This is a genomic window from Floridaenema evergladense BLCC-F167 (assembly GCF_041929205.2).
Lineage (GTDB): Bacteria > Cyanobacteriota > Cyanobacteriia > Cyanobacteriales > Aerosakkonemataceae > Floridanema > Floridanema evergladense.
Genome location: NZ_CM171625.1, coordinates 1488773 through 1546443, shown reverse-complemented (window position 1 = coordinate 1546443; position 57671 = coordinate 1488773). Strand labels below are relative to the sequence as shown.

The following is a 57671-nucleotide window of genomic DNA, read 5'->3' as shown; positions in this document are numbered from 1 at the left end:
TACGGAATGGTAACAATTTAGTTTGACAAATACGGGCAACTGAAATCGATCGATCTCAGTTAATCTAAACTCTTCAAAAACCCATGTGAAACCTCTAAAACCGTCACATACCAGCAATCATTATTATTACAATTAGCCAAGATCGAGGCAATAAACAATATCTTTTAGGTGACTAAAATGTATTACAGCGTCGTCAGTCTTAACATTGGCATAGTCTTTTCCGTATTATTAGTTTTTGGCATTTTAAAATGGTTACAAATTCCTACAGGTAGTTTCCTTGACTGGGTAATTGCTGTAGCTATTTTTGAATGGTTGTTAGCAATTGTGACTATACCTTGGAATATTCATTTTGAAGCTAAGGAAGTAATTGCAGAGGCTACAGAATCAACTGAAAAAGGGATTAAAATTGAGCAGAAACAAGTTAATTATGCTCGAATTATTGCCAAGCGATCGCTCTTTGCAGCCATCACTCTCCACCTCATTTCCGCGATCGGCTTTTATACTTTAGCAGTTCTGGGGATTAGCGCGATCGGTTATCTCGGTTCTGCTGCGGCTTTATTACTGACAATTTTACGTCCAGCAGTTCGCGCCTATCAATATTTAGCCGCCAGACTCACAATGATTCGCCAACAAGTTAAATATCCGCGTGAAGATATTTTAGAATTGCGACATCGTTTTAGCGAATTAGAAGCAACTGTAAAAATAATTCAAGAACGATTAAATCCAGAATATCCCGACTCTTGGGTAGCTACACAAACAAGACAATGGGAAGCAACCCGCTATGATTTAAATCGCATAGCTGCTAATTTGGAAGACTTAAAAGCTACTAATCAAGCCGAACATAACAGATTATCACGAGAAGCAGAACAAGCGATCGCCCAGCTTTCCACCGATGGACAATTCCTCGATCATGTAAGAGAAATTATTCGCTTCTTCAAGTCAGCTTGAACTGAAACTAATGATTCCCGAAACTAACTTTAAATTCCGGGAATCATTATCAAACAAAGCTTCTCTATAATCCAACAGCTACATATTGCAAATATTCTTGGCTCTCTTGTTTCTCGAAATTTTTAGGTTTAGAGACTTTTTGGAATTCAGGTTTTTGAACCAAAGTCATGTGGATATAAGCTAATAGTTCCATTGTTCAACCTCGCCATTTGTTAGTTTATGAGACAGGGAATTTAGATTGAAGTTGCAGAGCGTAAATATCAGCTTCCTTTCCCATTGCTACCTGGAATAGGAAACCAATCAGGTCGTAAGATTACCGAGCGCCGAACTCTACTTTATCGGGTTCTTACTAATCGATCGGTCGGACTAATGTTTTCTCTCTGAATCTTTCTGATATGTAGATTCACCCAACATGGTTTATATTCAGGAGAGTTTTTCTAAATTTTTGCCCTTGCAACTCACAACCACTGATTTATCTTTAAAGATACAGTAAATTTACCGATTTTTTAGTCGTCCTTGAGACAAATATTAACAATTTCAGCAATATTCTATAATTTATTTTCTCAACAAATATTCTTAAACCTTGCGAAACGACATAATTATAAGGTGGTAGGGGAAAACGAATTATGCGAGTAGTGATTCAGCGAGTTAAATCTTCTCAAGTAGAAATTGAAGGTGAAGTTGTCGGTAAAATTGGGCGAGGATTAAATCTTTTGGTAGGAATTTCCAGTAATGATACGGAAACCGAATTAGATTGGATGGTGCGAAAGTGTTTGGAGTTGCGAATTTTTCCGAGTGAGGAAAATGGCGATCGCTTCTCGAAATCCATTCAAGAAATTAACGGGGAGCTTTTAGTCGTCAGTCAATTTACACTGTACGGAGATTGTCGTAAAGGTCGCCGTCCGTCCTTCGATAAATCAGCAGCACCACAACCAGCAAAAGAATTGTACGATCGCTTTGTCGAAAAGTTGCGTCAAAGTGGACTCAAAGTAGAAACAGGAATATTTGGAGCAATGATGAATGTTTTAATAATCAATGATGGCCCTGTAACTTTGCTACTAGAAAAAGAAAATGGTTGAATTCAGAACTAATTACAGTAAAAATGGTGCTACGGTAATTTAGTCCCTGTAGGTGAACTTTACTTATGTAGCTACGACTTGACTCGCCTGAGCGATTAGGAACGGGACTGACGGGGCTCGAACCCGCAACTTCCGCCGTGACAGGGCGGTGCTCTAACCAATTGAACTACAGTCCCTCGGTATTTTTCGGTTTCGCTGTCACTTTCGACGCGATCTCTATTGTGCCAACTGTTTTAGAATTTGTCAAATGTTTTTTAGTGATTTTTTTAAATTCCTATGAAGCTACGGGATGCCATTGAGTCTGACCTGCCAATAATTGTAGAAATATATAATGCTGCAATTCCCGGAAGGATTGCGGCTGGGGACGTTCAGCCTGTGACAGTAGAAAGCCGTCTAATTTGGTTTCGGGAACACAAGCCAAACAGTAGACCCGTGTGGGTGGCGGAAATAGATGAGGTAATTGTTGGGTGGCTGAGTTTCCAACCCTTTTGTTATAACCGACCTGCTTACCGATACACCGCAGAATTGAGTATTTACATTTCGGCAAATTATCGAGGCTGTGGAGTGGGAGGCTTCCTGTTAAAAGCTGCGATCGACAAAAGTCCAGCATTGGGGATTAAAACTTTGCTCGGTTACATTTTTGCCCATAATCAACCAAGTTTACGTTTATTTCAGAAAATGGGTTTCCAACAATGGGGTTATCTTCCGGGTGTTGGGGAACTCGATGGCATAGAACGAGACTTAGTAATTGTGGGTTTACGTTTAACTTAGTGCAAGAAAGCAGATAAGTTTTTCACTGATTGACGAATTGGAACGGGTTGTCACAAAATTAAGTTGTTTGGTGAATGGTAGTCGGTAAAGAGTAGTAAGCGATCGACTATTACCAACTACCACTAAGCTGTCACGCATTTAAATCACTTATTAAGATTGCAGGGGAGCAGGGGGGCAGGGGGGCAGGGGAGAGAATTAGACGAATTTTCTTCTGTTTCCAAACAATCCAATTTAAATGCGGAACAGCTTACCAACTACTAACTGCTAATAAGATTATGGCAAAAGTAAAATTAATAGAAGTTACCCGCAAATTTAATAATGTCACCGCTATTGAGGATATTACCTTTGAAGTTCCTGATGGGGAATTTTGGGTGTTAGTTGGGCCTTCGGGCTGTGGCAAGTCTACAATATTAAGAACGATCGCAGGTTTAGAATCTGTTACTAGTGGTGCTGTTTATATTGGCGATGATTTAGTAAATCATCTCCCGCCACGCCAACGGGATGTGGCAATGGTTTTTCAAAATTATGCTCTTTATCCTCATAAGACGGTAGCAGAAAATTTGGCTTTCGGTTTACAAATGCGAAAGGTTGCGTCCACAACTATTAGAGAACGAGTGGAAAAGGTGGCGCGATCGCTCGATATTTTCCATCTCTTAGATCGGAAACCAAAACAATTGTCGGGGGGACAACAACAAAGAGTTGCTTTGGGAAGGGCGATCGCCAGAGAACCAAAAGTATTTTTGTTAGATGAACCTTTGTCAAATTTAGACGCTCAATTGCGCGATGATACCAGAGCAGAATTAAAGCAATTACATCAAAAAGTCGGAGTTACTACTATTTATGTAACTCACGATCAAATTGAAGCCATGACTTTGGCTGATAAAATTATTGTTTTAAATCGGGGAATAATTCAACAAATTGGTGAACCACAAGAAATTTATGCACGTCCTAATAATAAAATGGTAGCGACTTTCTTGGGTAATCCCCCAATGAATATTTTACCTGGAATTTATGTAGGTGATGGCTTTAAAATTGGGGAACAAATCTTAGGTTGTCCAAGTTTTGTCAGGGATACTTTAAAGTTAACGCAAGGACAAGGTTTAGATTTGGGTATTCGTCCCGAATATATAGAAGTAATTGAACCGCAGAGGCGCAGAGAACGCCGAGAAGAAATAGGGGGAGGAGAGTTATTTGTTGATGTGAAAGTTATCGAACCTTTGGGAAGAGAGACTTTAGTTCGTGTTAGTTTGTCTGGATTAGATTTGCAAATGGAGGTGTTAACACCCGGTAATTGGCGGGGGCGAGTGGGCGATCGCATTTCTGTACAATTAGACTTAAATCACCTGTTTATTTTTGACCCTGTTATTGGTAATACTCTTTATCCTTTAAGGTAAAATGTTTAGTTCTTTCGTGCTACTTTGCTAAATTTTTGGTCAAAACCAGACTGGGCAAGAATTTAGCTGTCTTCATTAGGTAATTCTTAATTTTTGCATTAAGGTTTTGCTGATGAAAAAATTTCCCCGATATTTCAATCCTACCGGGGATTTATTTCGCCAATAAACTGCTTTAGATTGAGGTGAAAATACAAGATCCTAAGATGGAAGCAGCGACAATTGCGATCGTTACATTAGTGAAAAACTTCCCTACTTCTGGATTATCTCCTAACGCTGCATCGTTTTTACCAAGAGTAAAGAATAACGACCAAGCTTGATTAACACTGATCCGTGCAAAGTTGTTAAAATCAGCGTTGAAAATAGCAGAAGCATAAGAATAGTTAGCTTTCATGTTCCGTCTCCTTAATTTTTAGTTTTCTCTTGTGTCTTATCTCTGTAAATAAATGTAACAAAAAGTAAAGAAATGTAAAGCGATCGAGATCACAAAAGTATGTAATCTCGATCGCTTGCCCAGACATTTCGATCTCCGCGTAGTTTGATGAGAGTTCTTGCAAAAGTCGAAAATATTGTTTTTTTACCACAGATATCCACAGATGAACCGATCGATTATGATTTTACCCATTCGTAAAGTTCCATAGTTTCCGGGTTACAACTATGACAACTCCCACATTTTTTGGTTTCTAATTTGCGAACTCGTCCTTTGCTTTCGAGTCTATTAAGCATTAACCGCAAAGCATCGGGATCTGACTGGAAATGTTGGGCGAGTTCTGCCAAAGAACTAACAGGACGATCGCGCAAATATTGCTGAAGTTCCTGCAAAATCATAAGCTTATCTCCTAGCAGTTTCTAGAGAACGAACTGGTACTTCACCTATTGATTTAATTCGACGACGATCGCTAAACAATTTTAATCCAATTAACACACCACCCATCACCAAAAGTAAACCTACTAACCAAGTCGTTGCATTCATTGGCGCAGCATTAAAAGTCATAAATTGGTAGTAGAAAACAGCTACCCAATAAGCTAATCCAGTTGTCCAAGCAGCGACAAAAATTGTCCATCCTAAATTAGTTTCTCGATAAACCGCAGCAGTGGCAGAAACACAGGGGAAATACAATAACACAAATAGGAGAAATGCGATCGCTGCCGTAGTACTACCAAACCGAGTTGCCATTTGTCCAAAAGTAGTATAATTTACTTCTTGCTCCTCAGCAGCAGTTTTTAGATCGCCTGTGCTATTCATAATACTAATTCCCAATGGATCGAGTATTTGATTGCTCAAATCTGCTAAATTTTTAGGAATACTTGCAAAAGCTTTACCCATATCACCCCAGAAATCAAAAGCTTCCTCTGGTTCCTCTTTTCCACTTGATTGTTGTGCCAAAGAAGTGTAAAGAGAATCCATAGTTCCTACCATTACTTCTTTAGCAAAAACTCCGGTAAATAAACCTACTGTAGCAGGCCAATTTTCCTGTTGAATACCCATCGGCGTAAATACAGGAGTAATGGTGCGACTAAAAGCACTCAAAATCGAATCTTGACTATTTTGTTTCCCGAAAGATCCATCCACACCTACAGAGTTAATTAATCCCAAAATTACCACCATAATTACAATCATTTTTCCCGCTTTAGTGATGAATGCTTTCAGTCGATCCCAACCGCGAATTAGCACTCCTTTTATAGTAGGAATATGATAGGGTGGTAACTCCATGACAAAAGGTGCTGCTTCTCCCCGAAATAAGGTATGTTTCATTACTAATCCGGTGAAAATTGCGGCTAAAATTCCCAAAATGTAGAGAAGAAATACAATGTTTTGTCCATTTGTGGGGAAGAATGCGGCACAGAATAAAGCGTAAATTGGTAAACGTGCGCCGCAAGACATGAAGGGATTCATGATAATTGTCATTAAGCGATCGCGCCGATTTTCCAAAGTTCTAGTTGCCATAATTCCGGGAATATTACAACCAAAACTTACCATCATTGGCACAAAAGATTTACCCGGTAATCCCATAAATCGCATTAAGCGATCCATCACAAATGCCGCTCTTGCTAAATAGCCAGAATCTTCTAAAATAGCTAAGAAAATGAACAGTAATCCAATTTGGGGAATAAAGGTTGCTGTGGTTTGAATCCCACCGCCAACTCCATCAGAAAGTAACCCAATTAACCAACCAGGAGCACTCATTTGTTTTAATACATGAGCAGTTCCCCCGACAAAAATTGTCCCGACACCAATATCAAAAAAGTCAATAAATGCGCCGCCAACGTTAATCGAAAAGAGAAACATCAAGTACATGACAACCAGAAAGATCGGGATACCCAACCAACGATTGAGAACTACTCGATCGATCCGATCGCTCACAGTTTGCTTAACAACATTTGTGCGTTGCGTGACTCCCTGCATAATTTGATGAATCCAACTATACCGACTATCAGCAATTAGCAAATCGGTATCTTCTCCTAATGTTTGATGAATGAGATGGCGATGTTCGCTAATCTTTCGCAAAACCTCTTGTCCTAAGTCGGGAAGATGGCGATCGTCATACTGCAACAAATTTAAAGCAAACCACCGAATATTCGCAGAGTTCCCCACAGATTTCGCTCGCAAAATCGGGATTAAATCTGCTAAAGCATCTTCAATTACAGGCGGATAAGCACAGTACGATCGGGGAATTGTTGGTTGTGAAAATGCTAGAGCGATCGTATCACACAATAAAGTAATTCCCTTCCCCGTATGAGCAGATAAAGGAATCACCGGACAATCCAATCTTTCAGCTAAAACTTCCGGTTCAATGCTAATTTCTCGGTTTGCTGCCAAATCCATCATATTTAAAGCAATCACCATCGGTACACCCATTTCTAAAATTTGGGTAGTCAGGTAAAGATTGCGTTCTAAATTGGAAGCATCGACAATATTAACTATGAGATCCGCTTCACCAGAAAGTAAATAATCTCTTGCTACTAATTCATCAAGTCCAGTTGTACTATCACCCGCATCGATCGAATAAACTCCCGGTAAATCAACAACCGTAATTTGGTTAGCTTCATTAATATTTTTACCACGATAACGATAACTACCTTCTTTGCGTTCCACAGTCACACCAGGCCAATTTCCCACGTGCTGATTTGCACCCGTTAAGGCATTAAATAAAGTGGTTTTTCCGCAGTTAGGATTTCCCACTAATCCAATTACTTTGTTTGCCATTATTTCACTTCCTAGATTAATTCCACGATTAAAGCATCAGCTTCAGCTTTGCGTAAACTTAAACGAAATCCCCGCACTTCAATTTCAGTAGGATCTCCCAAAGGTGCATGGCGAGTAACTGTAAATTCTGTGTGTGGGGTAAGTCCCATTGCTAATAATTTGCGTTTATAATCACGGGCAGTTGGTTCGTATCCGATCACTTTCATTACCGAACCGATCGCCGCATTCCGCAGTTTAACCGTAGAATTACTATCAGTTTTCATGGTTGTATTCCTTGGTGTGAAAGAGTTATCTGGAACTGTTCCTGAGTATTTGGCATCTCTCACCTGAATCTGTTGCGCCATATCTGCACCTAATCCCAAGCGTTGCTCGTTAAATCCCACAATCACAGAACCAGTTCCCGATGCACTAACGATCGTTAACTGCACCCCTGGCATTAATCCCATTCCCATCAAGCGGTTGTTCGCTTCCCCGCAGTTCAACGAAACTATGCGTACACAGTCCCCTGCTTTTGTGTTTGCTAAGAAAGTTATTCCGGTTTCTGATTTCTCATCCATTTCATCAAAACTTACGACTGGGTATTCGCTCAAATAAACAAACGATCGCCAATCCTCATGCTTGAGGTCCACTAGCTCTTCACCGTCCATCTTTCCCTGCTTGAGGATAGTCTCATTAAGAATTATTTTCAATAAATACCATGAAAATTTGAAACTAAATACAGATTTTACTAAACCTTAATAATTTCAGCAAGTCTGTGAAAGCTTAGTTTACAACGATTTCAGCTATGGGATCGTTTTGGCGATCGACTGTTCGAGTCGATAAAAATTTCTAACTTCTAATTCATTTATTGAGATTTTACTTCAAGTAACTAAGGAGCAATCGATAAAAAGCGGATTAATGCAATGTCAGATGAGGCGATCGATCTTTCAGATATTCCAGAAGTTACAGAAGAACAGATGAAACGGGCTGTACTGCGAGTTGGTGGAAAACCTGTTGAGCGCAGTCAGCGGCGTGTCGATCTCTTGCTAGATGCTTTTATCGTTGAATATTTTGAGGCAAAGGCAGGGGATCAGGAGTATCAGGCACTAATTAATCTTTCCCTAAATAAATTAAGTAAGTTGTTGTGCTTTAGCACTCTTATTACAGCTAGAATAAGAGCGCTAAAGCGCAACAACATACCCTTTTAAACTGCTTGCTTTTCCTCAAATTGTTTCAATTCACTTGGAGCAACTGCACCAAATTCGGTAATAATTGCGGTAATTAAATTTGCCGGAGTCACATCAAAAGCGGGATTATAAAAATCTACCCCTTCCGGCGTAATTCGGGTTTTTCCGATTTGGTAAACCTCTGAAGGATCGCGTTCTTCAATAGGAATTTGACTGCCATCAATTAAACTAAAATCAATTGTGGAAAGTGGTGCAGCGACAAAAAAGGGAATGTTATGGGCTTTGGCACAAATTGCTACGCTATAAGTGCCAATCTTATTTGCAGTATCGCCATTAGCAGCAATTCGATCGGCACCGACAACCACCGCATGAATTAAACCTTGCTTCATACAATGGGCTGCCATACTATCAGTAATTAAAGTAACAGGAATTTCATCTTGCACGCATTCCCAAGCGGTTAATTTGGCACCTTGTAAACGAGGACGAGTTTCGTCAGCAAAAACCCTTGCTAAACGTCCTTCTCGCCAAGCCGATCGCACTACACCTAAAGCCGTACCATAACCAGCAGTAGCTAAAGCCCCAGCATTACAATGAGTTAAAATCGTCAACTTTTCTGGGGTTTTTGGTAAAATTTCTAAACCTCGATCGCCGATCGCTTGACAAGTTTGTAAATCTTCTAAATTAATACTTTTTGCCGTTTCTAGTAATACCTCTTTTAGATATTCTACTGAACCTAAAGTGCGACTGGCAGCAGTTAACATTCTTTGAATTGCCCAGAATAAATTTACCGCAGTAGGACGAGTGGCACTTAACTTTTGGGCTACTTTTTCTAATTGGCTTAAAAACAATTCCCGACTTTCGGCAGTAATTTCTCTCGCCCCTAAATACATCCCATAAGCAGCAGCAACTCCGATCGCAGGTGCACCCCTAACAATCATCGTTTTAATTGCCAATGCCATATCATCAGAATTGTTAATTTCTACTAAAGTATACTCAGCAGGCAAACGATTTTGGTCAATTAACAAAACGTGGTCTGTTTGCCAAATTACCGGATAAACATGAGATTCTTTAAAGGTCATGACAGTTAGTGAAAATCCTGGACTAGTTTAAATCAATTTGCCTTCTATAATAAAACTTGAAGTAACGAAAATTTTGGAGAATAATCAAAACTATTAAGATTGCAATTATTTCTCCTTCTCGATTTAACTGTTATGCCGATCGCCTTTCCCCAACGCCTTTCTCACCCAAAGTTAAACATTCCGTTGCGATGGGTGTTGGTGGTTCCCTTTGTGTTGCAAACTGTAGGTGCAGTAACGCTTGTAGGTTATCTATCCTTTCGCAGCGGACAGCGAGTAGTAGAAAATTTAGCTCATCAGTTGATGAGAGAAGTTGGGAATCGCACCACACTTTACTTAGACAAAACCTTGGCAATTCCCCATCTAGTGAACCAACTCAACGCTGATGCAATTCGTTTAGAAATTATACCTAACTTCCAGACCGAAGACACAGCAACTTTAGAAAAGTTTTTTTGGCAACAAATCTCGCGGTTTCCTTCAGTTAGTACAATAGCGATCGCCAACGAACGCGGGGGTATGATTGGTTCCGGGTATAAAAATCCCTTATTTAGTGTTTATCGCACCCAACGCTTCGCCAAAGGCATCCTTTCTTTTTCTGATGTTGATGACCAAGGTAACAAGATCCGAACCCAAATCATTACTCAAAATTATGATGCCAGAATCAGACCTTGGTATCAAAGTCCCAAACAAGCAGGTAAGGCAACATGGAGCCCCATTTACCAATTTGTTAGCCAAAAAAATTATTTAGGAATTTCTGCGGGATTACCCGTTTATAACAGTTCCGGCAAATTTCAGGGAGTGGTAGCAACTGATATTACGCTCAATCATTTCAATCAATTTCTATCAACTCTACAGATTAGTCAATCTGGACAAGTTTTTATGATTGAGCGATCGGGATTACTAATTGCTAGTTCCACCGACTATCCCTTATTCACATCCCAAGCCGGAAAATTGCAGCGCACTAAAGCCACAGAAAGCACAAATCCCATCATTCGAGAAACAACTCGACAATTAACCAAACGTTTCGGAAGTTTAACCCAAATTAATAACATTGAACAGATTGATATTGAACAAAACAATGCCACACAATTTGTTCAAGTGATACCATTTCGCGATCGATTGGGAATAGATTGGTTAATCGTAATTGTAGTCCCAGAATCGGACTTTATCGGCGAAATTCAAGCAAATACTTATCGCACCGCACTACTTTGCGGTTTAGCCCTGATGAGTTCCATTTTACTGGGATTGTGGACGGCAAGGAAAATTACTCAACCCATTCAGAAACTGAACCGTTGCACTCAAGAATTTTCTGCCGGAAAACCCATAGCACCACTCTCTCCTACTGGGATTAAAGAAGTTGATGCTTTACGAGTTGGATTTAATCAAATGATGACTCAGCTTAACACCTCTTTCCAGGCACTACAAGAGAATCAGCAAACCCTAGAAACTTTTTTGGATAGCGTTCCGGTTGGCGTGAGCGTTCATGCTCCCTCTGGACAAGTGATTTTTGTTAATAATAAAGGCAAAGAAATCTTAACGCCGGGAGTGACACCAACTCCTGCGGAAAAACTTTCCGAAGTTTATCAGCTTTATCTAGCAGGTACTAATGAGTATTACCCAACGGAAAAACTTCCGGCAATTCGAGGATTAAAAGGGGAAGCAATTTATATTGATGATATGGAAGTTAAGGTAGATGGACGACGAGTGCCGATCGAAGTTAACACCATTCCGGTTTTTGATAAATCTGGTAAAGTACTCTATGCGATCAATGCTTTTCAAGACATTACCGAACGGCGACAAAATGAACAACTACGAGCCAACTATGAACGAGAATTAGAACAACAAGTCGCGGAACAAACAAGGGCATTAAGAGAAAGTGAAGCAAGATTTCAACAATTGGCAGCTAACGTACCCGGAATTATTTACACTATTGCTCATTCGCCAGATGGATCTACTCAACTGGAATATATTAGTGCAGCTGTTGAAGAAATATTAGAAATCAAACCTAAGCAAGCTTTAGCAGATTTTTCTCTCATTTCTAAACAATGGCATCCAGAGGATGTGGAAGCCTATAATTCTGCTGTGCGTCAAAATCTTAGCACCTTTGAGCCGTTTTCTTATGAATGGCGAGTGATTACGCCATCTGGTAAATTGAAGTGGTTATTGGCGAGACGTTCTTTGCTAGAAAAGCGAGACAATGGAGAGATCGTTGGGCATGGAATCGTGCAAGATATTAGCGATCGCAAATGTGCCGAAGCCGCTTTGCGCGAAAGTGAAGCTAGATTTCGGTTAGCATTTGATGATGCGGCAATTGGCATGGCACTAGTTGCCTTGGATGGAGAATTTATGGAGGTTAATCAGGCACTTTGCGAGATAGTTGGCTACAGGGAAACGGAATTATTACAACGAACTTTTTGCTCGATTACTCACCCGGAAGATCTCTATGCGATCGAGGAAAATATACAGCTATTGCTATCGGGAAAACAGCGTTCTTTTCAAATGAAAAAACGCTGCATCCATAAACAAGGAAAGGTGATTTGGACAATTCAAAGTACATCTGTAATCCGATCTCAAGAAAATGGTACTCCGTTGTATTGTGTTTCCCAAATTCAAGATATTAGCGATCTGCAATTAGCAGAACGAGTCAAAGATGAATTTATTTCCGTAGTTAGTCACGAACTCCGCACTCCACTAACTTCAATTTGTGGCGCTTTAGGGTTACTTCAATCGGGAAGATTTGACAATCAACCAGAGAAGTTCCAGCATTTTTTACAAATGGCAGTGAATAATAGCACTCGCCTAGTGCAGTTGGTAAATGATATTTTAGATTTGGAACGTCTGGAATCAGGTTGTCTCGAATTATTACTAGAAGAATGCAGTGCAAGTGAGTTGATGAAACAGGCAGTTGAATCAGTGCAAACTCTTGCCAATCAAGCATTGATTACGATTAAAGTTGCGCCGATTCATGTTAATTTATGGGTGAGTTCTGGTGCGATCGTTCAAGTAATCACTAATTTACTCAGTAACGCCATCAAATTTTCTCCCCCTGGTAGTACTATTTGGTTGAAAGCAGAGTTAGTAAATCATGAAACTTCTGATTCTGAGATTCGCTTCTCAGTAGAAGATGAAGGAAGAGGAATACCACCGGAAAAGTTAGAAAGTATTTTCGAGCGTTTTCAACAAGTTGATGCTTCTGATTCCCGTCAAAAAGGTGGAACAGGTTTAGGTTTAGCTATTTGTAAAACGATCGTCCAAAAGCACAAGGGAAAGATTTGGGTAGAAAGCGTGTTAGGAAAAGGCAGTACTTTTTATTTTACGATTCCGCAAATAGCAACAGATTTATAATTCATAATTTAAAAGCGGTAGAACAGATTCAGATCTACCGCTGGTTTTAGCGATCGCTTTTTTAATAAATTGATTATGTAGTAGCATACCCTGAAGAAAAATAGCAAAATTTTTGAGAACATGGCAATCTATAGTCAATCAAAAAGACCGGATATAAATCAAGATTTCTGCATTCTCACCATATCTCAAAACCTAGTTCATCGGCAGAAAAAATCTGTTATTTAACAACTGAGCGACGCTTGCGGAGCATAGAACCAGCAGCGCTCAAGCCTACCAAAGTTAAACCAACTATAGCAGAAGGTTCGGGTACTTGCGCCAAGTTTCCTGCCAGTGCAACGCCATCATTACCACACTCAACAAACACATTAGCAAGATAGCTACCGCTAGCCAACAAAGAACGGTTAAACTGGAATCCGATCATTTGAGTACCAGCTGCACTAAAGTGACCAAAGTTAAGACCCGCAGCAGTCAACTGAGAAGCAGTGAGCATTGTAATATCACCCACCTTCGTACCTGAACTGATGACATTCAGAATTGGTGTAGTTTGTCCGAAGTAGTTGTAAGCAGCTTGTGCTGTTGACAAGTCTGTACCTTGAGTATTGGTTCTATTAAAACCACTGTTATAGTATTGGTTCAAGCTGTTGTAGCCGTGATTCACTCCTGTAACGCTAGCAGCCTTAACATTACTGTAAACTCCAGTACTGGCAGCTAAAGAATCATTAGCACCAGCAAAACGAATGCCAAACAAACTGTTTGTATTGCTTGCAGTTTGGAAATTCTGCCCGGAAAAGTTGAAGAATAAGTCTCCCCAACCAATGTTTCCATCAGCAGCGCCGCCGTTAGTAACTCCTGTCAAAGGCATACCACCAGTAAGTGCAACGAAAATGCTATCAGCCGTTTCTTTGATAGCCATGCCTTTAATTTCAAAGCTTGACCCGCCAGAGCCATCATTCAAAGCATCAATGCCATAGTTCCAGCCATTATGTAGTTGTCCGGCAGTAGCTTGCTGACTAGTAGCAGAAATAAGACAAATGCTCGCAGCGGCGGCTCCTAATAAAGAGCGAATTTTTGTGCTTGTAAATTTCATTTGTTCTTCTCCTGATAGGTAATGAAGTCTAATGTTTTGTTATTAATAATCTAATCAATTAACTATGAAATTAAAATCAGGGAAGTTGGTGTTTTCTGTAAATTTATAATGAAAGTTTGGGGCTTATTTAACTGCTTATCTGTGCAATTTCAACTAGAAGTTTTACAGAGTTTTTACTGAGAGATAAATTTAATTTTGACTTACTATCAGTATTTATCGCATAAAACCTAGAATTTTTCCGTATTTCCCTAAACGTTGCCTAAGTAAAACCCGTGACTTTGATAAATATACTGAGTTTTCAGTCAAGAAAAGAGGAGCGGGCGATCGCACTTTTCCTACCCTAAGCAACTTGAGAAATAACTAAGTTTTTTAAGCCGGATTTGGGATAAAACAAAAAAAGAGTGAGCCAAAAAGCTCACCCCAGAACTTCAAAAAACTATTAATTATTCACTCACGCAGGAAGCGACAATTTGCGCTTGCTGCCACAACTTAAACAAAAAGAATTCAGTTCGATCGCTCATCGTGACGACAAAAACTCCCTCATCGCTCTCAGAACTTGCCGAAACCCAGCTGCCGCGCAAACTAATTTCGACATAATCGACATCGCAAGCACTTACAGAGACAATTTCAGAATCTTCGCGTCTTGCCTCAATTTCCAGACGTTCAATCCCTGGCAAATCAGCAGGTAGCAAGAACGAAGCAGTGCTCGGTTCAACGCAAATATGCCAACCAGCGCGGAGGGACAGAATCACCCGTGCCGTGACCCAATCTTCTAGAGATTGTGCCAGACGCTCTAAATTAAAGCCATTTTCGGTGTAAGTGAGTTTCAGCATTATCGGGTTTCTCCCGCTTTTATTCCAGATTTTCTTGCTGTTCGCGCCAGAACTGTTCGGCAAAAGAGACTGCTGGGTGCATCGGCGCTTTCGGTTGACTTCGCAATAGCATTCCCGCTTGTAAAGGAGTACGATCGCCCTTGCGAGAATTACACCTTTCGCAGGCAATAACTACGTTATCCCAGCTGTGTTTTCCGCCCTTCGATCGGGGAATCACATGATCCAGCGTCAGATTCTTAGTACTACCGCAGTATTGGCAGCTATAATGATCCCGCCGCAAAACCTCACGCCGATTCACCGGAGGCACTTTCCACAATCGTTCATTGCTAGTAACAGTCAGACGAATCTGTTGTGGAACATGAAACACCTGCGAAGGCGATCGAATCTGCAAAGTCTTACCCTTAATCAGATCCAAAGGTTCCGCCTTACCAGTCACCAACAAAACAACTGCACGTTTAATATTGACTCGACTCATCGGCAAGTAGTTCTGCGAAAAAACCACCACCGACTGTCCTAATACATCCATTGGATTGCGTATCTGCGATTGCGAAGCTATCGTCACGATTCAACTCCTTATTTAAAAACCCCCGCCTCTTTGTTTACTTAGAAGCGGGGGTCAGAAGGTTTTTGATTCTTCTTGTTTATGCAGGTACAGTTATTCTGTGCCTGTACCTCCCGCTTCGTCTCGGTAAATTTGCTTTTAGATTACGTTGATGATTGGCGACACTAATAAAATCGCCATCTTCCGAAATACCTCGTTCTCCAAAAATATAGATTCCCCTCAACAGACAATCCACCCCTATACCCATTCCAGCACGCCAGGTAGCTGTTTTGCCACCGTCGAAGCGTGGGAAAGAAGGCATTTGAGTGGAAAGAGACTGTTGGTAAATCACTGGAGTAGTTTTTGAAAGCTGTAACTTAGAAATCTTACTTTTTAAATACTACACTTGTATTATAGATTTGTCCACCCTTTTTTGGAGAAAAGTTCATGCAAGCCTTAACTCGTACCTCAACCACCGAAATGGACGTTACCAGCATTCGTTTAGAGAGAGAATTGAAAGATAGACTGAAAGACCTGGCTGGCAATCAGGGATATCAGGCATTAATTCGGGAAATTCTCTGGAATTACGTCCAACAAAAATCAGGTTCGTACAAACCCCAATTTTCCAAATTGGATATCAGAGCCAGTATACCCGCCACAGCCCAAAAAGAAGAACGCTGCGTACTCACAGGACAGTTTATTCAACCCCAAGAACCCATGTTATTAGGACTTACGCGCCAAGGAGAATTGGTGCCACTCAGCGTCGAAAGTTTGGCAGCAGGTTAAACACCCATCTCGCCGGGGAACCAAATCCCCGGTTTACAAAAATAATTAAATTAATATAAATAGCTAGTTATGACCTTATACATTTTGATCCCCCTAAATCCCCCTTACCAAGGGGACTTTGAAAGGAGTTCTCCCCCTTGGTAAGGGAGACTTAGAATCTGGTTCCCCCTTTGGTAAGGGAGACTTAGAATCCGGTTCCCCCCTTTGGTAAGGGGGGTTAGGGGGGATCTAATCTGCGTTACATTAAATTGGATTAAATGTCTCTTTTCAGTCCTCTTCAGAGGACTTAAGCTATTAGCCAGGGACTTGAGTCCCTGGCGGGATGGAAGATTTTCGACACAGGAAGAACCACGATGCAACTAATTAAGCGAACCACCCTTCATTACCAAGAAGGAACTTCCGACAAAGTTTATGAAGTCGATCTTTGTTTGGTTGGGGGCGATCGATACGTGGTAAACTTCCGCTACGGTCGCCGAGGCGCTACCCTCAAAGAAGGAGTAAAAACCGAGCAACCAGTAACTCTAGCCCAAGCTGAAAAAGTTTTTGAGAAATTAGTCAGCGAAAAGACAAAAAAAGGCTATCAAGATGTTAGCAACACTGGAGTTGCTGAAACTCCCGCACCGAAAAAAGCTAAATCTTCAGATCCAAATAAAGCCCGTAAAACTGCGATTTTAAATCGACTTGCCGAACAGGAAGAGGAAAATTGGCCTTTAGAAAGAGTGATTTGGCGAGCCGGAGAATTAAAAATTAAAGAAGCAGTTTCCTCACTTGTAGAACTTATCGGTACAGACGAACCTTTAAGGGATTATTGCATTGCTTGGGCGTTAGGAAACTGCGGTGATAAAAAAGCTTTACCCGCTTTAAAAGAGTTATATCAAAATCCCCAAACTCCCGAATTCGTGCGGCGAATTTCTTGGGAAGCAGCATTTAAACTTTCGGAGGAAGCAGAGAAGGGGAATTTGCGATCGCAAAAAATAGCCGAACTACCCAAGCTATTACAAGAAACAGCTAAAAATGGTTCGGCAACAGAATTTGCCAACCTCTTAAAAGCATATCTACAGAGTTGCGATTACCAAGGTTTTGCCGTCCTCGATACCATCTACCAAATTAATAACGAAAATGTCCGTCCCGCACTCTTAGAAATTCTGCGAACCGCACCATTTAAACCGAACTATTTCAAACAGATTCGCCACATTTTCAAAGTAGCTGAATATCGTTTAGATGCAGAAGTTTTTGGAATTATAGCTTACCGGATTGAAAAAGAGAAGGCAAATTTTCGTACCGATCGTTATCGGATAAATATTCCAGAAGTTGGTGAATTAGTAAGATACGGTTACAAATATAATCCTGACACAAGGCAATGGTATCAAGTTGCTAATGATGAGATTTCAGCAGAATTAAAAAGCCCTAATTCAAGAATTGCTTACAGCAGTTTAACTCGTGATTATCTACAAAGTAGGGTTTGGCGCACCCTAAAAAAATTAGGAGAAATCAGTGATGATAATTACGTGAAAATTGCTGCTAACATTCTTTTACAATATTCCGATAATGATGCACAACCAGTCAAAACAACAACTGTCTCTCAATGGCAAAGATTCAACGATAATTGGGAGAATATTACTATTAGTAAAAGCTGGGATATCTACGCTGGCTATCTCACATTTAATCACATCCTTTATGAAAACAGCCCCCGTTACGAATACAAAGAAAATAACAAAGCGTGGTTATGTAAAGAAAACTATAAACCAGGAGATCCAGAACCAAATGTACGGGAAGAAGCTTTCCCGAAACTTTGGGAACAACAACCTACAGAATTGTTGAATTTATTATTAGAAAGTAACTGCCAACCAGTACATCAATTCGCCATCAAAGCATTGCGCGAATGTTCTCAGTTTTGCACAGAGTTAGACACAGCAACAATCATTAAATTACTGAGTAAACCTTATGAAATCACAGCGAGATTTGCCTTTGAATTAGCCCAAAGTCTTTACAACTCTGCCGCACCTAATTTAGAATTAGTTTTAGCTTTAGCAAGTTGTGTAATTCCTGAAGCTAGAACCACAGCTTATCGCTGGATTGAAGAAACAAGAGAACCCTTTCTCGCTGATGCTAATTTTATCACTGCTTTAGTCATTAATCCTTTTGCTGATACTCGCCAATTCGCCCGTCAACTCCTCAATTCTTCAATTCTCAATGAGAATGCAGCAAAACTTTTAATCGTTAAAATCATCACCGAAGTTTTAGCATTACCCAACGACGCAGGGGAAAAAGCAAAAGACATCGCGGAAACTCTCCTAACTTGTTTTACTCCGCAGTTACGCACTTTGGGAATGTCAATTATTCAAGATTTACTGAGACATCCTGTATTAGAAGTGCAAGAATTAGGCGCAAGAATCCTCTTAAATCATGAAACACCAGCCGCAAATTTACCACCCGGATTAATCGATTCTTTAATAGTCTCAGAATACGAATCAATTCGCGGACTTGGGATTAGAATTTTTGGACAACTTCCCGATTCAACTTTATTAAATCAGTATTCATTGCTCATCGCAATGGCAACTCATGAATTAGCCGATATTCGTAACGCCATTCGCCCAGTTATTCGCCGCCTCGCAGTAGATCATTCTGACTTCGCCGCTAGGTTAGCAACGGAAACGATCGATCTTTTAATGATATCAAAAACAAAAGAAGAAGTTTGTCAATATCTCGTTCGTTTCTTGAAAGAAGATTTACCAGAATGGATGACAAATATTAGCAAAGATACTGCTTTGAGATTGCTAAAAGCGAAATCTTCTGCAACTCAGGAATTAGCAGGGTATGTAATCATCGCCAATGCTGATAAATGGGCAGAAGAATTTGAAACAATGGAAATAGTTAAACTGGCGGATAATGAAATTTTAGCTGTGAGAGAAGCGGCGCGAGAAATATTTCTGAAAAGCTTGCCTCGCTTGCGGGGAAATGAAGCAGAAATGTTATCTGGCGTGCGAATAGTTGAAAGTAAATGGGAAGATAGTCAAGAATTTGGTTTTCGCTTATTCAATACTTTCTTTACTGCGGAAGATTTGACACCCAGCGTGTTAATTACTCTCTGCGATAGCATCAAAGAAGAAGTTCGCAGTTTTGGGCGAAACTTGGTAACTCGCTATTTTCAAGAAGCTGACGGACAAGAGTATTTGCTAAAATTTAGCGAACACCCAGCAACAGATATGCAGTTATTTGTCACCAACTATTTGGAAAATTACGCTGTTAACGATCCCGAAAAATTGGAGGAATTAACACCTTATTTTATCACAGTTTTGTGTTTAGTAAATCGGGGAAGTGTGGCGAAAAAACGCATTTTTGCTTTTTTGAATGGGGAGGCGCAAAAGAGTTTAGAAGCTGCTACCGTAGTAGCAGAAATCATGACCCGACAATCTGCAACAATGGTAATAGCTGATAAGGCAGCTGCGATCGAATGTATGGTAAACATCAAACGCACTTATCCAGATTTAGAATTACCAATTTTAGTGAAAGAATTTAAAACCGCAGATGAACGCAGATGAACGCAGATGGAATTTATATTCCTTCGCATCTTAGCAGATAACCTCTCATCATTTCTTTCTTTGCGTCCTTTGCGTCCTTCGCGGTTTAAAAAAATGAATTATCGTTACACTGTAGTTATTCAAGGATAACAATTGCTATGGAAGTAAATTACGCTTACAAAGGAAGTACTGCTGTTGTCGATAAGGGCGATCGCACTCAGATGTCATTCTCCCCCGACACCAAGCGCGAACCTACATTTTTCATCGGAGAATTGCGCCAAAATATCGCTTTTCGAGAAGCAATTAGCGCCTTACATGACGTAGTTGTTTCCGACTTGCGTTTCAAACCAAAAGATAAAACAGAATATAAAGAATGGGCGGCGAAACAGTTAGAAATTGACTGGCAAAAAGTAGCGGTACAAAGGCAAGAAATTGTTAACCGAATGCAGGAATTGCGGACGGAATTGAACAATTTGTACAATCAACATTATCAACGCCTCAAACCATACTATGATGCTAGAGAAAAATTTCGTCAATACGCATTCCGCAAAGAATTAGACATTTACTTTCTCTTCGATCCAGTAATTACAGTTCACCCAGACGAAATATTTTTTGAATGTTTCAGTGTCGATGAATCAAGTTATGGGCGACTCGGCGCAAGTTACGAAGTCTTTAAAAATATCGATGAATTTGCTTGCGGAACAACTAACATCGATTACTCTCACGATTTGTACAATGAGTTTCAGAAAATCCGCAATTACAAGACAACAAAATTAGAAGTCGATCCTTCAGGTTTTGAAGTTCAAACTACTAACGAAGAATCATTTAAAGAAGTCAAAATCGATTTACCAGATAGCTGGGTAAGGGGTTTTTTACAAGTAAGTTCCGCCATGTCTTTACCCGCCACAAAATTCGATTTACACCCAATGGATATTCACAATCTTTGTTTCGTTTTGCGGCGACACAAAGAAAAGAAAGGGCCAAGAGGAATGCGGTATCATCTAACACCTGGGCAACCTGTACGGGTAGTGTTTGAACCCTGGAATATTGAGGTTGTCTGTTCCCGTTCTCCCTACTTGGGAAATGACGAACAGGTAATTCGCGTTTGGGGTCGCCGTCGCTTGCACATCTTGGAACGCTTGATTCCCATTGCGAAAAAGTTTACCGTTTATCTACTCGGTACGGGGATGCCTTCCTTTTATGTTGCAGATTTGGGCGATCTGTCCTTTACCTTGGGTTTGTCGGGATGGACAACAAACGATTGGGCGCAAGCGGGGAACTTTGACTTGATGGCACCTCGCGCCGAAGTGGATAACTTGACAAAACAGCAAATTTTCAACGCTTTAAAACAAAATTGGGCAGAAACGCCCGATGTGCTTGCCCGTAGATTGAACTTAGACCGTTCTGTAGTTCTCGGTGCATTAAGTAGTTACACGCAAGCTGGTAGTGCAATTTTTGACTTAAACAAGCAAGTATATCGCGTGCGGGAATTAAGTCGCGAACCGCTACCAATGGAGAAATTACGATTTGCTAATGAAAGAGAGGAAAAAGCGACTCGTTTTTTAAGTCAAAATGCGGTCGAAGTTACTTCTTGTACTAGCGATGCTGCTAATGTTTTGGTTTTGCAAGGTGTGGTCAAAGATCAGGAAAAAACTTATAATCCCTCTTTGACGATCGACTCAGATCAGCGTATAATTCAAGCAGAATGTACCTGCAATTGGCACTTACAAAATAAGTTGTTCAAAGGCCCATGTGAACACATTTTGGCTTTAAGAACACATCACTTTCGTCAACGCAGGTAACTTCCAAATTCGCTATACCAGTAGGCACCAACAACCTTGCATTCTGGGCAGTGGATCGCTGTCCTTGCGCTTAGTCCGCCCACGCATCACTAGCCCGCTCTTGACTGTGCCTAGTCTCAGGTACCCTCGCTATTCCGGTTTGGTTTCCGTGAAACTAATGAGCGAGGGTACCTGGACTAGGCTGGAGTTGAGCGATCTAGTCCTGAGATGTTTACGAAGGGGAAACCTACTGGTAATAGCGTTTTATTTTTTGCTTAATTTAATCAGTTTGGATGGCAGAGATTATGAGCGAACCAATTAAAATTCTGTTGCAAACTACCATTTCCACGACTGAAGATGATTGGAGTATTGCCCGTTTCTCGCTATTAAGAGATTATCTCGCCTCTGTCAAAGATGAAGCCGGAAATTATCTATTTCAAGTAACAGCAAGAGATCGAGAATCTGATGCCCAAGGAAATGACCCAGTTTTAAGTAATTTGGGTGATTCGGATTTTGATGAATTATGGTTATTTGCTGTTGATGTGGGTGATGGTTTAACCAAGCAAGATATTGCCGGAATTGAGGCATTTAATAAGCGTGGAGGGGGAATTTTAGCAACGCGAGATCATCAAGATTTGGGTTGTTCTATTTGCGATATTCCGATAATTGGCGTTGCCCATTATTTCCAAACTAAAAATCCCGATCCAGATGAAACTCGGCGCTGTGTCGATGATATTTATACTAGTTATATTTCTTGGCCTAACTATCATTCTGGACGCAACGGCGACTATCAAAAAATTATCCCTGTTGCACCCATTCACGAACTATTAAAAAATCCCGATTTGCCTTCAGGAATCATCGAATTTTTCCCCGCCCATCCCCACGAAGGCGCTGTAGGAATTGCCCCAGATGCAAAGAATGGCAAGGTAATTGCTATGGGTAAAAGTTTAGTTTCAAGGCGAACATTTAACTTAGCTGTAGCTTTTGAAAGTGTCAAAGATTCTGAAGGAAATCAACTGGGGCGTGGAGTGGCAGAATCAACTTTTCATCATTTCTGTGATTACAATTGGGATGCGGATATGGGTTGTCCTAGCTTTGTGGATGAAGCTCCGGGAAACACTATAAAAACCGAACCTCGTGCTTTGGAAGATGTCCATACTTATATGCGGAATTTGGCTTTGTGGCTGGCACATAAAATGTAAAGAAATCTGCTAAATTAAGCTAAAATGATATGACTGAGCAACAACCTAGAACTCGCCAAGAATTATACGATCGCATCCGCCAAACTTCCAGAGAAGAAGTAATTTTAGAAGAAATGATTCGCTTAGGATTTTGGCCCGCAGAAGGCGAATTACCAACAGATCCAGCTGATGAGATTCGCAGACGTGGCGAAATAGAACGAGAACTTAATGAACTTTATCGCCAAAATCGTCAGCTGCACAATGAACCATATCTGAAAAAACAAGTTTATCTTCAACGTTTAGAAGAATCAAAGCGAAAACGTCAGGAAAATAAAGAACGTCGGGAAAGGGAAAGACAAGAAAGGGCAGAAGCTTGGCGACAAAGAAAAGCACAGGAAATAGTTTATTTAGGCGATCGCGTTTCTGCTGGATTAAACGATACTGAATACAATCAAGAAAGATTAGAAAGTTACGGTTTACCTGCTTATAATACCGCCCAAGAAATCGCTAATGCAATGGGGATTAGTATTGGAGAATTGCGCTTTCTCGCCTTTTCTCGAAAAACTTCGCCAATTACTCATTATGTGCGCTTCAAAATACCGAAAAAGACGAGAGGCGATCGTCTAATTTCCGCCCCCATGCCTCGACTAAAAAAAGCACAACATTGGATACTTCATAATATACTCGAAAAAGTTCCCCTGCACAACGCCGCACATGGCTTTCGCCAAGGTTATTCTATTGTTACTAACGCCCAACCTCATATCGGTGCAGAAGTTATTATTAACTTCGATTTAAAAGACTTCTTTCCCTCAATTTCTTACAAACGAGTCAAAGGACTTTTTCAATCATTAGGTTATTCAGATATTGCGGCAACAATCTTTGGTTTAATTTGTACAGAACCGGAAGTTGTTGAAGTAGAATTAGATGGAAAAACTTATTATGTAGCACTTAGCGAAAGACATTTACCTCAAGGTGCGCCCACGAGTCCAGCTATTACTAATATAATGTGTCGGAGACTCGATCGCCGCCTCGAACAAATGGCAGAAAAATTAGGTTTTGTTTACACTCGCTACGCCGATGATTTAACCTTTTCCACTTCCGGCGAATTTAGCCGACATATATGCAATATTTTAAGACGTACTGAATCAATTGTCGATCACGAAGGTTTTGTCATTAATGAAGAGAAAACTCGCATTATGCGAAATACTAATCAGCAGGATGTTACTGGAGTGGTTGTTAACTCTAAACTCAATGTTGATAAAAAAACTTTAAAACGTTTTCGCGCCACTTTGTATCAAATAGAAAAAGATGGTTTAGCGGGGAAACATTGGGGACATTCGGGAAATTTACTCACTTCAATTCAAGGGTTTACTAACTATGTTTCGATGATTAATCCCGAAAAAGGCGCTGAATTCCAAGCACAAATTGAACGAATTAAAGAGAAATATGGAAGGAAAAAGCCTTAATTTTTGTAACCTTGTCTCTGAACATAAATTTTTTTAAGTTTTTCCTATTCGCTATCCTACACTTGTGTATGCTAGATCGAGGATTAACATTCACCTGGTCAGATGTGTGCTTTCTATATCTGATGTGGGAATACTAGCTTTAGATTGCCCAAACTGAATAATTGTTCAAAATGGAGGTTGGATATGACAGTTAGCTCTCTCAAAGGTACAAATTTATGGAATAGAGTGTTAATCGGAGCGTTAGTCGGAGCTATTGTAGTTTTGTTGGGTATTGTGTTTTACCAAACTAGTCAGCTAAAAACCCCCCCAATAGTTGATCCAGGTTCACTGATAGTTCGTCAAGTTAAAGATGTAAGTGAATTGACTACAGCTATGTTTGAAATGGATGCTGTGGTGCCTGTAACTGAGAAGGGTTTCCTCAACTTGGAGAGTAAATTGCTATATGTTGCTCACGGTAATGTCCGAGTGGGAGTTGACTTAAAAGAGTTTCAAAATACTGATGTGCAAGTTGAGGGAGATAAGATTACTGTAACTTTACCACCGCTAAAGGTTCTTGACAGTAAGCTTGATCTGGAACATTCCAGTGTTTATTCATACGATCGAGGTTTTTTAGGGTGGGGGACCTGACGTTGTTAACTTACAAGCACAAGCTCAACGTGAAGCTATTAAAAAAGTTGAGAAAGCTGCTTGCCAAAATTGGCTTATAAAGACGGCTAGTGAGCGAGTTGAAAAAACTGTTGAACACTTACTTAGCCAAGTTCTTAAGAGTCAAGGCTACCAAGAGATTATTGTCAAAGCCCAACTTCCCTCTGAAGATTCTTGTTCAACATTGTAAGTCTAAAACTTCGCAACGCCCGAACAAATTATAAGTACAGTAGGGTGGGCATTGCTTACCAAAAACTTAAATTGTTAACCAGGTATACTTGTAGGCAATCCCTACTCTATCTCTATTCCTTTGTTATTTTGGATTTTATTTAGGCTATACTTAATTACTATCTCAACTGGAAATTAAGCAAATTTCTTTTATGAATGAAGATAGTCTCAACAGAATTCAAGGGTTGTTAGAACAATTTGTTTCAGCGAGTAATGAACGGATGACTCGTGTGGAAGAGTCTTTAGCTGCGAGTACTGAACGGATAATTCTTCTGGAACGTGGTATTGGTGATTTACGTACTTCTATTAGTGATTTGAGAGATATTATTGTCGGACATGAGAGACGAATTATGAGCTTAGAAGGTAGAAATGTAAATTTGTGGGATGATTACATTAATCTCGCAGAACATATCCAAGCTTTAGAGAATTGGGAACTTCAGCAAGAGGAAAAAAATCATCAATTTAATAGTAATTGAAGTGATGGAAAATGGCGATCGCACAACTAACTTCTTATCATAAAACTTGCATTTCTTCCTCTAATAAACTCCACAAAGATAGATCGGTAAAATCCGGGATAACTTTAAACGCACCAAGATCGTAAAGCTTTTGTGGATCGTGAGTAGAAGCAATTCCAATTGTGCGAATTCCTGCACCGACAGCAGAACGAATACCAGAAGGTGAATCTTCAAAAACTAAAGCTAATTCTGGGGTAATATTTAACCATTCAAGGGCAAGTTTGTATATAGCAGGATCGGGTTTTCCTTCGATGACATCTTCTTCCGCTACAAAAAGGCGATCGAAGATTTCTGTTAATTCTAAATTTGCTAACATAAAATCTACATTTTTGCGGGGTGCATTGGTGACTAACCCCATTTTTAAACCTTGTTCTTTTGTCCAATTAATGATTTTTTCGACTCCAGCTAAAGGTTTCAGTGAAGGTGCTAATTCTCGAAATCGTGCTTCTTTAGCTTCAGCAAATTTTTCGCCTTCTTCTAAAGTTAAATGAGGCAATATATCCTGAATGATAACCGGATTTAACCGCCCACTAATCCGACTTTTGTAAAAAGTTTCATCCATTTCTATCCCATGATTTAATAACATTTCTTGCCAAGCTTGGAAGTGCAAAGGGTCAGTGTTGACCAAAGTTCCGTCTAAGTCAAATAAAATTGCGGCTAACATAGTCACTTATCTAATGGTGTAATTTTTTGCCAACTCACGATCGAAAATATCATCTTTTAGGGGGAAACGATCGCCAAGCCTACGAAGATATCCTGAATTAATAACTTTGTAATCTAACAAACATTAATCCATGAATAACCCACTAATCCGAATTGTGCTGTTTGCTTTGTTACTCTTATTCCTGATTTATCCCTTTGGTGCTTTAAGCGGTGTAATGCTTTTGTTGATTGGCGCAGTTTTTCTGTGGACAGTTTGGGGTATAGTAGAAGCGATCGCAGGTACAACTTTTGACGATCGATCCTAAACAAGGAGTTAACTATGGGATTGGGTTTACTCGCTGACGGTCGGTGGGTATCAGAACGAGAACAAGAAGACTCTCAAGGCAAATTTATTCGTCCTGCAACCACTTTCCGCAACCAAATTACAGCAGATGGTTCAAGCGGTTTTAAAGCGGAAGCAGGACGTTATCATTTATATATTTCTTGGGCTTGTCCTTGGGCGCATCGTACCGCAATTATGCGGAAATTGAAAGGTTTAGAAGATGTAATTAGTCTTTCAGTTGTACACCCAGTAATCGATCAAAATGGTTGGGAATTTTCCGAAGAACCTGGATGTATTCCCGACACTGTTAATGGTAAAGATTATCTCTGGCAAATCTATCTTAAGGCAGATGAAAAATACGAGGGACGAGTGACAGTTCCCGTACTTTGGGATAAGCAAACGGGGGCGATCGTAAATAATGAATCCCGTGAAATAATCAAGATATTTGATACGCAATTTCAGGATTTGGCTAAGTCAGATTGGTACTTTTATCCTGAGAATTTGCGGGAAGCGATCGAGCAAACGATGGACAAGATTTACCAACCAATTAATAATGGTGTTTATCGTGCCGGATTTGCCACTAGTCAAACCGCTTACGAAGAGGGAGTAACCGATTTATTTAACGCCCTCGATTATTGGAATGAAGTGTTAGGAAAGCAAAGGTATTTGTGCGGCGAACAAATTACCGAAGCTGACTGGTGTATGTTCACTACTTTACTGCGTTTTGACCCAGTTTATTACGGTCATTTTAAATGCAACTTACGCCATATTTGGGATTATCCAAATCTTTGGAATTACCTAAAAGAACTTTACCAAATTCCCGGAGTTAAAGACACTTGCAATCTCGACCACATCAAACGGCATTATTACATCAGTCACAACAAAATTAATCCAACTCGCATCGTTCCCAAAGGGCCAATTATTGACCTTGATTCACCGCACGATCGCGGTTAAGGAGATGGGGAGATGGGGAGATGGGGAGATGGGGGGATGGGGGGATGGGGAAGTTTAACTCAAAACTCAAAACTTAAAACTCAAAACTCAAAACTCAAAACTCCCCCACCTCTTATTCCCAGTTCCCAGTCCCTAGTCCCCAATCACCAATCCCGCACATTACAAGGTATACTCCAAAGAGAGAGCCTTTTTATTTGCTGATAATTTCCTGGGGCTGGAATTATGACATCCTATGTAACCTCCTCTGCTAGATCCGAAATGAGTGAATTGCGGCGTTTGAAGAGTCTATTGCCGCCAGAAATGCAGAGTTGGGTGACGGTTGAGGGAACGACTGAAATCAATCCACCCCTGATCCGCTGTGAAGAAATCGGTAAAGATCAGGTAGAGATTCAAATTGATTTGGTGCGCTGGGATCAGCTGGCGTTAGATCAGCGCAATTTGGTGTTTTGGCACGAAGTTGCTCGGATTCAAAACGACACTATTCCGAAAGATGGTTGGGAAATGGCGGCGTTAGCGATCGGTTTAGGTGGCGCAGTTGGTGAACTTTGGGTGCAAGATGGGTTGCTGTTATTGTTAGCGTTGGCGCTGTGCGGTGTTTCTGGTTGGAGATTGTATCAGAAGAACAACGGAGAACGCACAATTAAAGAAGCGATCGATGCTGATGAAAAAGCGATCGCCCTCGCCACCCGCTTTGGGTACACACTCCCCAACGCTTACAAAAGTTTAGGTAGTGCTTTAAAAACTCTCCTCGATCAAAGCAACAACAAGCGCCAACGCAGTCGCTACGAAGCAAGACTGCAAGCTTTAAAACGCAGTGCGAACAAAGCAAAAGCTAAAGTTAAAGCCGAGCGTGGTGAAGATTTTTAGAGGACTATGGACTGGGGACAAGGGAAATTTTTACTTTCTGCACCCCTGCCCCTCTGCCTTCCAAATACCTGAACTTTAGCTGTACTTTCCTGTAACAGGTATTAAAGGTAATTTCTGAATTAAAAACCACCTTTAACTAAATTTATTCTACCAATTAAGATTCTTCTAAAAACTTTTTCACTCCGGGATGATAATTTAATCCGGCTTTTACCTGACTTTTAGCTTTGGCAATACTAAACTCATTCCAAAAAGTATCTTTACCTTTTAAAGTCGCGCCTTTAGGATAAATAGCTTTAGCTAAATTGTAAGCTTTTTGGGGTTCCAGAGATTTGTTGATATAAAGAAAAGAAGAAGTGGAAATAGTATCAACTTCTTGGTCTTGCCAAGGATAAGTTTTTGCCGGAATTTTGGTTGGTGAATAGGAAACAGTATCTGCCCCTAACTCTTTTTGATTCTCTTGGAAGAATTGTCGATCGATCGCCAGTAATTTAAGTTTTTTGCCTTGTTGAGCATTAATTTGTTTGAGTAAAGGTGCGCCAACAACAGCAGTGTAAAAAGCTGCATCAAGTTCTCCCTTACTTACCTTTTCAATACCTTCTGAAACTTCCATTGGGATAATTCGTTCAGCAGTTACATCCAAATCACTAATTTGATAAATCAAAACTGCACTAATATAAGTTCCTGATTTTTCTGGCCCTACTGCTACTCGTTTACCAGCTAAATCTTTCACATTTTTGATGTTAGAAGCAGGATTGACAAGTATGTGAATAGCTTCATTATTTATCGGAGCAAAAACATTAATATTATTTGCCAATTGAGCTAAATTTTGATCGGTTAGATTGCGAAGTAGTAACATAGCATCTTGTTGAGCAAATGCTAAATCCGAAGCACCTTTTCCTAATTGTTCCAAATTTTCTGATGAACCAGAAGATTCCTTAATATTAAGAGAAAATCCGCTACCTTTGAGACTGTTTTGCAATTCAGTAGCAGCTTGATAATAGAAACTATTGTTACCAGCTGTGAGAATAGATATAACTTCCTGTGCAGTTACAGATTTTTCTAGCACAGAATTGCCCAATATTAGCATTAACGCAGTAAATAGTACTACAAATGAAAGTCGTAGCAATTTTTTCATTAGAACAACCCAGTTAGTGAAATAATCAAATACAATACATTATATAGTTAATAATTTCAATAATTTTTATATAAACCTAACTTTTACAACCTGGAGACTGCAAAACCTTCAACACTTCCCTAATGCGCCCTCACAAAAAGACTGTTAAAATTAGATTTTTATCCTTACATTCGAGCAGACTTGTGTAAATTAAAACAACCACCAACTCCTCACTACATTATGAAATCGATCGCACACACAATCCAAAAATGGCTGATTATTTGCACAGCAACTCTGTTCTTAGCTGGGAATTTATTAGGAATACCCAACGCTTTAGCCGCAACTAATCCAGTCAAAACTAACAACGTCCAAGCACAATTAATTAGCGAAAATAAAGCCATTCAACCGGGAAAACCATTCTGGGTTGCACTACAAATGAAAATTCGCCCAGGTTGGCATACCTATTGGCAAAACCCCGGCGACTCAGGTTCAATTCCTAAAATTAATTGGCAGTTGCCAAGCGGATTTAAAGCTGGGAAAATAGTATGGCCTCACCCAGAAAGATTACCATTTGGCCCATTAGTAAATTTTGGCTACAAAGATGAAGTTTACCTATTAACTCAAATCGCTTCCCCAGCGAATTTACCAACAAATAAACCCGTTTTATTACGGGGAAAAGCTGATTGGTTAGTTTGTGAAAAAGACTGTATTCCAGAAACTGCTAACATCAGTTTAACTTTACCCATTACCTCTACAACTCCCGCTAAAGATGAAAGATGGATAACAGCATTTGCTAAAACTCGCCAAGCTATTCCTAAATCTGCACCTTGGCAAACTACCGCAACAGCAAATGATACGAATCTAACTCTCAAAGTGGAAATTCCAGAATTACAATCTGGACAAATTCAAAAAGTTACATTCTTTCCTTTCAAAGATGGAGTAATTAACAACCCTGCGCCCCAAAAATTTAACTTTACCAAAGATGGGTTAACTCTCAATTTAGAAAGAGGATATCAAACTAAATTATCGAGCGTAGATGGGGTTTTAGTAATCCAAGAAAAGCTGGATAATCAATCTCCTACCCAAGCTTTTAATATTCAAGCAAAAATCGGCGCAACAGCATCTAAACCGAAAAAAGCAGCAGCAACAACCAGTAGTATTCCCCTTTGGCAAGCCATGTTTTTCGCTTTGTTAGGTGGGATAATTCTTAACTTAATGCCTTGTGTATTTCCTGTTTTATCTTTGAAGGCTTTAAGTATTGCCCAAACTGCTCAAAAAAGTGCTAAAGAAGCGCGAATTAGTGGCATTGCTTTTACTGCGGGAGTGTTGGTTAGTTTTGCAGGTTTGGCGATCGCACTCCTCACCCTAAGATCCCTCGGACAACAAATTGGTTGGGGTTTTCAACTTCAATCACCCATCATCGTCATGCTGTTAGCATATATCTTATTCGCCGTTGGTTTAAGTCTTTCGGGAGTGTTTGTTTTTGGCGCTTCTTTAATGGGAATTGGACAAAATTTAGCGGCGAAAAATGGCTACACAGGCGAATTTTTTACCGGAATTTTTGCCACAGTAATGGCAACTCCTTGCACTGCACCATTTATGGCAACAGCAATAGGTGTTGCACTCACTCAATCTCCACCCGTCGCATTAGCAATTTTATTAGTATTAGGATTGGGTTTAGCACTTCCTTATTTAACTATTTGTTTTGTGCCAGCTTTCCGGCGCAAATTACCAAAACCAGGCGCTTGGATGGAAACATTTTCTCAGTTTCTCGCCTTTCCCATGTATGGCGCTGCTGCTTGGTTAGTTTGGGTGTTAACCCTACAAACTGGAAGCGATGGTTTAGCAGCGGTTTTAACTGGTTTTGTATTAATTGGTTTCGCTGCTTGGTTGTATCAAAAAGCGCAAACATCACGGAAAATTTGGCGAAGAATCGGAATTTTTGGGGCGCTAGTTGCGATCGCACTCGCCCTCACTCTAGCACCCTTAGCCGGAAATACCCCCCTCAAAACCGCCCAACAAACTACCCAAAATTCCCTTTGGCAACCTTACACCGCAGAGAAATTGACGGAAATTCGTCAATCTGGTAAACCTGTATTTGTAAACTTTTCTGCATCTTGGTGTATCACCTGCTTAGTCAACGAACGAGTTGCCCTAAGTCAACCAGAAGTACAACAAGCTTTTCAACAAAAAGCTGTCACATTGATGAAAGCAGATTGGACAAATCGTAACGCTACAATTACAAAAGCATTAAGTAGTTTTGGGCGCAGTGGAGTTCCCCTTTATGTGTTGTATCCTTCCGGTACAAAATCTCAGGAACCAATTGTGTTACCACAAATCTTAACTCCTGATATCATCCGTAATACTTTGAATCAAATCTAACATCATATTCCCAAGGAGAATCAACCAAAATGAAAGCAACCAAAAGCTTATTGGGTATCACCACAACCGGACTTTTTCTACTTTTAGCTACTCAAATTGGTGCTATTTCCAATGCTAATAACTTGACAAATACCACCAACAAAAATGGGATTCAATCATCATCGGCAATCAGAGTAGCAACTGCCACTGTTAATAAACCAGCACCGAATTTCGTCGCCACAGATACTAACGGCAAAAATCACCGTTTAACCGATTTTAAAGGCAAAGTTGTAGTTTTAGAATGGACTAACCACGACTGTCCTTTTGTTCGGAAACACTACGGTTCTAGTAATATGCAAAAACTGCAAAAAGAACTGACTGGCAAAGGTGCAGTTTGGATTTCTATTATTTCCTCTGCACCTGGAATGCAAGGTTATGTGAGTGCTAGTCAAGCAAATGAATTAACTAAAAGCCGCAATGCCTCACCAACCGCAGTTATCCTCGATCCCGAAGGTAAAATTGGCAAACAATATGGTGCCCGTACTACACCCCACATTTTTGTCATTGATAAAAATAGTAACATTGGATACATGGGTGCGATCGACAGCATCCCATCACCCGATCCCGCAGATATTCCCAAAGCAGATAATTACGTTCGTGATGCTGTAAATGCCTTAATTAGCGGTAAATCAGTCACTAATTCACAAACTCAACCCTACGGTTGCAGCGTGAAATATGGTGGTTAGCGATCGCATCTAATTACCATGAGATTGTCCGAGTAAAAATTAGCACACCTGGCTCGGACAATCTATTTTTTCCCCACTTCTGAGCATTATTCACTAACTTATCTCTGTAAGCCAAAGTAAATTTTTTACTTAGTTATGCACTTTGTAAATCTCTTCTTGACTACTGATTAGATCGAGTTAAGATTGTGAGGAATAATACGAAGAATTCTCAGTCATGGAGATTTAGACCTCCTACTTCCGACAGTTTGCATAGCCTAGAGCGTACTAGATATATTTGATATGGCTGAGGCTAAAATGCTAAATTTATTGACTGAGCTATTCGTAAGCTACCGCATATTAAAAGGTGCAGTAATAACATGACAACAACTAAGCATCAACACACTAAATTTACTGACAATTCTACGAACGATGAATCGGTAACATTTATTTCATCTATAGAGCTAAATACGCAAGCACGTCGCACTCTTCAAGAAGATCAGCAAACCATCTATAACTTTCTTTTTATATTAGTGAGAAAAAAATCTTCCGAACTAGTTTTACAAGAGTTTAGAAAAATGTTTATTGAGCCTGTATATGACTTAAATTCAGAACCATTAAAAGCTCTTTATAGAATAGTTTTACTTAATAATGAAACTGAGTTTATTAATACATTAAAACGTTGTTGCTATATTTTAATCAATAACTGGGATTCCACTAGACAATATCAAGCAATTCGTAATTTAGTAGAAATATTTCCGCAAAGAATTAGTCATTATGCTGTACCTTTAAAACTTTACCGAATTGGTAATTGGATGAATAAATTTGTGAATAGCAAAGATTTTGAAGATTTAAAAGTTTTTGCTTTTCGCTATGACGAAGGTAAAGCGAATCACTGGAGCGATCGCTACACCTCCTATCTCCTAGTTCCCCAATACATTGAATCCAATAACCCAGCAGAACAACGACAAGCCGCCCAAACATTAGCTAAACAATTACGAGACAAATTTAAACTCGATCTAGCTATGTACACCGCTCGTTCTATCTCCTCACCAACCAAAGAAAATGCTGCTACAAATCCCACCGGGTTAGGAGAAGAATTACTAGATGTAATTAAAATTTTAGTCGCCAGACAAGGTGAATTTAAATACAATGAATTAGCAAGAATTTTCATCAAACAAACTCATAATTTAAACTACGAAGGATTCAAATTAAGTTTACATAAATACTTGACCTTTGGCTTTACCGAAAACCCAACAAATACGAATATTAGCAATAAATTACTTGAAAAATTAAAACTGCTAAACCCAGAATATGAAGGACAAAAAATTAATCGCCTATTCTTACTTAAAACCTGTCAATTTTTAATTGAAAATTTAACAATTGCCTATCAAGAATATCCCTCAGAATTGTTTATTTTATTTTTATCTCAAAAGAAGACCCTCACATTAGTAATTCTCTTGCTAAAAATTGTCTTAATTTGTCCCAATTCTCGAACTCATTTAGAAACTTGCATCGCCGATTTAATTCGACATTATAAAAAATTGCCAGAACAAGAATGCCAGTGGGTAATTAACTTTGTGGAAATTTTCAATTTAGCCTTTACTATTTACACTGAAGATGTAGAATATAATTTAGTTAAATTAGATACACCAAGAAATAATGAATCAATAATGGCAACGGAAAATTACCGACTTTTTTCTCAAGTGCGACTAAATACTAAAATCGAACCAATCAAATTAAATCAATAAAATTTATCGTCAACCTTGACAAAAAAATATCCTGATTTATTTAAGCATTTTATAAAATCTAAATATTTATATTTAGCTGACTTAATCAAAACAGAGTGATATGCTGACAAAGGTAAATTTATTTTGTCACCAGAACTAACCATGTCACTCAGAAAAATTCTCTCCTACGCTTTGTTAATTTTTATCCCCATATCCTTGGCAGCTAAATATTTAGAATGGAATGCTTTAGTAGTTTTCATCACTTCCGCTTTAGGCATTGTACCTTTAGCAATTTGGTTAAGTACGGCGACAGAAGAAGTTGCTGTTATTTCTGGTCCTTCCATTGGTGCTTTATTAAATGCAGTATTTGGCAATGCAACTGAATTAATTATTGCCATAGTTGCCTTAAAATCCGGTTTAGTTGATATTGTTAAAGCCAGCATTACCGGAACTATTGTGAGTAACTTACTCCTAGTAATGGGACTTTCGATGTTATTAGGAGGATTTCGGTACAAAGAACAAGAATTTCAACCAGTAATCGCACGGGTTAATGGTTCGACAATGACTTTAGCAGTAATTGCAATTCTTTTGCCGACAATGGTAATTTACACATCCAACGGCGTGAAAGAATCAGCAATTCTCAATCTTTCTGTTACAGCCGCTGCCGTATTAATATTAGTTTATGGGTTAACTTTGGTGTTTTCTCTCAAAACTCACAGCTACCTTTATGATGTTGGTTTAGTAGAATTAGAAACTGGAACTAATAAAGATTCCGAAGCTGAAGAAACCACCCACAAACCAAATTTGTGGTTATGGTTAGGAGTATTAGCAATAGCAACAATTGGGGTAGCTTTTGAATCGGAAATTTTCGTCGGCGCAGTGGAAGAAGCAACCGCAGGTTTAGGTTTAACTCCGTTGTTTACAGGTGTAATTCTCCTGCCTTTGGTGGGTGGTGCTGCTGAATATGTTACCGCAGTTGGTGTGGCGATCAAAAATAATATGGATCTCTCGGTTTCAGTGGCAATGGGTTCTAGTTTATTAGTCGCTTTGTTAGTAGCACCAATTTTAGTTTTAGTAGGATTAGTAATTCATCAACCAATGGATCTCAACTTTAATCCTTTTGAAGTGGTAGCAGTTGCAGTAGCGGTGACTGTTGCCAATTTAATCAGTTTAGATGGACGTTCTAACTGGTTGGAAGGTGCGTTACTTTTGGCAACTTACACAGTTTTAGGTGCTGCTTTTTATTTCCATCCAGCTTAAGGCAGAAGATATGAGCCTCTCGCCTCTCGTTACCAGGTTGAACCTGGTAACGAGAGGCGAGAGGCGAGAGGCTCTAGGAGGTTCTACCTCCTAGAGCCTCTGTTAATCTGTAGCAGAGTCGAAGGAAAATGGTGTAAGAAATAAAATTTCTTACACTTATGCAGCAATTTACAGCAAGACCAATCCATTTTATTAGTTTGCGAATCAAACTATTACTGGGTTTTACAGTTGTTTACAGTGTGATTTCTGTTGCCACTTATGGTTGGTTTTATCGCTACTCAACGGATAAAGCAATGCAGCGAATTCAACAAGATCTCGTTGAGACACTGATGGGGGCAGTTAAAGGTATTGATGTGGAAGAATTTCAAACTTTGGCACAGGTAAAAGTCCCGGAAGGACAAATCCTGCCTCTGGGTAATCCGCTTTATCAGAAACATCAAGAGTGGCTTAATTTAGTTCATCAGATTGAACCTCGTGCCAACCCTTATACTTTTGTAGTTGGAAGTAAACCTTACGAAGTGCTTTTTATTGGGGATTATCTGCGGATTACTCATCCTGATTCCTCTACAAGTTTCCGAGAGTCTTATATTGCCGTTCCTGCTAAGACTCGCCTTTATCAAGGTTTAACTCGCTTAACTATTACTCTTACTCCTTATCGTGATAAATGGGGATATTGGGTTTCTGCTTATGGGCCTATTAAAACTGTACAAGGGAAAGTGGTGGGGGGTATTGGTGTTGATTTTCGGGCGGATCATGTGATTGAGGTGGAACGGGGAATTCAAAGAAATTTGACGATCGCCTTTACAATCACTTACCTTTCTCTATTTATTTTGGTCTATCTCATCTCAGATATTCTTACTAATCCGATCGCAAAACTGGCAAAGGTAACGGAACAAATCGGTGCCGGAAAATATCATCAAACGCTCTCTGATTTGCGGGGGCGAAAAATTCCAGATGAAATTAGTACTCTAGCGGCAATGTTTGAACAAATGGTGGATAAAGTTCGCCAACGAGAGGAAATGTTACAGGAGTATAGTCAGTCTTTGGAAGAGAAAGTTGAGCAAAGAACTGAGGAACTACAAAGTAAAAATAGTCAGCTTAAGCAAACTCTGTTACATCTTCAACAAACCCAAACTCAACTTGTTCATAGCGAGAAAATGTCAAGTTTAGGGCAGTTAGTCGCTGGAATTGCCCATGAAATCAATAACCCTGCCAATTTCATTCACGGCAATTTAACTCATCTGCAAAATTATGTTCAAGATTTGTTGCTGTTGATTCAACTCTATCAGCAATACTATCCCGACTCGGTTCCTGAAATTCAAGCTGAGGCACAGAGGGTTGATTTGGAGTTTATGCAAGCAGATTTGCCGAAAATGTTGTCCTCAATCCGCAGCGGTACGGAACGAATTCGCCAAATTGTCTTAAGTTTGCGGAATTTCTCCCGGATGGATGAAGCTGAGTTTAAGTCTGTGAATATTCATGAAGGAATTGACAGTACTTTGCTGATTTTGCATCATCGCTTGGTAGGGAGAGCAGAACGTCCTGAAATTAAGGTTGTTAAGGATTATGGCGATCTGCCATTGGTGGAATGTTACCCTGGACAACTTAATCAGGTGTTTATGAATATTCTCACCAATGCGATCGATGCTGTTGAAGAAAGTACCCCAACCAATCACAAACAAATTACCATCCGTACTTCGGTTATCGATCGCCAGTGGGTGCAAATTGCGATCGCAGATAACGGAGTCGGCATCCCTCCAGAAATTCAGCCCTACATATTTAACCCCTTCTTTACTACTAAACCGATCGGCAAGGGAACGGGAATGGGTATGTCTATCAGTTATCAGATCGTCACCAAGAAACATGGTGGCAAACTAGAGTTTTTCTCTACTCTCGGTAAGGGAAGTGAGTTCCTGATCCAAATTCCTATCCGCCAAGAGGTATCTAAAGATAAATAAACTTTGTCAGGAAAATCTAACTTTTGGTAGAAATTCTAAAAATTAGTAACTTATGATACAGAAATTTACAAAAAAACTTATCTTTTGTGGTGAAGATCACAACAAAAACGATCGGGAAAGCGTTAGTGTTGTATAAGCAAGCGATCCCGTTCGCCTAGCGTGCCGTAGGCGTAAAGAACGTGAATTTTAATAACCCCGATTGACATAACTATTTAAAATGGAGGCCCAATTTATGGAATTCAGCTATCGCGGTGCTAAATATGAAAAAGACTTACCAAGCCTCGAAATGGCTGAAGGTGAAATTGGTGGTACGTACCGGGGTCAAGCTTGGAATTATCGCTATCCCAGACATATTCCGGTGCCGCACCCGACACCTCACTTAAAATATAGAGGCGTGAGCTACTGTGCAAATCCTCGCGCTACAGCAGAAGCTTGCTATGCCGCACCAGCAGCAGATAAATCCGTGACTGAAGTTAAAGCAAGTTCGATTCAACCACCAGCGGAGCAACTAGAAGAAACTCACTATCGGAATATTTGCCGTCGTTTGGAACATAGATTAGAAGTAGCTAGAAAAAGTGGCGATCGCCAACTAGTCAAAATGTTAGAAGCAGAAAAAGAATCGATCGGGCCTTACTGCTAATTTTTCTAAGCAGCAAGGGTGGCGGAAAACCACCCTATTTTTTTGCGTTTTAACTCAACTTATTACTGCTTTGTTTTCCACCACATCCTTATAAAGATGAGTTATCATAACTCCGCGTGTCTCCCAGTTATAAAACTCCTTAATTCGCTGCTGTCCTGCTAATCCCATCCGAACTTGTAAATCTGGATCTTTTGCCAAACTAATCATCGCCTCTGCCAATCCCCGCACCGCTTCCTCTGGTTCAGGGGCTGCAACTTTAAACCCTGTCTCGGAAGTAACTTGCAGGGAAGGCCCACCCAAATCCAGACAAATTACGGGTCTTCCAGCCGCCATTGCTTCTAAACAGACCCACCCACCAGAATCGTGCAAACTCGGATGCACCAATGCTGTAGAACTTCCTAGCTTCTCCAACGCTTGATCTCTTGGTAGCCGATTCCAAAATTTCACCTGTTGCTCAATGCCCAACTCCTTAACCAGGTTTTCCAATCGTTGACGTTCTGGGCCATCTCCCAATACCCAATACTCAGCATCAGGAAGTTTAGCGGCGGCAAAAGCCCTTAATCCTAAGTGAAAGCCCTTCCAGTGCAGGAGTCTTCCCATACTAATGAAGCGGGTTGCTGAGGGGTTCGTCGTGCCACATTTAATTAGTCGATCGATTTCCTCCTGAGTCAAACTAGCTTCGGGAAAAACTTCTACATTAGTTGCGCCCATTTCGCGAACCCGAACAGCTGTGTCTTCGGTGGTGACTCGGACAACCTGACTCCGTTGGGCTGTTAGTCGAGCAAAAGGATCTCGCTCACCCACCCAACGAGCAAAGCTTCGTAACACTTCATAAACCTTGTTTTTGAAGCTGAAGTCGCGCCAGAAGGGAGCGGGGGCTGACTCTCCGCCACCCACAGGTCCCCAAATGAAAGGGATCGGTAAGAATACCAAAAAACTAGGGGTGGAGTGGCGGACAAAGGTGACATGGTGGGCAACATCAAAGCCAATTTTTTGATGTAGACCGCGAGCCACAAAGTATGCTTGAACTTGCCAGAGATAATAGTGGATTAAGAAGGCGATCGATCCGAATCGCCAGATTCCGCCTAGAATGGGCAGCGTAAAGTATACGAAGTGCAAGTTAGGATTTGGGGTACGTTCTAGGGTTGCTTCGATCGCTTCCCGCCCATCATCAGGACGAGTCAACACCCAAACTTCGTGGGATTTGGCGATTTCCCAAGCGGTGTTCCAACCAACTCCCAGTTCTGTTCCCCGCCCTGGTTCGCAAGCGTAAGCTGATAACAAAACTTTCATCGTTAACCTATCTCCTGATTTTTGGAAGAGGATGCTAAAACAGATTGACAAAAGTCGAGATATTGTTTGCTGGCGTTCAGGTAATGGAAATCTTGCGATCGCACTTTTGCCATTTCCCGGTAATGTTGCTTTAATTCTGGTTGAGTCAGCAGTTGTAAAATTCCCTGAGCCAGAGCATCTGGATCTCCCGCTTTCACCAGCACGCCGGATTTGCCATACTCTACAATATCCTTCATCCCGCCTGGGGCATCTGTCACTACTACTGCCGCCCCACAAGCCATTGCTTCCTGAAGGGCGACGGGGCAACCTTCCCAAGCTGATGCTAAAACAAACACATCACCAGCTGCCATATAGCGGTAAGGATTGGTATCGTAACCAGGGAGCCAAACTGAATCTGTAATTCCCAGTTCTTCACACAAAGATTCTAATTCCCCGCGCAATGGCCCTTCCCCCAAAACTAGCAGTCTCGCTGGCTTGACTTTTACTACCTCAGCGAATGCCCGCAGTAAACCATCTATTTGTTTTTGCTTGGCAAGACGAGCAGCAGTGACAATTACAGGGATATCATTATTTTGGAACCAAGGATGTTCGATCGCTTCTTGAGAACGCTGCTTGATCCGATCGATTTCGATCGGATTGAGAATCACCCGCATCGGAATATTCGCCGCAATTTTCAGCGTTTCCACTAAGTCAGTAATCGTATCCTTAGAAACACCTACTAACCCATCTCCGTGCGGGTAAGTATAGCGCATCACCACTGGCAAAAACCGCAGATGTGGCTTATCCCGATGTTCAATCCCAGCCTCCAAACTAATAATGTTATGTTCTCCCAAAATTACTTTTGTCTTTGCGCCAGATAAAAATCTCGCCAAAACCGCCACCACATTAAAATACCAAGGCATCGGCAGCAAGACATCCGGTTGATGCTCCCGCAGGTAACGCACCGTTGCTGGCAGAGAGGACGCTGTTCGCTTGACATTTAGCGGGACAATGGGAATCTCTGGATAACGGGCTAACTCCGCATCACTGGCATACAAAATCACCAATTCGGAGTCTACCCCAAGTTCTAAAAAGCCTCGTACCAAATCTGTGCAGAGGTTTGTAAACGTCCCACCGCTGATATCATGGGTCAGTATGGAAACTTTGGGTGTGTTCATTAAGACAAAGTTTGAGGATTTAGGTTTACAATACAAAACTCTTGTGTTAAGCACCAATAACAACTTCTGTCACCAGAGCTAGAAACATAGCAGTTGCAACAGGGTTCTACTCTATATGTTATCTTTACAATAAAAAAAACAAAAAGTCAGTAACCCTACACCATTTACATTGATACATTTTAAAGAAATTGATAATCAAATCTGGATTTGTGAAGATCAGGTAAATTATCTATTAATAGTTACAGAATCTCTGTAATTTCCTGTATGATATTGTTGGGTATTACATTTACCACAATACTAAATATTTTCCAAGTAAATAACTAGTGGAGTTTAGTGATGGAACTTAAAAAATTTTCAGTAAGCGAAAAAACTGCTATTAAGGAATACTACGAGCAATATGGTTATGTAGTAATAGAAAATTTGCTAAGTCACTCAAAAATTCAGAAATTTATCGATGTTTACGAGAGGATTAAACATTCCAAATATTTTGTATTTTTTAGTCAAGATACACATCTTCCCATCCAACCAAAGCTAACGCCAGAAGGCTTTATCGAAAATTCGATGTTAAATCCTGCCAATTTAAAACTTTGGCATAATTTTTCCCATAGTGTAGAGGAATGTCTGGTAGATGAAAGTGTGACAAATGTACTGAGTATACTATCAGGCAGGTCTAGCCATGTAATGATGCAAAATATGTTTTTCGACAAATCAACCGGAACAATTGAGCATCAAGACCACTACTATTTAGACTCCGATCCGGCAGGCAATATGGTTGCCACATGGTATGCCTTAGAAGATATCCATAAAGATGCGGGATGCTTTTTTGTCCTTCCTGGTAGTCACAAAGCCAAAGTGATTGAACGGAATAGTGGCTCAAATTTTTCCGATCACGACTCCTTTGTTAAACAGATAAGAGACTTGATTAATGAGGGTGGATACGAATATAAAAGTTTTCCACTAAACAAAGGTGATGTGCTTTTCTGGCACCCATACACGATTCATGGAGCCTACAATAATCGCGACCCACGTTTCAGCCGGAAATCATTAACTGCACACTATTATCCAAGTGATATGAAACCGCTATATTCAAAAACCGAAGTCCAAACAGTCCGAAAAACAGTTAACCCAAATGTTGTCATGTTTGGCAGCGAATTACAAGCTTACCAATCTAATGTGATGCACTACGTCAGAGCGATCGCAAATTATGTAAGAGGCAAAGGCCCTGATTATGATATGAGAAGGGATAGCTACAGTGCAAGTACAGGAAGTGATGCCTAAAAAAGGTGCCTTTATCCTGGAACTCTCTTCGTAGCTCTACTATGGCTGCATTAATTTATCACTATGAACAACTCTCGCATTGCTTGGCTGCTAAACTCAGCTTTCTTTTATTGGCATCCTACTCTCAGTGAGTTTACACGCATATTTCCAGAAACAACTGTATTTGCGGGTTGGTGGAAAGGTTATGCTCCAGGGCTGGAAGATTCCTTTAAAGTTGAAGTAATGGGCGATCATAAGGTCATACCAATTCTTCGTTCATCAACGAGTTATGGATCTAACTTCACTTATTTACCTTTGAATATTGTTAACCGACTGTTCAAGTTTAAGCCTGATGTAATCTTTTCCAATTCATTTGGTGTTTGGACGGTCTTGGCGCTATTGTTTAAGCCAGTGGGAAGATGGAAGGTGGTAATTGCTTATGAAGGGAGTTCTCCTGGTGTAGATTATCGTAATTCAGCGCCTCGGTTAGCTGTGCGCCGAGCGATGGTGAAAGCAGCAGATGCTTGTATTACCAATAGCCAAGCTGGGAAAGAATATTTGCTAGAGGTACTCGAAGCAGATCCCGATCGGGTTTTTGCCAAACCTTACGAAGTACCCGATCCAAAAGCTTTATTAGAAAACTCTGGAAGCAGCGATCCCAGAGTCTCCCAGTTACAGCACCCGATTTTCCTATTTGTTGGCAGTATCGAATCCCGGAAAGGGCTTAATTTTTTATTAGAAGCCTGTGCCATCTTGGAAAAGCAAAATATTCCAAACTACACCTTGCTGGTAGTAGGTGACGGACAACAACGGAAAGAATTGGAAGACTTCTGTGGCAATGCTAACTTGACAGAGCGAGTGAAGTGGCTCGGAAGAGTTGACTATGGGCAACTGGGTACTTTTTTTAGTGCTGCCGATGTCTTTGTTCTTCCCACCCTAGAAGATACTTGGGGTGTGGTGATATCCGAAGCTATGGTGATCGGAAAAGCAATTCTATGTTCCAAGTGTGCGGGAGCATTTGAGATAGTTGCTGATGGAGAAAATGGCTACATTTTTGACCCTTACGATCCAGAAAAACTAGCCCAATTAATGAGTCGTTTGATTAGCGATCCAGAGTTGGTTAGTTCAATGGGTAAGAAATCACAACAACTAATGACTCAATATACGCCAAAAGCCGCAGCAGAATTCCTTGCTAAAGTTACAACAACAGTCTTGGAGAATTAGCAAATTTATAGATGGCAATTTTAGCCATTGTCTTTAGTCGCATAGAATATGGTTGAAGGTTAGCCAATGAAAAGTCTCAAAATCCTAATTTCCGCTTATGCTTGTAGACCAGGTATGGGTTCTGAGCCGGGAGTTGGCTGGAACACGGTGCGATCGCTAGTTAAACATCATAAAATCTGGGTACTGACTAGAGAGGACAATCGTCCCTTCATCGAAGCCGAACTAGCAAACAATCCCATTCCAGGACTCCAATTTGTTTATTGTGACTTACCTTTATCTGGATTTTGGAAGCAAGGATTACAAGGTGTACATCTCCATTACTATCTGTGGCAAATTTCCGCCTACTTCAGAGCCCGCCAACTGCATAGTGAAGTAGGTTTTGACGTTGTACATCACATAACCTACGTTAGGTACTCTTCGCCCAGTTTCCTATCATTTTTACCAATCCCGTTTATTTGGGGGCCCGTCGGTGGGGGAGAATCTGCTCCAAAACCGTTTTGGCAAGATTTTAGTTTTCGTGGAAGAATATATGAAATAGTACGAAGTCTGGCGCATAGGATTGGGGAGAGCGATCCATTTGCACGCCTGACAGCAGAGAAAAGTGTGTTAGTTCGAGCAACTACAGAAGATACAGCCCAACGGCTGCGCCAAATGGGTGCGAAAAACATCCAAGTATTTTCTGAATCAGGTTTATCCCAAGAAGAAATCTCCCGCTTATCCCAATGCCCCATGCCTGATATTTCTACTTTTAGGTTTATCAGTATGGCAAGACTTCTGCATTGGAAGGGACTTCATCTGGGATTACGTGCTTTTGCTAAAGCCAATCTGCCAAATTCTGAATATTGGATTTTAGGGGAGGGTCCTGAGCGAAAATCCCTAGAAAGCCTTGCTGAGCAACTGGGCGTTACTAATCAAGTTAAATTTTGGGGTAGACTCTCACGAGATGAAACCTTACAAAAGCTTGGTGAGTGTCATGTTCTGCTACATCCCAGTTTGCACGACTCAGGGGGATGGGTTTGTTTAGAGGCAATGGCGGCAGGTCGTCCAGTGGTTTGTTTAGATTTAGGAGGGCCATCTGTTCAGGTAACAACAGAAACTGGGTTTAAAGTTCCGGCAAATAATCCAGATCAAGTAGTACATGATTTGGCTGAAGTAATGACTCGTCTGGCTAAAGATTCCGAACTTAGAGTGGGAATGGGACAGGCGGGACAGAGGTTGGTCAGGGAAGGATTTTCCTGGGAAGCTAAAGGAGAATGCCTTGCGAAACTCTACGAAGAAATTGCCAATTGCCATTATTCAGCTTAGCTAAACTTAATGTTCAGAGAATCAACAATGTCTAATCCTAAAGTACTATTCTTTTGTGGAAAGCTTCTTCCCCCCTCAGAAACTTTTATTAAAGCTCAAGGGGAAGGATTGCAGCAATTTACTCCTTACTATGTTGGTTCTCGCTTCGTCAAAGGATTACCTCTGCCTTCAGAGCGTACCTTGACTGTTAACCAGGGTACAGTCGTAGGTAATTTGGAAGAAGTTGTGTTTAAGGTATCGGGATTTGCACCCAAACTGTATCAGCAAGTACAGCAGTTGCAACCCGCTCTGATTCACGCTCATTTTGGAGTGTGTGGGGCTTTGGCTTTGCCTTTAATGCGAAAATTAAAACTGCCGATGATCGTCACTTTTTATGGTCTAGATGCGACTATGAAAGATGACTATGCGCGAAAGGAGTCTATTACCACTAGAGTTTATCTACGCCGTCGAGAAGCGCTCAAGCGTGAAGCGAATCTATTTATTGGTGTATCCGAGTTTATTAAAGAAAAGCTGATAGAACAAGGTTTTCCGGCTGACAAAATTATCGCCCATTACTATGGTGTGGATACGGAAAAGTTTACACCCGATCCATCTATACCGCGTGAGCGAGTTGTACTTTTTGTAGGGCGCTTAGCGGAAAAGAAAGGGTGTGAGTATCTGATTCAGGCTATGGCTCAGGTACAGGAACAGACGAACGATGTGGAGCTTGTGATTATAGGTGATGGGCCGTTGAGAGAAAGCTTGGAAGCATTGGCAGCAAAGTCACTGCGCCGCTACAAGTTTCTGGGGTTACAACCTTCTGATGTGGTGAAGAGTTGGATGAATCGATCGCTCTTGCTTGCCGTACCAAGTGTCACAGCTTCCACAGGAGACTCAGAAGGATTACCCACTGTTGTAGTTGAAGCTCAGTCTATGGGATTACCAGTTGTTGGCTCGATTCATGCTGGTATTCCTCAAGCTGTAGCTCATGGAGAAACTGGTTTTCTAGCGCCGGAACGAGACTGGAAAACACTTGCCGAATACATTCTGCTGTTTCTTTCCGATCATACTCTTTGGCAGAGTTGCAGTGTTAACGGACAACAGCGAGTTCGAGATAATTTCAATTTAAGTAAACAGACTCGGATATTGGAGGATATATACCGTAGTTTTCTGTAAGTAAGTACTAGCGGTTAAGGATAATATTCTTCCTTTATAAAAAAGCTACTTGTAAACTCAGAAAATTATGGGAGGATCAAGTGAGAATACTGAGCATACACAACAACTATCAGATTCGTGGTGGCGAAGACGAGTCTCGTGAGTTAGAAGAACGTCTATTGCAGAACATGGGCCACGAAGTTGAAGTGTATCAGGAGAATAACGATCGGGTTCCCGCGATCAATGGATTAAACTTGGCACTGAGAACCGTTTGGTCTAGGGAAGCTTACAACACTGTCAAACAAAAACTCAGCGACAAAGCCTTCAATCTAGTCCATGTGCAGAACTTTTTTCCGCTAATTTCTCCCTCCGTCTACTATGCGGCGCAGGCACAGGGAGTACCTGTAGTGCAAACCTTGAGAAATTACCGATTGTTGTGTCCGAATGGTTTATTTTTCCGCGATGGAAAGGTATGTGAAGACTGTCTGGGCAAACCCATTCCTTATCCGGGAGTGCAGCATAGTTGCTATCGAGATAGTCTGGCAGCCAGTAGCGTCACCGCAACAATGATAACGGTACACCGTGCTATGCAAACTTGGCAAGAGAAGGTGGATCTCTACATCACTCTCTCCAAGTTTGCTCGCGAAAAATTTATTGAGGGTGGTTTCCCAGCCGAAAAGATTGTCGTCAAGCCAAACTTTGTCGCACCTGACCCAGGTGTGGGCGCAGGACTGGGTGGCTATGCTCTTTTCGTGGGCAGACTTTCGCCAGAAAAAGGACTAGATACTTTACTTGCGGCTTGGGAGCAACTGAAAAATCCCATGCCGCTGAAAATTGTTGGCGATGGCCCTTTAGCAGGTGAGGTGGCAAAAGCTGCCGAGAAATGTCCGAAAATTGAGTTGTTGGGACGTAAACCAATGGCAGAAGTTTATGCCCTGATGGGAGAAGCAATGGTTTTAATTTTCCCCTCGAAATGGTATGAAACTTTCGGGCGTGTGGCAGTGGAGGCGTTTGCTAAGGGAACACCAGTGATTGCAGCGAATATTGGTGCGATCGCAGAACTGGTTGAGCATGGTCGCACTGGACTGCGCTTTCAACCGGGCAATGCCGCAGATTTAGCCGCGCAAGTGGAATGGGTCTTACAACACCAAAAAGAATGGGCGCAAATGCGTCAGGAGGCGCGGGCTGAGTACGAGGCTAAGTACACAGCTGAAAAAAACTACCTCAAACTAATGGAAATTTACGCTTTGGCGCGTACTATTGGACGTTAAACTGTGAGGATTTATATCAACTAATAAACTCAAACCTTATATATAACGTCTCTATATTCTCTACGTTATGGCTAATCTTTTGGATACAGAGGCAACCCAATGCTTGGTGCTGAGGCAGAGAATTAGTTCTCTCCCCTTTCTGGAACAACTTCTGCCTCAACACCGAGCTTTTTCTCTTCCTTACCACAAACCTGATAAGTTCTATTTCAAAATTATCTTATTAGCCGCATTTCCTGACTCATCTACGTCGTAGATAATTGGTACGCCAGTCAGTAATTCTAGTTCAGTAACTTCCTCTGGATTTAAGTTATCTAAACTCATGATAATTGCTCGCAAAGAGTTACCATGAGCGGCAACTAAAACATTATCACCATGTTTAAGATGAGTGAGAATGCGGTCTTGAAAAAATGGCAAAGCTCTCTTCATTGTATCTTCTAAACTTTCGCCACCTGGAGGAGCTATAGAAAAAGAACGTCGCCATTCATGAACCTTTTCTTTGCCATATTTTTCAGCAGTTTCGGCTTTATTTAATCCTTGCAAATCACCATAATAACGCTCATCTAAAGCTGCACAAGGATAGATGGGCAATTCTTCCTTTGGGTTGCCTTCATACTTATCCCAACCATGCCAATCTTCGTCAGTTGCATCATGTTTAATAATTGGGGTTTTCCCACCGCAAATTTCATCACATTCTGTTAAACAAATCACAGCGGTTTCCATTGCGCGAAATAGCATACTTGTGAAACAAATATCTACATGATATTTGTTACTCCGAAGTTTACAAGAAGCGATCGTTGCTTCTGCACGCCCTTGTTCGCTCAAAGGAATGTCTACCCAACCTGTAAATTTGTTGGCAGCATTCCAAAGACTCTGACCGTGACGGAGTAAAATCAATTTAGCCATTTATTCAGTTCCTCAGAGTTGCTACTTGGGAAATGATACTATCAAAGTGTTTTGCTGTCAGTATCTTTTGTTAGAGATTGAATTAAGCTAAATTTAAGTTGAGATTAAGTAACCTTTTTAAGGAGTTCGATAATATTGATTAGGCGGGCAAAATGCCCACCTAACAATTTTTAAACCGGATCGAGAGCGTTTGCTTTCAGTTCATCCAGAGAAACATATTCTACTGCTGAAGCATGGGTGGAGGATAAAATTACAGGTGGTGCAACACCAGCATCTAAAGCTTCTTTCCATCTTAATGCACATAAACACCAGCGATCGCCAGGTTTTAACCCAGGAAAATTAAACGCTGGAACTGGTGTGGATAAATCATTTCCTCTCGCTTTACTAAAAGTGAGAAATTCTTCAGTTACTTGAGCGCAAATAATATGAGCGCCCACATCACCTGCACCCGTGTTACACTTACCATCGCGATAAAATCCTGTCATTGGTGAAGTGCAACAAGTTTGCAAAGTTTCCCCTAAAACATTCCTAGCACCTGTCATAAGCACAACTTCTATGAAACTTTTTTTATATTAATTCATCAAGGTTAATTCTAACTGTTAATTTCTAACAAACCTGGAGGCGGATTAATTTCGATTCGTTGATTAGCTAAATCTACAATGGGTACGATCTCTTTGACAAATGGAATTAAAATTTCTGTTTTTCTTTCGCTTTCATTAACTTGAGGACTAACTAGTAATAAGTCATTACCTGCGGGAATTAAATCTATGACAACGCCAATTTTTTCACCATTTAATTGATTGAAAACTTCTAAACCAAGTAAATCTAAAATATGATATTCATCTGCTTCTAATTTTGGTCGATCGCTCGCCGGAACCATTAATTTACATCCCCGTAATTCTTCTGCTTGGTTGCGATCGTTCACTCCCGCTAATTTGACAACATACAAATTTTTATTAGGAATCAGTCTACCGCTGAGCAATTGGATCGATCGCGGTTCGGTTGCATTAGGATGCAATAACCAGCGTTCCCCTGGTTCTTCAAAACGTTCAGGAAAATCCGATTCTGAATAAACCCGCACCTCACCTTTTAAACCTTGTGCTGATACGATCGTACCGATTTCTAGCCAGTCTTCTTTACTCATTTGCAATTAAAAAATTTACTGTATTTCTATTGTCGCTGATTTGTTCTCTACATTCAGAGCGAACTGGTAAATAAGTACGTATTTACACATAATTTTATTGTAGCGCAAAAGTTAAAAAAGTCCTGATTTATGGATTGAACCGTTGGATAATGATAAAGTTGCCCGTAAGAGAATAAACCAGATGAGTTTCAAAAATTTTGTGCCACTTGTATCTTCTATTTCTTTAACTCTTCTCACTATCACTTTCAGTTCAAATATAATGATGGGACAAACTGCCAAAGGAATTAATTCAAAGCTTAGTTTATCTCAACTTCAGAATGCGATCGAGCTATCCTCAAATAACAAACAGATAGAACCCGAAATTTCTCAATGGTTACTCAACAAAAGAATCATCATGATAACTGGAGAAATAACATCTGAATTAGCGGAGAAAGTTGTCTCCCAATTAATTTATTTAGATGCCAAAGCACCTGGGAAAGATATTTATTTATACATTAATTCCGAGGGTGGCGACATACAACCAGGGTTGGCAATATATGACACTATGCGAGCGCTTAAATCAGATGTAGTAACAGTTAGTTTGGGAAGTTCTAGCTCAATGGCAGCTGTGTTGTTAGCCAGCGGTACCAAAGGAAAGCGCTTTGCTATGTCTAACTCAAGAATCATGATTCATCAACCTAGAGGCGGTGCTGGAGGACAAGCAAGTGATCTTGCAATTAGAGCTAAAGAAATCTTGTATTTAAAAAGTTTACTTAACAGTTTACTAGCTGAACTAACAGGTCAACCAATCAAAAAAATCGAGGTAGATACCGATCGAGATTTTTTCATGTCTGCTCAGGAAGCTAAAGCATACGGAATGGTTGACAAAGTAATTAATCAACTTCCCTCAGCTTCTACCCGCTAAATGAACAATCGGTAGGGTGCGTTAGTGCAACGTAACGCACCATTCACCTAAATTGCTAAATTAACTAAATAGCCACAGGAAACTTTTGATAAATTTCCGTAACAACTTTAGCTAACCGTCGCATTCCCTCAGCAATTTCTCCATCTGTTGCAGTCAAACTAATGCGAATACATTGGTTTTTGTGCGCCCATTCCTCTTTTAAACCGGGGAAGAAAGAACTACCAGGAACGACTATTACCCCAACTTTTTTTAATAATTGGTATAATTCCCAATCGTTAATGGGCAGATTTTCTAACCATAACCAAGCGAAAATTGCGCCTTCACCTCTATGTAAAAACCAAGGTAAATCTTGTGGCATTGACTCATCGAGGGTAGCTTCTACTATGACGAACTTTTGTTGATAATAAGGGCGAATTACTGTGGTAGCGAGTTCTGCTAATGCGCCAGATTCGATCGCTTTTGCCGCCAGTGCTTGTCCGTATCGAGATGAATGAATACACATATTAGTTTGGAACGATTCCAAAACTTGAATTATCTTTTCACTGCCGATCGCAATACCAATCCGTTCTCCCGGTAATCCCGCTTTCGATAAACTCATACAATGCACAATATTTTCTCCAAATACCGGAGCCATTTTTGTAAAGTTCAAAGCAGGAAAAGGTGGTCCATAAGCCGAATCAATTAATACCGGAACATCATAAGGTGCTGCCAAAGCCGCAATTTTTAACACCTCATTATCTGTCATCACATTCCCTGTAGGATTGCAGGGACGAGAAAATAATACACAACCAGTAGTTTCATTAATTTCTAACTGGCTAAAATCTGGGCGATACTTAAAGCAATGAGCAGATTCATCAATATCTAATTGTGGCTTATATGATATTAAAGCTTCTGGAATTAAAGTTACACCACCATAACCTGTATAATCCGGGCTTAAAGGCAAAACAATTTGTTTTAATTGACCATTTTTACTATAACCACCAAAAGCATTCGCACTATAAAAGTAAATGCTTTGACTGCCTGGAGTAATCAAGATATTTTGATGAGTTAAACTTAACCCATAGCGACGATTAAAATCTTGGGCGATCGCATCAATCAATGGTTCATAACCTTGCGAAGCACCGTAGCGGCAAACCACATTACCATAATCAGAGCTATTCAATAACTCTTCCGTATATTTTCGCCATAGCTGTTCAACTTCCGGTAAAATTACTGGATTTCCGGGACTGAGGTTAATAAATTGCTGTCCTATATTAGTTTGTAGGGTTTCTTTAATATCTTTCATGATTGCCCGCACGCCTGTAAGGTGGGACATTCTATTACCAAATTGAGTCAGGGCAGGATTCATAGGATTGACTAAACTAAATTACAAAAGTTTACTAGGGCGACAAGGGATTGGGAAGGGGTTGACAAGCACGAACAATTAAGAATTAATTATTGTGGATGCGCGAACCTTTCAGGAGTTCTGCGGTTTAACGAGCCTCCTGCATCAAAACCACTGGATTTTCGCGAAAAACTGAGCATTGAGGGTTACTTCCCAATCACTTATTAATCGATGCTAATCGATTACTTGCTTAAACGTCCTATAATTTTCTTAAGAGCAAGGCTGGGGCGCACAGAAAAGGCACGACGACCAACTCAGGTCTAAGAATGCAATTTTGGTTTAAACAGGTCTGTTATAGTACGGTTGGTTTGCTGGCAATTTTTTACTGAGAATGATAAATATTTATTGATAGTAAATTAACAAAAGATGGCAGATTATCCCAATAAACATTTTTGGCACCACCTCAACAATACTAAATTATTGCGTTCTACATTAACGTTTTTAGCGTTATTTGCTTGCGGTTGTGCGATCGTATTTCTGATTAATTATTTTTATTCAGTGATTGCTATTTTCACTATTGCTGCTACCTTAGCCGCTTTGTTAAATTACCCCGTTCAGTGGCTGAATCGATTTTTACCAAGGGGATTGGCGGTCGCGATCGTTTGTTTATCATTTGTTACTATTATTGCTACCCTCATTACCAGTTTGGGATTTGAGGTAATCACACAAGGACAAGGATTATCTAATAGTTTATTTGATTTTATTAAGTCAAACGATTTTACACATATAACCAAATTTTTACCATTAAACAAATTTTTAGAATCTATTCAAATTAGCAGATTTATTCAAACACTGCAAACTGGATTGCTTACAGGTATAGGATTTTTACAAGGAGTATTTTCCAACTTTTTGACGGCTGTGTTCATTGCCGTTATCTGTGTTTATATGTTAATTGATGGGGAAAAGATTTGGTTAGTTAGTCTAAAATTGCTACCTCTCGATCTGCGCGATCGCTTTGGTGTTAGCCTGCAAAAAAGTTTCCTTGGTTTCTTTCGCGCTCAAATTTTACTAGTTTTTTTCCTTTCGGCTTCCTGCTGGGTTGTCTTCACTGCACTCAAAGTCAAATACGCCTTATTTTTATGTTTAATTTTGGGGATAATTGATGTAATTCCGGGAATTGGAGGGACTTTGTGCGCGATCGTTGTTACCCTCCTAGTGCTAGTATCCCAAGGCTTTTGGATGGCAATCAAAGTTTTAATTACCTGTACAATTTTACAACAAATCCAAGATAACTTAATTGCCCCCAGATTAATGAAAGCCAATTTAGAAATTAATCCAGTGCTATTATTTTTAGCATTATTTTTAGGGGAACGAGTTGCCGGACTTCTCGGTGTGTTTTTAGCAGTGCCGATCGCTGCTATGATAGTAAGTTGGTTGAAAGAACCAGTCAAAACCGAATCAATAGAACCCTTAGCTGACGAGCCGAAAAACAATTAAATCATAATTAAACTTATGCCTTGGCAAGTTGATTTTTATCGTCGTCCCCTAAAAGATTCCACCGGACAAACCTTGTGGGAACTGTTAATTTTTGACTCTATAAATAGCCTCACATACCAAGCATTTTGTCCCCAATCAGAAGCTAATTCTAATTGGTTAGTTGGCGAATTTCAAAAAGTAATAACTTCGCAGAGAAATCAACCAGAAAAAATCCAAGTATTCCGCCCTCAATCACTCAGTTTAATTGAAACTGCTGCCCAAAAATTAGGAATTGCAGTTGAAGCAACGCGCCGTACAGAGAGTTTAAAAAAATGGTTAACGCAGCAATATTCCTCAAGTGGCGAACCTTTCGATCCAATAGCATTAGAAAAACCTCCACCAGTCCCTTTACCCGAAAAACTTTGGGGAGAAAAATGGCGTTTTGCTACGTTGATGGCGAGTGATATTGCAGACAGTTTTGCTGGACAACCAATGCCTATTTTAGAAATGCCAGAATTTCTCTTACCAATCAACTTAGGAATTGCTTCTACTTTGCCAGTTCCGGGAGTAGTGATTGATGGGGGGAGACAATCTTTAAAGTTAGCACGTTGGATACAGGAATCTCGACCTGTGTCGCTGAACTATATTCCCGGTGCGCCTGATGGTTTAATTTTAGAAGCTGGTTTAGTAGATAGATGGGTTGTAGCGACTTTTACAGATGAAGAAGTTACTCTAGCAGCACAAACATTTGAACAACGGAAACAAGAAACTAAGGGACTTCATTTTTTACTATTGCAACCTGATGATTCAGGAATGACTTATAGTGGTTTTTGGTTATTACAAAATGTAGCTGAAGGATAGACAACGATAACGCAAAAGTAGATTTTATATCATCTGGTTCTCTCGTATAAACCTTTATCTGTAAAGTACGACTGGGAATATTTTGGCTTTCGATTTGAGAAAATTCTCTTGGTTGTTCCCAATCTATGTTACTCTCAACAAATACTGCGGGACACGCAGGAATTCAAGCTTGTGGAGAAACTGTAAGACTCGTTGGTACAAGTACCAAAAAGCAGGTTTCAATGAAGCAAGAATCTCCCGTCAAGCTACGCTGTGACGGGAGAGTGTCAATAATAAAAAGCAACTTTGATGCAAGAATTGTTCTATCTTATAAAAGGAAAAAATCATGGCAGATCCTGGAAATCGGATGAGTACAGCCCTGGATGTGGGTTCGCTTATCGGTCAATTTTCCTTTGCAGATTCAGTCAATATACAAACGGATACGTCCGATTTTTACCGAGTCACGCTCACTCGCAGCAGTCGGCTCAATGCTGCTTTTATAGGAACAGGCAATGCTGTATCCTTTCGCCTTATCCGTGATTTCAATAACAACGATGTTTTTGAATTTGGGGAGGCGATAGAGAGTGGCATTCCTGCTCCGGATCTGGCGGTTTCGTCAGACTTGCCCATTGGAACCTACTTTATTCAGGTTAGCATGGAGAGCGGTCTGCTTCAGAGCAGGAACGATTACACTCTAACTCTGACCAATACTCCCGTTGGCACTTTAAGCGTCGATCCTGGCAATCGGATGAGTCAGGCACTCGACATCGGCATTCTCAACGGGAGCCGGACTTTTGCCGATTTCGTTGGAAGTCCTAGCCTCGATCCTGCCGATTACTATCGTTTCACCCTAGACCGAGCTACAAATATCAGTCTGACCTTAGCTGGAACTAGTAATGATACAGGAGTCCTTCTCATTCAAGATCTCAACAATAACGATGTTGTCGAGAACAATGAAATCATTGCCCTCCACCGATGGCGATACCATCACGATCGATCTGGCTAGAGTCGGCAATCTTTCGGTTCGTGGTTTAAATGGCGATGATGTCATCCAAGGTTCATCATCTAACGATGTGATGAATGGCAATGTCGGCAATGATATTCTACTGGGAGGCGATGGCAACGATCTCCTGCGCGGCGGAAAGAATAACGACCTTCTGTTTGGAGGAGAAGGAAACGACCAGTTAGTTGGGGATTTTGGTCAAGATATTCTAACGGGTAACGCTGGAAATGATTTATTTATCCTGCGCGTGAATACCTCTAGCACTAGCGTAGCGGATGCGGATGTTATTGCTGATTTTACAGCAGGTCAAGATGCGATCGTCCTAACTAACGGGCTAGGGTTTGCGGAAATTGCCTTGGATGCTTTGGGTAGCAATACTGCCATTCGCGTCGTTGCCACCGGACAAATTTTAGGTGTTGTTTCGGGAGTCCAATCGACTGCTTTAAGTGCGGGTAACTTTACGACTTTGCCTGGAGAGCCCACTTTTGGCTAACATTTTTCATATATTAGTTTGAAACAAACAAAACCAACATCTTTTTACACTCACAATCTTATCCATTTCTATGATTGCAAAGTGATAATTGGATCGATAGCGATCGCCTAAAATGAAAAAGCGATCATTCTTTTTTGTAATGCGATCGCCATTCAGTTTAGCCGTAAGATATCATAAACCAAAGAAGTTCCTAGAAATCAGAGTAGCGATCAGGAAGCGCGAAACTATGCAAGTAATCCTTTTAAGTCGTGAAGAAGTGGCAAAACGTGCAAGACAACTGTACGAAAACAACATCCGTCAACAAGTAGAAGTGGATGAAAACATAGGCAAGATGGTAATCATTAAACTATATTAATAATTTTTTAAAGCCGTACTTAAATACTTTGGCTGATTGCCACAGCATAAGCAAGCATCCATCAGGGGAATTATCGGTTTGCCACAAAAGGCACAATTTCCAGTTAAAAAGTTGTTAATTGCGGTTTCTGATAAGTCGCCACAATTCAAACATCCCCAAAACTCATCTAAGCTTTTGACTGCAAAAGAGGTGCATTTGGGGCAAGTTTCTACTTTCCAAAATACTTTTTTCATAGTGAATGTAACTCTGCTATTAGCAGCATATCACTATTTAATACATCTTCCCTAAGATAGATTTAGTTTTTTAGCTGATTTGGTATTACTTTGAGAAGAGATTTTTATCTACATCTCACAGCAATATCAATAGTTAAGAATTTACTGCTACAAAAACGCTGGAGTTGCAGCTGTTTCTAACCAATCAAAGATTTTTTCTAATTGATTGAGACTGACTAATCCATATTGCCAAAGCGTCATGGGTAAAGATGTGGTAGATTGTTCGCAATGCCGTAAGGCTAACGAAAGGGAGTTAGCGGGAATTTTTAACTCCTCTTGTAAAAAGTTAACTAGTTTTCTTAACCGATTCGCTTCCATTTTCTTTATTTAAGTATATTTTGCCGAATAGTATTTTTTGGTTAGTTATCAATTTAGGAAGCGATCGGGAAAAACTAGAGAAGGCAATTATTTTACCCAAAAATATTGGGCTTGAATTTTCTTTAGGGATTTGAAAGTTTTGTGCAGCAGCCGAATTAACTAATAAGTAACTTCCTGAATTATGTTTAACCATTAATTAAAGCAGTAGTAGTTAAATAAAACATCCGCGATCGCACGGAAACCCGCAAAGTAAAACTACGGGTTTGTGCGATCGTACCTCAGAAAAGCAGAGAACCAACTTTTACCTTAAATCCTATAACTACTATTTGTTGTATGTCACTAAAGGTTCTTGTGAGAGTTTTTGCAAATTCACAGAATTCAATAGCTGTTGCCATTTAGTTACTACCGCTGTATCAGTAGGACGGGAACGACGTAATTCAGCTACTGTTGCCATTGCATCATACCAAAGATTGTTGATTTGGTATTTATCAGCTAGGTCTAAAGAAGCGCCCTGTTTTAATTTACTCTCTAAATCCTGGTTCAGTGCGACTCGTTTAATCGAACCTGTAACATAAATGTCCGATCTGCGATTTTCCCGATCGGGTATCATTGCAAAATACCAGCGGTAAGTTTTACCAACTTCCAAAGTTTTTGTTGGTTCATTTTCGGGAATTGTAATTCCTACTACACCTGAATTACCATCAGTTGTAAACTGTGTTTCATATATCTGACGTTCATTTTCATCAACCAACACAAATTCAACCAATTGCGGCTGCTGAGTTTTCGGCACATAGAAAAAGAAGGTGGGAGTTGCCGAGGCAGTCAAACCTTGATTATTGTCAGGAACCAAGGCTATTAAAGGCATTTCAGAAATGAACATATCTGAACGAGTGCCACCGCCAACTCGTCTTCCTGGTAAACCTTCTCTCGCTTCGCTAACATCTTGTGCCCCTGCTTGTTTTACTCCGCTACTGGAAAAAAAAGCGAATGCTGATAACAAACAAAGGAAAATAATGATTTGATGCAAAATTACACTACGCATATCAACATTTTCGTTAACTGAAATACATCTTACTGCTACTCAACAAAAGCTGTCCCAAAGAATGTGAGAACAGTCCTGTACTGATTATAGTAGTATTATTTTACTAAATGATTCCGTATAATTACATAAGTTATTATTGGCACTAAATCTGTATACTTCACAATTTTGGCTGGTTAAAGTTGTAAAACTTAAAAAGTGTTATACTTTATTATACGCTTGTTTAAATTTAAAACCTACAAAAACTCTAAAAAATTTATGTCTGGTAGAAATTTTATTTAATTCTGTGCCTGAGCAACTTTTTCAGAAACTACCTCAACTGTTTTCCAACAAAGAACTTCATGCTGGAATAAAAAAATTTGGCTACAAATCGCTTCTATTTTGTCAACAACCTGTTTTGATTATTAGCTTATTAGTGACGGGTTTGTTGTTAGGAATTAGACAGATGGAAGTATTGCAGCCATTGGAGTTAATGGAATACGATCGCGCCACCCAATTAAACCCGGAGATGAAGCCAGATCCGAGAATTTTAGTTGTAGGAATTAACGAAGCGGATATCGAAGCACAAAAGCAATGGCCTCTGTCCGATCGAACATTAGCTAAACTATTAGCAACGCTGCAATTGTATCAACCAAAAGTTATTGGTTTAGATTTATACCGGGAAAGGGCATATCCACCCGGTCATGTTGAACTAGTTAAGGAATTACAAAAGCAGAATGTAGTTGTAATTACTAAATTAGGAGGAAATGGAAGTGAAAGTGTAAAGCCGCCTCTTAGTGTAGCAAAGGAACAAATTAGTT

Annotated in this window: 56 protein-coding genes and 1 tRNA gene (2 of these 57 running past the window's edge); 36 read left to right on the top strand and 21 right to left on the bottom strand. The window is 40.3% G+C overall.

The genetic code is table 11. The features are described from left to right. Together ACE1CA_RS07210 and ACE1CA_RS07205 are read left to right on the top strand one after the other, a co-directional pair. On the top strand, positions 1-21 hold the end of the coding sequence (locus tag ACE1CA_RS07210) for a hypothetical protein (RefSeq protein WP_413275640.1). It extends 177 nt beyond the left edge of the window; 21 of the gene's 198 nt are visible here — the last part of the coding sequence; its start codon lies beyond the left edge, outside the window; its stop codon occupies positions 19-21. A gap of 156 nt (positions 22-177) precedes the next feature. Next, entirely contained in the window at positions 178-948 is a 771-nt protein-coding gene (locus ACE1CA_RS07205; RefSeq protein ID WP_413275641.1) for a hypothetical protein, read from the top strand. 64 nt (positions 949-1012) lie between these two features. Here ACE1CA_RS07205 and ACE1CA_RS07200 read toward each other — a convergent pair whose 3' ends face one another. Then, positions 1013-1141, bottom strand: a complete 129-nt coding sequence (locus ACE1CA_RS07200) for a hypothetical protein (RefSeq protein WP_413275642.1) — start codon at positions 1139-1141, stop codon at positions 1013-1015. Positions 1142-1574: 433 nt separating this feature from the next. Between ACE1CA_RS07200 and dtd the strand changes: the two genes are divergently transcribed. Then, positions 1575-2027, top strand: a complete 453-nt coding sequence (dtd, locus tag ACE1CA_RS07195) for a D-aminoacyl-tRNA deacylase (protein WP_413275643.1) — start codon at positions 1575-1577, stop codon at positions 2025-2027. Between the two features lie 102 nt (positions 2028-2129). Here the strand turns inward: dtd and ACE1CA_RS07190 are convergent. Further along, a tRNA-Asp gene (locus ACE1CA_RS07190) sits at positions 2130-2203 on the bottom strand. Between the two features lie 100 nt (positions 2204-2303). Between ACE1CA_RS07190 and ACE1CA_RS07185 the strand changes: the two genes are divergently transcribed. Beyond that, entirely contained in the window at positions 2304-2798 is a 495-nt protein-coding gene (locus ACE1CA_RS07185; RefSeq protein ID WP_413275644.1) for a GNAT family N-acetyltransferase, read from the top strand. Positions 2799-3073: 275 nt separating this feature from the next. Beyond that, positions 3074-4192: an ABC transporter ATP-binding protein gene (locus tag ACE1CA_RS07180; protein ID WP_413275645.1), complete on the top strand. Its 1119-nt coding sequence runs from the start codon at positions 3074-3076 to the stop codon at positions 4190-4192. Between the two features lie 172 nt (positions 4193-4364). Here ACE1CA_RS07180 and ACE1CA_RS07175 read toward each other — a convergent pair whose 3' ends face one another. From ACE1CA_RS07175 to ACE1CA_RS07160, 4 genes are all read right to left on the bottom strand, one after another. Next, on the bottom strand, positions 4365-4583 hold the full coding sequence (locus tag ACE1CA_RS07175) for a hypothetical protein (RefSeq protein ID WP_413275646.1): 219 nt from the start codon (positions 4581-4583) through the stop codon (positions 4365-4367). Positions 4584-4798: 215 nt separating this feature from the next. Next, on the bottom strand, positions 4799-5017 hold the full coding sequence (locus ACE1CA_RS07170) for a FeoC-like transcriptional regulator (RefSeq protein ID WP_413275647.1): 219 nt from the start codon (positions 5015-5017) through the stop codon (positions 4799-4801). Positions 5018-5021: 4 nt separating this feature from the next. After that, positions 5022-7397 carry a Fe(2+) transporter permease subunit FeoB gene (gene feoB, locus ACE1CA_RS07165; protein WP_413275648.1) on the bottom strand — a complete coding sequence of 792 codons (2376 nt, stop codon included), beginning with the start codon at positions 7395-7397 and terminating at the stop codon, positions 5022-5024. Between the two features lie 11 nt (positions 7398-7408). Then, positions 7409-8026, bottom strand: a complete 618-nt coding sequence (locus ACE1CA_RS07160; protein ID WP_413275649.1) for a FeoA family protein — start codon at positions 8024-8026, stop codon at positions 7409-7411. 273 nt (positions 8027-8299) lie between these two features. Between ACE1CA_RS07160 and ACE1CA_RS07155 the strand changes: the two genes are divergently transcribed. Continuing rightward, positions 8300-8584: a hypothetical protein gene (locus ACE1CA_RS07155; RefSeq protein ID WP_413275650.1), complete on the top strand. Its 285-nt coding sequence runs from the start codon at positions 8300-8302 to the stop codon at positions 8582-8584. On the opposite strand, the gene mtnA is transcribed toward ACE1CA_RS07155, so the two are convergent. Further along, positions 8581-9642 carry an S-methyl-5-thioribose-1-phosphate isomerase gene (mtnA, locus tag ACE1CA_RS07150; protein WP_413275651.1) on the bottom strand — a complete coding sequence of 354 codons (1062 nt, stop codon included), beginning with the start codon at positions 9640-9642 and terminating at the stop codon, positions 8581-8583. The genes ACE1CA_RS07155 and mtnA overlap by 4 nt on opposite strands. A 99-nt stretch (positions 9643-9741) precedes the next feature. Between mtnA and ACE1CA_RS07145 the strand changes: the two genes are divergently transcribed. After that, positions 9742-12984, top strand: a complete 3243-nt coding sequence (locus ACE1CA_RS07145) for a PAS domain S-box protein (protein ID WP_413275652.1) — start codon at positions 9742-9744, stop codon at positions 12982-12984. Between the two features lie 217 nt (positions 12985-13201). On the opposite strand, the gene ACE1CA_RS07140 is transcribed toward ACE1CA_RS07145, so the two are convergent. The 3 genes from ACE1CA_RS07140 to ACE1CA_RS07130 all read right to left on the bottom strand — a co-directional run bounded on the left by ACE1CA_RS07140 (position 13202) and on the right by ACE1CA_RS07130 (position 15430). Then, entirely contained in the window at positions 13202-14071 is an 870-nt protein-coding gene (locus ACE1CA_RS07140) for an XDD3 family exosortase-dependent surface protein (RefSeq protein WP_413275653.1), read from the bottom strand. Positions 14072-14514: 443 nt separating this feature from the next. Continuing rightward, positions 14515-14904 (bottom strand): alr0857 family protein, encoded by a 390-nt coding sequence (locus tag ACE1CA_RS07135; RefSeq protein ID WP_413275654.1) that lies wholly within the window; start codon positions 14902-14904, stop codon positions 14515-14517. Between the two features lie 19 nt (positions 14905-14923). Then, entirely contained in the window at positions 14924-15430 is a 507-nt protein-coding gene (locus ACE1CA_RS07130) for an HNH endonuclease (protein WP_459563545.1), read from the bottom strand. 462 nt (positions 15431-15892) lie between these two features. On the opposite strand from ACE1CA_RS07130, the gene ACE1CA_RS07125 reads away from it, so the two are divergent. From ACE1CA_RS07125 to ACE1CA_RS07090, 8 genes are all read left to right on the top strand, one after another. Next, positions 15893-16231: a hypothetical protein gene (locus ACE1CA_RS07125; RefSeq protein ID WP_413261062.1), complete on the top strand. Its 339-nt coding sequence runs from the start codon at positions 15893-15895 to the stop codon at positions 16229-16231. Between the two features lie 353 nt (positions 16232-16584). Further along, positions 16585-19773, top strand: coding sequence for a HEAT repeat domain-containing protein (locus ACE1CA_RS07120; RefSeq protein WP_413275656.1), 3189 nt, complete (start codon positions 16585-16587; stop codon positions 19771-19773). Positions 19774-19779: 6 nt separating this feature from the next. Next, positions 19780-19902 carry a hypothetical protein gene (locus ACE1CA_RS07115; RefSeq protein WP_413275657.1) on the top strand — a complete coding sequence of 41 codons (123 nt, stop codon included), beginning with the start codon at positions 19780-19782 and terminating at the stop codon, positions 19900-19902. 8 nt (positions 19903-19910) lie between these two features. Further along, the gene (locus ACE1CA_RS07110; RefSeq protein WP_413275658.1) at positions 19911-21554 is read left to right on the top strand and encodes an SWIM zinc finger family protein; all 1644 of its coding nucleotides are present in this window, start codon (positions 19911-19913) and stop codon (positions 21552-21554) included. Positions 21555-21838: 284 nt separating this feature from the next. Beyond that, entirely contained in the window at positions 21839-22735 is an 897-nt protein-coding gene (locus tag ACE1CA_RS07105; RefSeq protein ID WP_413275659.1) for a hypothetical protein, read from the top strand. A 29-nt stretch (positions 22736-22764) separates the two neighbouring features. Then, the gene (locus ACE1CA_RS07100) at positions 22765-24180 is read left to right on the top strand and encodes a reverse transcriptase family protein (protein WP_413275660.1); all 1416 of its coding nucleotides are present in this window, start codon (positions 22765-22767) and stop codon (positions 24178-24180) included. A gap of 183 nt (positions 24181-24363) precedes the next feature. After that, the gene (locus ACE1CA_RS07095; protein ID WP_486517703.1) at positions 24364-24807 is read left to right on the top strand and encodes a DUF4230 domain-containing protein; all 444 of its coding nucleotides are present in this window, start codon (positions 24364-24366) and stop codon (positions 24805-24807) included. Positions 24808-25205: 398 nt separating this feature from the next. Continuing rightward, complete coding sequence (locus ACE1CA_RS07090; RefSeq protein WP_413275662.1) at positions 25206-25529, top strand: hypothetical protein; 324 nt, start codon at positions 25206-25208, stop codon at positions 25527-25529. 37 nt (positions 25530-25566) lie between these two features. On the opposite strand, the gene ACE1CA_RS07085 is transcribed toward ACE1CA_RS07090, so the two are convergent. Then, positions 25567-26232 carry an HAD family hydrolase gene (locus tag ACE1CA_RS07085; RefSeq protein WP_413275663.1) on the bottom strand — a complete coding sequence of 222 codons (666 nt, stop codon included), beginning with the start codon at positions 26230-26232 and terminating at the stop codon, positions 25567-25569. Between the two features lie 130 nt (positions 26233-26362). On the opposite strand from ACE1CA_RS07085, the gene ACE1CA_RS07080 reads away from it, so the two are divergent. From ACE1CA_RS07080 to ACE1CA_RS07070, 3 genes are all read left to right on the top strand, one after another. Further along, a complete protein-coding gene (locus ACE1CA_RS07080) occupies positions 26363-26536 on the top strand; it encodes a hypothetical protein (RefSeq protein ID WP_413275664.1) in 174 nt (57 codons plus the stop codon). A gap of 14 nt (positions 26537-26550) precedes the next feature. Beyond that, on the top strand, positions 26551-27507 hold the full coding sequence (locus ACE1CA_RS07075) for a glutathione S-transferase family protein (protein WP_413275665.1): 957 nt from the start codon (positions 26551-26553) through the stop codon (positions 27505-27507). 222 nt (positions 27508-27729) lie between these two features. Beyond that, on the top strand, positions 27730-28374 hold the full coding sequence (locus ACE1CA_RS07070; RefSeq protein WP_413275666.1) for a DUF3318 domain-containing protein: 645 nt from the start codon (positions 27730-27732) through the stop codon (positions 28372-28374). A 154-nt stretch (positions 28375-28528) separates the two neighbouring features. Here the strand turns inward: ACE1CA_RS07070 and ACE1CA_RS07065 are convergent, their stop codons facing one another. After that, entirely contained in the window at positions 28529-29509 is a 981-nt protein-coding gene (locus ACE1CA_RS07065; RefSeq protein ID WP_413275667.1) for a TAXI family TRAP transporter solute-binding subunit, read from the bottom strand. 180 nt (positions 29510-29689) lie between these two features. On the opposite strand from ACE1CA_RS07065, the gene ACE1CA_RS07060 reads away from it, so the two are divergent. From ACE1CA_RS07060 to pirA, 6 genes are all read left to right on the top strand, one after another. Further along, positions 29690-31870, top strand: coding sequence for a protein-disulfide reductase DsbD family protein (locus ACE1CA_RS07060; RefSeq protein ID WP_413275668.1), 2181 nt, complete (start codon positions 29690-29692; stop codon positions 31868-31870). A gap of 29 nt (positions 31871-31899) precedes the next feature. Beyond that, positions 31900-32595, top strand: coding sequence for a thioredoxin family protein (locus ACE1CA_RS07055; protein ID WP_413275669.1), 696 nt, complete (start codon positions 31900-31902; stop codon positions 32593-32595). A 356-nt stretch (positions 32596-32951) separates the two neighbouring features. Next, positions 32952-34322, top strand: coding sequence for a hypothetical protein (locus ACE1CA_RS07050; protein ID WP_413275670.1), 1371 nt, complete (start codon positions 32952-32954; stop codon positions 34320-34322). A 141-nt stretch (positions 34323-34463) separates the two neighbouring features. Next, positions 34464-35561, top strand: a complete 1098-nt coding sequence (cax, locus tag ACE1CA_RS07045) for a calcium/proton exchanger (RefSeq protein WP_413275706.1) — start codon at positions 34464-34466, stop codon at positions 35559-35561. A 158-nt stretch (positions 35562-35719) separates the two neighbouring features. Continuing rightward, positions 35720-37519: a sensor histidine kinase gene (locus ACE1CA_RS07040; RefSeq protein WP_413275671.1), complete on the top strand. Its 1800-nt coding sequence runs from the start codon at positions 35720-35722 to the stop codon at positions 37517-37519. 232 nt (positions 37520-37751) lie between these two features. Next, positions 37752-38159 carry an arginine synthesis PII-interacting regulator PirA gene (gene pirA, locus ACE1CA_RS07035; RefSeq protein ID WP_413275672.1) on the top strand — a complete coding sequence of 136 codons (408 nt, stop codon included), beginning with the start codon at positions 37752-37754 and terminating at the stop codon, positions 38157-38159. A gap of 54 nt (positions 38160-38213) precedes the next feature. On the opposite strand, the gene ACE1CA_RS07030 is transcribed toward pirA, so the two are convergent. Both ACE1CA_RS07030 and ACE1CA_RS07025 read right to left on the bottom strand, forming a co-directional pair. Then, complete coding sequence (locus ACE1CA_RS07030; protein WP_413275673.1) at positions 38214-39452, bottom strand: glycosyltransferase; 1239 nt, start codon at positions 39450-39452, stop codon at positions 38214-38216. Between the two features lie 2 nt (positions 39453-39454). After that, on the bottom strand, positions 39455-40609 hold the full coding sequence (locus tag ACE1CA_RS07025; RefSeq protein ID WP_413275674.1) for a glycosyltransferase: 1155 nt from the start codon (positions 40607-40609) through the stop codon (positions 39455-39457). A gap of 336 nt (positions 40610-40945) precedes the next feature. Here ACE1CA_RS07025 and ACE1CA_RS07020 point away from each other — a divergent pair, with 336 nt between their 5' ends. The 5 genes from ACE1CA_RS07020 (at position 40946) to ACE1CA_RS07000 (ending at position 46800) form a co-directional block, all read left to right on the top strand. Next, the gene (locus ACE1CA_RS07020; protein ID WP_413275675.1) at positions 40946-41887 is read left to right on the top strand and encodes a phytanoyl-CoA dioxygenase family protein; all 942 of its coding nucleotides are present in this window, start codon (positions 40946-40948) and stop codon (positions 41885-41887) included. Between the two features lie 63 nt (positions 41888-41950). Next, positions 41951-43090 carry a glycosyltransferase family 4 protein gene (locus ACE1CA_RS07015; RefSeq protein ID WP_413275676.1) on the top strand — a complete coding sequence of 380 codons (1140 nt, stop codon included), beginning with the start codon at positions 41951-41953 and terminating at the stop codon, positions 43088-43090. 66 nt (positions 43091-43156) lie between these two features. Next, entirely contained in the window at positions 43157-44395 is a 1239-nt protein-coding gene (locus ACE1CA_RS07010; RefSeq protein ID WP_486517702.1) for a glycosyltransferase family 4 protein, read from the top strand. A 27-nt stretch (positions 44396-44422) separates the two neighbouring features. Then, a complete protein-coding gene (locus ACE1CA_RS07005; RefSeq protein WP_413275679.1) occupies positions 44423-45550 on the top strand; it encodes a glycosyltransferase in 1128 nt (375 codons plus the stop codon). Positions 45551-45630: 80 nt separating this feature from the next. Continuing rightward, positions 45631-46800, top strand: coding sequence for a glycosyltransferase (locus ACE1CA_RS07000; protein WP_413275680.1), 1170 nt, complete (start codon positions 45631-45633; stop codon positions 46798-46800). A 201-nt stretch (positions 46801-47001) separates the two neighbouring features. Here the strand turns inward: ACE1CA_RS07000 and ACE1CA_RS06995 are convergent, their stop codons facing one another. The 3 genes from ACE1CA_RS06995 to rimM all read right to left on the bottom strand — a co-directional run bounded on the left by ACE1CA_RS06995 (position 47002) and on the right by rimM (position 48847). Beyond that, complete coding sequence (locus tag ACE1CA_RS06995; RefSeq protein WP_413275681.1) at positions 47002-47703, bottom strand: 2,3-bisphosphoglycerate-dependent phosphoglycerate mutase; 702 nt, start codon at positions 47701-47703, stop codon at positions 47002-47004. 170 nt (positions 47704-47873) lie between these two features. Beyond that, entirely contained in the window at positions 47874-48245 is a 372-nt protein-coding gene (locus tag ACE1CA_RS06990; protein ID WP_413275682.1) for a DUF2237 family protein, read from the bottom strand. Between the two features lie 50 nt (positions 48246-48295). Then, complete coding sequence (gene rimM, locus ACE1CA_RS06985; protein ID WP_413275683.1) at positions 48296-48847, bottom strand: ribosome maturation factor RimM; 552 nt, start codon at positions 48845-48847, stop codon at positions 48296-48298. A 259-nt stretch (positions 48848-49106) separates the two neighbouring features. Here rimM and ACE1CA_RS06980 point away from each other — a divergent pair, with 259 nt between their 5' ends. After that, positions 49107-49751 carry an ATP-dependent Clp protease proteolytic subunit gene (locus ACE1CA_RS06980; RefSeq protein ID WP_486517701.1) on the top strand — a complete coding sequence of 215 codons (645 nt, stop codon included), beginning with the start codon at positions 49107-49109 and terminating at the stop codon, positions 49749-49751. Between the two features lie 64 nt (positions 49752-49815). Here ACE1CA_RS06980 and ACE1CA_RS06975 read toward each other — a convergent pair whose 3' ends face one another. Next, entirely contained in the window at positions 49816-51099 is a 1284-nt protein-coding gene (locus tag ACE1CA_RS06975) for a valine--pyruvate transaminase (RefSeq protein ID WP_413275685.1), read from the bottom strand. Positions 51100-51501: 402 nt separating this feature from the next. On the opposite strand from ACE1CA_RS06975, the gene ACE1CA_RS06970 reads away from it, so the two are divergent. The 5 genes from ACE1CA_RS06970 to ACE1CA_RS06950 all read left to right on the top strand — a co-directional run bounded on the left by ACE1CA_RS06970 (position 51502) and on the right by ACE1CA_RS06950 (position 55242). Continuing rightward, on the top strand, positions 51502-52572 hold the full coding sequence (locus tag ACE1CA_RS06970) for an AI-2E family transporter (protein WP_413275686.1): 1071 nt from the start codon (positions 51502-51504) through the stop codon (positions 52570-52572). A gap of 15 nt (positions 52573-52587) precedes the next feature. Continuing rightward, on the top strand, positions 52588-53412 hold the full coding sequence (locus tag ACE1CA_RS06965; RefSeq protein WP_413275687.1) for a Tab2/Atab2 family RNA-binding protein: 825 nt from the start codon (positions 52588-52590) through the stop codon (positions 53410-53412). A gap of 325 nt (positions 53413-53737) precedes the next feature. Next, a complete protein-coding gene (locus tag ACE1CA_RS06960) occupies positions 53738-54397 on the top strand; it encodes a hypothetical protein (RefSeq protein WP_413275688.1) in 660 nt (219 codons plus the stop codon). Continuing rightward, entirely contained in the window at positions 54345-54887 is a 543-nt protein-coding gene (locus ACE1CA_RS06955; RefSeq protein WP_413275689.1) for a calcium-binding protein, read from the top strand. The genes ACE1CA_RS06960 and ACE1CA_RS06955 overlap by 53 nt, the downstream gene beginning before the upstream one ends. A gap of 112 nt (positions 54888-54999) precedes the next feature. Next, positions 55000-55242, top strand: a complete 243-nt coding sequence (locus ACE1CA_RS06950; protein WP_413275690.1) for a hypothetical protein — start codon at positions 55000-55002, stop codon at positions 55240-55242. On the opposite strand, the gene ACE1CA_RS06945 is transcribed toward ACE1CA_RS06950, so the two are convergent. The 3 genes from ACE1CA_RS06945 to ACE1CA_RS06935 all read right to left on the bottom strand — a co-directional run bounded on the left by ACE1CA_RS06945 (position 55239) and on the right by ACE1CA_RS06935 (position 56874). Then, entirely contained in the window at positions 55239-55475 is a 237-nt protein-coding gene (locus tag ACE1CA_RS06945; protein WP_413275691.1) for a hypothetical protein, read from the bottom strand. The genes ACE1CA_RS06950 and ACE1CA_RS06945 overlap by 4 nt on opposite strands. 147 nt (positions 55476-55622) lie before the next feature. After that, positions 55623-55832: a DUF2949 domain-containing protein gene (locus ACE1CA_RS06940; RefSeq protein ID WP_413275692.1), complete on the bottom strand. Its 210-nt coding sequence runs from the start codon at positions 55830-55832 to the stop codon at positions 55623-55625. Positions 55833-56154: 322 nt separating this feature from the next. Then, the gene (locus ACE1CA_RS06935) at positions 56155-56874 is read right to left on the bottom strand and encodes a DUF928 domain-containing protein (RefSeq protein WP_413275693.1); all 720 of its coding nucleotides are present in this window, start codon (positions 56872-56874) and stop codon (positions 56155-56157) included. A 283-nt stretch (positions 56875-57157) separates the two neighbouring features. On the opposite strand from ACE1CA_RS06935, the gene ACE1CA_RS06930 reads away from it, so the two are divergent. Continuing rightward, positions 57158-57671 carry the start of an EAL domain-containing protein gene (locus ACE1CA_RS06930; protein ID WP_413275694.1) on the top strand. Its footprint extends 2084 nt past the window's final position, so the window shows 514 of its 2598 coding nt (coding positions 1-514); its start codon is at positions 57158-57160; the stop codon falls past the right edge of the window.

Bases quoted from the DNA above. Each gene is read 5' to 3' on its own strand.
- pirA (WP_413275672.1), top strand. From the start codon at position 37,752: ATGGAATTCAGCTATCGCGGTGCTAAATATGAAAAAGACTTACCAAGC.
- ACE1CA_RS07130 (WP_459563545.1), bottom strand. From the start codon at position 15,430: ATGGATGTATTAGGACAGTCGGTGGTGGTTTTTTCGCAGAACTACTTG.
- ACE1CA_RS07065 (WP_413275667.1), bottom strand. From the start codon at position 29,509: ATGAAAAAATTGCTACGACTTTCATTTGTAGTACTATTTACTGCGTTA.
- ACE1CA_RS07055 (WP_413275669.1), top strand. From the start codon at position 31,900: ATGAAAGCAACCAAAAGCTTATTGGGTATCACCACAACCGGACTTTTT.
- dtd (WP_413275643.1), top strand. From the start codon at position 1,575: ATGCGAGTAGTGATTCAGCGAGTTAAATCTTCTCAAGTAGAAATTGAA.
- ACE1CA_RS07015 (WP_413275676.1), top strand. From the start codon at position 41,951: ATGAACAACTCTCGCATTGCTTGGCTGCTAAACTCAGCTTTCTTTTAT.
- ACE1CA_RS07095 (WP_486517703.1), top strand. From the start codon at position 24,364: ATGACAGTTAGCTCTCTCAAAGGTACAAATTTATGGAATAGAGTGTTA.
- ACE1CA_RS07010 (WP_486517702.1), top strand. From the start codon at position 43,157: ATGAAAAGTCTCAAAATCCTAATTTCCGCTTATGCTTGTAGACCAGGT.
- ACE1CA_RS07155 (WP_413275650.1), top strand. From the start codon at position 8,300: ATGTCAGATGAGGCGATCGATCTTTCAGATATTCCAGAAGTTACAGAA.
- ACE1CA_RS07025 (WP_413275674.1), bottom strand. From the start codon at position 40,609: ATGAACACACCCAAAGTTTCCATACTGACCCATGATATCAGCGGTGGG.
- ACE1CA_RS07100 (WP_413275660.1), top strand. From the start codon at position 22,765: ATGACTGAGCAACAACCTAGAACTCGCCAAGAATTATACGATCGCATC.
- ACE1CA_RS06945 (WP_413275691.1), bottom strand. From the start codon at position 55,475: ATGAAAAAAGTATTTTGGAAAGTAGAAACTTGCCCCAAATGCACCTCT.
- ACE1CA_RS07085 (WP_413275663.1), bottom strand. From the start codon at position 26,232: ATGTTAGCCGCAATTTTATTTGACTTAGACGGAACTTTGGTCAACACT.
- ACE1CA_RS06955 (WP_413275689.1), top strand. From the start codon at position 54,345: ATGAAATCATTGCCCTCCACCGATGGCGATACCATCACGATCGATCTG.
- ACE1CA_RS06935 (WP_413275693.1), bottom strand. From the start codon at position 56,874: ATGCGTAGTGTAATTTTGCATCAAATCATTATTTTCCTTTGTTTGTTA.
- ACE1CA_RS07005 (WP_413275679.1), top strand. From the start codon at position 44,423: ATGTCTAATCCTAAAGTACTATTCTTTTGTGGAAAGCTTCTTCCCCCC.
- ACE1CA_RS06990 (WP_413275682.1), bottom strand. From the start codon at position 48,245: ATGACAGGTGCTAGGAATGTTTTAGGGGAAACTTTGCAAACTTGTTGC.
- cax (WP_413275706.1), top strand. From the start codon at position 34,464: ATGTCACTCAGAAAAATTCTCTCCTACGCTTTGTTAATTTTTATCCCC.
- ACE1CA_RS07120 (WP_413275656.1), top strand. From the start codon at position 16,585: ATGCAACTAATTAAGCGAACCACCCTTCATTACCAAGAAGGAACTTCC.
- ACE1CA_RS07110 (WP_413275658.1), top strand. From the start codon at position 19,911: ATGGAAGTAAATTACGCTTACAAAGGAAGTACTGCTGTTGTCGATAAG.
- ACE1CA_RS06995 (WP_413275681.1), bottom strand. From the start codon at position 47,703: ATGGCTAAATTGATTTTACTCCGTCACGGTCAGAGTCTTTGGAATGCT.
- ACE1CA_RS07140 (WP_413275653.1), bottom strand. From the start codon at position 14,071: ATGAAATTTACAAGCACAAAAATTCGCTCTTTATTAGGAGCCGCCGCT.
- ACE1CA_RS06950 (WP_413275690.1), top strand. From the start codon at position 55,000: ATGAAAAAGCGATCATTCTTTTTTGTAATGCGATCGCCATTCAGTTTA.
- ACE1CA_RS06975 (WP_413275685.1), bottom strand. From the start codon at position 51,099: ATGAATCCTGCCCTGACTCAATTTGGTAATAGAATGTCCCACCTTACA.
- ACE1CA_RS06960 (WP_413275688.1), top strand. From the start codon at position 53,738: ATGGCAGATCCTGGAAATCGGATGAGTACAGCCCTGGATGTGGGTTCG.
- ACE1CA_RS07080 (WP_413275664.1), top strand. From the start codon at position 26,363: ATGAATAACCCACTAATCCGAATTGTGCTGTTTGCTTTGTTACTCTTA.
- feoB (WP_413275648.1), bottom strand. From the start codon at position 7,397: ATGGCAAACAAAGTAATTGGATTAGTGGGAAATCCTAACTGCGGAAAA.
- ACE1CA_RS07050 (WP_413275670.1), top strand. From the start codon at position 32,952: ATGACAACAACTAAGCATCAACACACTAAATTTACTGACAATTCTACG.
- ACE1CA_RS07135 (WP_413275654.1), bottom strand. From the start codon at position 14,904: ATGCTGAAACTCACTTACACCGAAAATGGCTTTAATTTAGAGCGTCTG.
- ACE1CA_RS06980 (WP_486517701.1), top strand. From the start codon at position 49,107: ATGATGGGACAAACTGCCAAAGGAATTAATTCAAAGCTTAGTTTATCT.
- ACE1CA_RS07070 (WP_413275666.1), top strand. From the start codon at position 27,730: ATGACATCCTATGTAACCTCCTCTGCTAGATCCGAAATGAGTGAATTG.
- ACE1CA_RS07020 (WP_413275675.1), top strand. From the start codon at position 40,946: ATGGAACTTAAAAAATTTTCAGTAAGCGAAAAAACTGCTATTAAGGAA.
- ACE1CA_RS07170 (WP_413275647.1), bottom strand. From the start codon at position 5,017: ATGATTTTGCAGGAACTTCAGCAATATTTGCGCGATCGTCCTGTTAGT.
- ACE1CA_RS07040 (WP_413275671.1), top strand. From the start codon at position 35,720: ATGCAGCAATTTACAGCAAGACCAATCCATTTTATTAGTTTGCGAATC.
- ACE1CA_RS07075 (WP_413275665.1), top strand. From the start codon at position 26,551: ATGGGATTGGGTTTACTCGCTGACGGTCGGTGGGTATCAGAACGAGAA.
- ACE1CA_RS06970 (WP_413275686.1), top strand. From the start codon at position 51,502: ATGGCAGATTATCCCAATAAACATTTTTGGCACCACCTCAACAATACT.
- ACE1CA_RS07090 (WP_413275662.1), top strand. From the start codon at position 25,206: ATGAATGAAGATAGTCTCAACAGAATTCAAGGGTTGTTAGAACAATTT.
- ACE1CA_RS07205 (WP_413275641.1), top strand. From the start codon at position 178: ATGTATTACAGCGTCGTCAGTCTTAACATTGGCATAGTCTTTTCCGTA.
- ACE1CA_RS07030 (WP_413275673.1), bottom strand. From the start codon at position 39,452: ATGAAAGTTTTGTTATCAGCTTACGCTTGCGAACCAGGGCGGGGAACA.
- mtnA (WP_413275651.1), bottom strand. From the start codon at position 9,642: ATGACCTTTAAAGAATCTCATGTTTATCCGGTAATTTGGCAAACAGAC.
- ACE1CA_RS07200 (WP_413275642.1), bottom strand. From the start codon at position 1,141: ATGGAACTATTAGCTTATATCCACATGACTTTGGTTCAAAAACCTGAA.
- ACE1CA_RS07175 (WP_413275646.1), bottom strand. From the start codon at position 4,583: ATGAAAGCTAACTATTCTTATGCTTCTGCTATTTTCAACGCTGATTTT.
- ACE1CA_RS07185 (WP_413275644.1), top strand. From the start codon at position 2,304: ATGAAGCTACGGGATGCCATTGAGTCTGACCTGCCAATAATTGTAGAA.
- ACE1CA_RS06940 (WP_413275692.1), bottom strand. From the start codon at position 55,832: ATGGAAGCGAATCGGTTAAGAAAACTAGTTAACTTTTTACAAGAGGAG.
- ACE1CA_RS07180 (WP_413275645.1), top strand. From the start codon at position 3,074: ATGGCAAAAGTAAAATTAATAGAAGTTACCCGCAAATTTAATAATGTC.
- ACE1CA_RS06965 (WP_413275687.1), top strand. From the start codon at position 52,588: ATGCCTTGGCAAGTTGATTTTTATCGTCGTCCCCTAAAAGATTCCACC.
- ACE1CA_RS07115 (WP_413275657.1), top strand. From the start codon at position 19,780: ATGGAATTTATATTCCTTCGCATCTTAGCAGATAACCTCTCATCATTT.
- rimM (WP_413275683.1), bottom strand. From the start codon at position 48,847: ATGAGTAAAGAAGACTGGCTAGAAATCGGTACGATCGTATCAGCACAA.
- ACE1CA_RS07125 (WP_413261062.1), top strand. From the start codon at position 15,893: ATGCAAGCCTTAACTCGTACCTCAACCACCGAAATGGACGTTACCAGC.
- ACE1CA_RS07105 (WP_413275659.1), top strand. From the start codon at position 21,839: ATGAGCGAACCAATTAAAATTCTGTTGCAAACTACCATTTCCACGACT.